General features: G+C 68.2%; 51 protein-coding genes and 1 pseudogene. 26 read left to right on the forward strand and 26 right to left on the reverse strand.

The annotated features are described in order from the left end of the window. Window positions 1–101: 101 nt before the first annotated feature. On the forward strand, window positions 102–1,259 hold the full coding sequence (locus tag GYB83_RS08240) for a 3-ketosteroid-9-alpha-monooxygenase, oxygenase component (RefSeq protein WP_161895028.1): 1,158 nt from the start codon (window positions 102–104) through the stop codon (window positions 1,257–1,259). After that, window positions 1,259–1,612, forward strand: coding sequence for a hypothetical protein (locus GYB83_RS08245; RefSeq protein ID WP_161895029.1), 354 nt, complete (start codon window positions 1,259–1,261; stop codon window positions 1,610–1,612). Before GYB83_RS08240 ends, GYB83_RS08245 begins: the two co-directional genes overlap by 1 nt. 9 nt (window positions 1,613–1,621) lie before the next feature. Here GYB83_RS08245 and GYB83_RS08250 read toward each other — a convergent pair whose 3' ends face one another. Continuing rightward, window positions 1,622–2,908, reverse strand: a complete 1,287-nt coding sequence (locus tag GYB83_RS08250) for an LCP family protein (RefSeq protein ID WP_228461308.1) — start codon at window positions 2,906–2,908, stop codon at window positions 1,622–1,624. A 152-nt stretch (window positions 2,909–3,060) separates the two neighbouring features. Between GYB83_RS08250 and GYB83_RS08255 the strand changes: the two genes are divergently transcribed. The 6 genes from GYB83_RS08255 (at window position 3,061) to GYB83_RS08280 (ending at window position 8,898) form a co-directional block, all read left to right on the forward strand. Beyond that, complete coding sequence (locus GYB83_RS08255) at window positions 3,061–3,843, forward strand: VOC family protein (RefSeq protein WP_161895030.1); 783 nt, start codon at window positions 3,061–3,063, stop codon at window positions 3,841–3,843. After that, window positions 3,840–4,691: a cytochrome c oxidase assembly protein gene (locus GYB83_RS08260; RefSeq protein ID WP_161895031.1), complete on the forward strand. Its 852-nt coding sequence runs from the start codon at window positions 3,840–3,842 to the stop codon at window positions 4,689–4,691. The genes GYB83_RS08255 and GYB83_RS08260 overlap by 4 nt, the downstream gene beginning before the upstream one ends. A 68-nt stretch (window positions 4,692–4,759) precedes the next feature. Then, window positions 4,760–5,035 carry a hypothetical protein gene (locus GYB83_RS23955; protein ID WP_161895032.1) on the forward strand — a complete coding sequence of 92 codons (276 nt, stop codon included), beginning with the start codon at window positions 4,760–4,762 and terminating at the stop codon, window positions 5,033–5,035. A gap of 852 nt (window positions 5,036–5,887) precedes the next feature. Then, window positions 5,888–7,585, forward strand: a complete 1,698-nt coding sequence (gene kstD, locus GYB83_RS08270) for a 3-oxosteroid 1-dehydrogenase (RefSeq protein ID WP_161895033.1) — start codon at window positions 5,888–5,890, stop codon at window positions 7,583–7,585. 1 nt (window position 7,586) lies between these two features. Then, window positions 7,587–8,447, forward strand: a complete 861-nt coding sequence (chsH3, locus tag GYB83_RS08275; protein WP_161895034.1) for an enoyl-CoA hydratase ChsH3 — start codon at window positions 7,587–7,589, stop codon at window positions 8,445–8,447. Between the two features lie 19 nt (window positions 8,448–8,466). After that, window positions 8,467–8,898 carry a DUF6918 family protein gene (locus GYB83_RS08280; protein WP_161895035.1) on the forward strand — a complete coding sequence of 144 codons (432 nt, stop codon included), beginning with the start codon at window positions 8,467–8,469 and terminating at the stop codon, window positions 8,896–8,898. 79 nt (window positions 8,899–8,977) lie between these two features. On the opposite strand, the gene GYB83_RS23845 is transcribed toward GYB83_RS08280, so the two are convergent. Beyond that, window positions 8,978–9,112 (reverse strand): hypothetical protein, encoded by a 135-nt coding sequence (locus GYB83_RS23845; protein ID WP_267130321.1) that lies wholly within the window; start codon window positions 9,110–9,112, stop codon window positions 8,978–8,980. Between the two features lie 116 nt (window positions 9,113–9,228). On the opposite strand from GYB83_RS23845, the gene GYB83_RS08285 reads away from it, so the two are divergent. Both GYB83_RS08285 and GYB83_RS08290 read left to right on the forward strand, forming a co-directional pair. Beyond that, window positions 9,229–10,764 carry an MFS transporter gene (locus GYB83_RS08285; protein ID WP_186349743.1) on the forward strand — a complete coding sequence of 512 codons (1,536 nt, stop codon included), beginning with the start codon at window positions 9,229–9,231 and terminating at the stop codon, window positions 10,762–10,764. 2 nt (window positions 10,765–10,766) lie between these two features. Next, complete coding sequence (locus tag GYB83_RS08290; RefSeq protein WP_161895037.1) at window positions 10,767–11,402, forward strand: helix-turn-helix domain-containing protein; 636 nt, start codon at window positions 10,767–10,769, stop codon at window positions 11,400–11,402. Here the strand turns inward: GYB83_RS08290 and GYB83_RS08295 are convergent. After that, entirely contained in the window at window positions 11,387–11,782 is a 396-nt protein-coding gene (locus GYB83_RS08295) for a VOC family protein (protein ID WP_161895038.1), read from the reverse strand. The two genes, GYB83_RS08290 and GYB83_RS08295, sit on opposite strands and share 16 nt — an antisense overlap. 89 nt (window positions 11,783–11,871) lie before the next feature. On the opposite strand from GYB83_RS08295, the gene GYB83_RS08300 reads away from it, so the two are divergent. The 4 genes and pseudogenes from GYB83_RS08300 (at window position 11,872) to GYB83_RS24225 (ending at window position 16,360) form a co-directional block, all read left to right on the forward strand. Further along, window positions 11,872–12,750: an SDR family NAD(P)-dependent oxidoreductase gene (locus GYB83_RS08300; RefSeq protein ID WP_161895039.1), complete on the forward strand. Its 879-nt coding sequence runs from the start codon at window positions 11,872–11,874 to the stop codon at window positions 12,748–12,750. 92 nt (window positions 12,751–12,842) lie between these two features. Next, on the forward strand, window positions 12,843–14,474 hold the full coding sequence (locus tag GYB83_RS08305; RefSeq protein WP_161895040.1) for a substrate-binding domain-containing protein: 1,632 nt from the start codon (window positions 12,843–12,845) through the stop codon (window positions 14,472–14,474). Between the two features lie 281 nt (window positions 14,475–14,755). Then, window positions 14,756–15,265: pseudogene (locus tag GYB83_RS24085) on the forward strand (ATP-binding cassette domain-containing protein); the annotation flags it as partial. Window positions 15,266–15,742: 477 nt separating this feature from the next. After that, complete coding sequence (locus tag GYB83_RS24225; RefSeq protein ID WP_443093431.1) at window positions 15,743–16,360, forward strand: ATP-binding cassette domain-containing protein; 618 nt, start codon at window positions 15,743–15,745, stop codon at window positions 16,358–16,360. A gap of 3 nt (window positions 16,361–16,363) precedes the next feature. On the opposite strand, the gene GYB83_RS08315 is transcribed toward GYB83_RS24225, so the two are convergent. The 8 genes from GYB83_RS08315 to GYB83_RS08350 form a co-directional block, all read right to left on the reverse strand. Further along, a complete protein-coding gene (locus GYB83_RS08315; RefSeq protein WP_161895042.1) occupies window positions 16,364–16,711 on the reverse strand; it encodes a DUF732 domain-containing protein in 348 nt (115 codons plus the stop codon). 145 nt (window positions 16,712–16,856) lie between these two features. After that, window positions 16,857–18,482, reverse strand: a complete 1,626-nt coding sequence (locus GYB83_RS08320; protein WP_161895043.1) for an AMP-binding protein — start codon at window positions 18,480–18,482, stop codon at window positions 16,857–16,859. 43 nt (window positions 18,483–18,525) lie between these two features. Then, window positions 18,526–19,701, reverse strand: a complete 1,176-nt coding sequence (locus GYB83_RS08325) for a lipid-transfer protein (RefSeq protein WP_161895044.1) — start codon at window positions 19,699–19,701, stop codon at window positions 18,526–18,528. Next, window positions 19,701–20,096, reverse strand: coding sequence for a MaoC family dehydratase (locus GYB83_RS08330; protein ID WP_161895045.1), 396 nt, complete (start codon window positions 20,094–20,096; stop codon window positions 19,701–19,703). The genes GYB83_RS08325 and GYB83_RS08330 overlap by 1 nt, the downstream gene beginning before the upstream one ends. Further along, the gene (locus tag GYB83_RS08335; protein WP_161895046.1) at window positions 20,093–21,079 is read right to left on the reverse strand and encodes a bifunctional MaoC family dehydratase N-terminal/OB-fold nucleic acid binding domain-containing protein; all 987 of its coding nucleotides are present in this window, start codon (window positions 21,077–21,079) and stop codon (window positions 20,093–20,095) included. The genes GYB83_RS08330 and GYB83_RS08335 overlap by 4 nt, the downstream gene beginning before the upstream one ends. Further along, complete coding sequence (locus tag GYB83_RS08340; protein ID WP_161895047.1) at window positions 21,076–22,242, reverse strand: acyl-CoA dehydrogenase family protein; 1,167 nt, start codon at window positions 22,240–22,242, stop codon at window positions 21,076–21,078. The genes GYB83_RS08335 and GYB83_RS08340 overlap by 4 nt, the downstream gene beginning before the upstream one ends. Continuing rightward, the gene (locus tag GYB83_RS08345; protein ID WP_161895048.1) at window positions 22,233–23,252 is read right to left on the reverse strand and encodes an acyl-CoA dehydrogenase family protein; all 1,020 of its coding nucleotides are present in this window, start codon (window positions 23,250–23,252) and stop codon (window positions 22,233–22,235) included. Before GYB83_RS08345 ends, GYB83_RS08340 begins: the two co-directional genes overlap by 10 nt. A gap of 78 nt (window positions 23,253–23,330) precedes the next feature. Continuing rightward, on the reverse strand, window positions 23,331–25,451 hold the full coding sequence (locus GYB83_RS08350; protein WP_161895049.1) for an acyl-CoA dehydrogenase family protein: 2,121 nt from the start codon (window positions 25,449–25,451) through the stop codon (window positions 23,331–23,333). 123 nt (window positions 25,452–25,574) lie between these two features. Between GYB83_RS08350 and kstR the strand changes: the two genes are divergently transcribed. After that, the gene (kstR, locus tag GYB83_RS08355; RefSeq protein WP_161895050.1) at window positions 25,575–26,234 is read left to right on the forward strand and encodes a cholesterol catabolism transcriptional regulator KstR; all 660 of its coding nucleotides are present in this window, start codon (window positions 25,575–25,577) and stop codon (window positions 26,232–26,234) included. Window positions 26,235–26,326: 92 nt separating this feature from the next. Here kstR and GYB83_RS08360 read toward each other — a convergent pair whose 3' ends face one another. Further along, entirely contained in the window at window positions 26,327–27,358 is a 1,032-nt protein-coding gene (locus GYB83_RS08360; RefSeq protein WP_161895051.1) for an alpha/beta hydrolase, read from the reverse strand. 204 nt (window positions 27,359–27,562) lie between these two features. Here GYB83_RS08360 and GYB83_RS08365 point away from each other — a divergent pair, with 204 nt between their 5' ends. Further along, window positions 27,563–29,095: an acyltransferase gene (locus GYB83_RS08365; protein WP_161895052.1), complete on the forward strand. Its 1,533-nt coding sequence runs from the start codon at window positions 27,563–27,565 to the stop codon at window positions 29,093–29,095. A gap of 127 nt (window positions 29,096–29,222) precedes the next feature. Here the strand turns inward: GYB83_RS08365 and GYB83_RS08370 are convergent, their stop codons facing one another. The 4 genes from GYB83_RS08370 to GYB83_RS08385 all read right to left on the reverse strand — a co-directional run bounded on the left by GYB83_RS08370 (window position 29,223) and on the right by GYB83_RS08385 (window position 34,990). Then, on the reverse strand, window positions 29,223–30,137 hold the full coding sequence (locus GYB83_RS08370; RefSeq protein ID WP_228461312.1) for an SGNH/GDSL hydrolase family protein: 915 nt from the start codon (window positions 30,135–30,137) through the stop codon (window positions 29,223–29,225). Window positions 30,138–30,210: 73 nt separating this feature from the next. Further along, window positions 30,211–31,089 (reverse strand): hypothetical protein, encoded by an 879-nt coding sequence (locus GYB83_RS08375; protein WP_161895053.1) that lies wholly within the window; start codon window positions 31,087–31,089, stop codon window positions 30,211–30,213. A 178-nt stretch (window positions 31,090–31,267) separates the two neighbouring features. Then, window positions 31,268–32,152 carry a hypothetical protein gene (locus tag GYB83_RS08380; protein ID WP_161895054.1) on the reverse strand — a complete coding sequence of 295 codons (885 nt, stop codon included), beginning with the start codon at window positions 32,150–32,152 and terminating at the stop codon, window positions 31,268–31,270. Between the two features lie 291 nt (window positions 32,153–32,443). Then, window positions 32,444–34,990: an ATP-dependent Clp protease ATP-binding subunit gene (locus GYB83_RS08385; RefSeq protein ID WP_161895055.1), complete on the reverse strand. Its 2,547-nt coding sequence runs from the start codon at window positions 34,988–34,990 to the stop codon at window positions 32,444–32,446. 308 nt (window positions 34,991–35,298) lie between these two features. On the opposite strand from GYB83_RS08385, the gene GYB83_RS08390 reads away from it, so the two are divergent. Genes GYB83_RS08390 through GYB83_RS08400 form a run of 3 tightly spaced genes read left to right on the forward strand, consistent with a single transcriptional unit; the run spans window position 35,299 to window position 38,820 of the window. Next, the gene (locus tag GYB83_RS08390; protein WP_161895056.1) at window positions 35,299–36,858 is read left to right on the forward strand and encodes an LVIVD repeat-containing protein; all 1,560 of its coding nucleotides are present in this window, start codon (window positions 35,299–35,301) and stop codon (window positions 36,856–36,858) included. Then, complete coding sequence (locus GYB83_RS08395) at window positions 36,855–37,511, forward strand: DUF305 domain-containing protein (RefSeq protein ID WP_161895057.1); 657 nt, start codon at window positions 36,855–36,857, stop codon at window positions 37,509–37,511. Before GYB83_RS08390 ends, GYB83_RS08395 begins: the two co-directional genes overlap by 4 nt. Window positions 37,512–37,524: 13 nt before the next feature. Next, window positions 37,525–38,820 (forward strand): outer membrane protein assembly factor BamB family protein, encoded by a 1,296-nt coding sequence (locus GYB83_RS08400; RefSeq protein ID WP_161895058.1) that lies wholly within the window; start codon window positions 37,525–37,527, stop codon window positions 38,818–38,820. An 83-nt stretch (window positions 38,821–38,903) separates the two neighbouring features. Here the strand turns inward: GYB83_RS08400 and GYB83_RS08405 are convergent, their stop codons facing one another. Continuing rightward, window positions 38,904–39,761: an NAD(P)H-binding protein gene (locus GYB83_RS08405; RefSeq protein ID WP_161895059.1), complete on the reverse strand. Its 858-nt coding sequence runs from the start codon at window positions 39,759–39,761 to the stop codon at window positions 38,904–38,906. Window positions 39,762–39,888: 127 nt separating this feature from the next. Between GYB83_RS08405 and GYB83_RS08410 the strand changes: the two genes are divergently transcribed. After that, the gene (locus GYB83_RS08410; RefSeq protein ID WP_161895060.1) at window positions 39,889–40,290 is read left to right on the forward strand and encodes a winged helix-turn-helix transcriptional regulator; all 402 of its coding nucleotides are present in this window, start codon (window positions 39,889–39,891) and stop codon (window positions 40,288–40,290) included. Between the two features lie 93 nt (window positions 40,291–40,383). Here GYB83_RS08410 and GYB83_RS08415 read toward each other — a convergent pair whose 3' ends face one another. From GYB83_RS08415 to GYB83_RS08430, 4 genes are read right to left on the reverse strand one after another with little or no spacing between them, the layout of a single operon-like run. After that, entirely contained in the window at window positions 40,384–41,703 is a 1,320-nt protein-coding gene (locus tag GYB83_RS08415; RefSeq protein WP_161895061.1) for a M18 family aminopeptidase, read from the reverse strand. Continuing rightward, entirely contained in the window at window positions 41,703–42,383 is a 681-nt protein-coding gene (gene purQ / locus GYB83_RS08420; RefSeq protein ID WP_161895062.1) for a phosphoribosylformylglycinamidine synthase subunit PurQ, read from the reverse strand. The genes GYB83_RS08415 and purQ overlap by 1 nt, the downstream gene beginning before the upstream one ends. Window positions 42,384–42,385: 2 nt before the next feature. Beyond that, window positions 42,386–42,625: a phosphoribosylformylglycinamidine synthase subunit PurS gene (purS, locus tag GYB83_RS08425; protein ID WP_161895063.1), complete on the reverse strand. Its 240-nt coding sequence runs from the start codon at window positions 42,623–42,625 to the stop codon at window positions 42,386–42,388. Between the two features lie 54 nt (window positions 42,626–42,679). Beyond that, the gene (locus GYB83_RS08430) at window positions 42,680–43,165 is read right to left on the reverse strand and encodes a glutathione peroxidase (RefSeq protein WP_161895064.1); all 486 of its coding nucleotides are present in this window, start codon (window positions 43,163–43,165) and stop codon (window positions 42,680–42,682) included. A gap of 80 nt (window positions 43,166–43,245) precedes the next feature. Between GYB83_RS08430 and GYB83_RS08435 the strand changes: the two genes are divergently transcribed. The 4 genes from GYB83_RS08435 to GYB83_RS08450 all read left to right on the forward strand — a co-directional run bounded on the left by GYB83_RS08435 (window position 43,246) and on the right by GYB83_RS08450 (window position 49,294). Continuing rightward, window positions 43,246–43,719, forward strand: a complete 474-nt coding sequence (locus GYB83_RS08435) for a MarR family winged helix-turn-helix transcriptional regulator (RefSeq protein WP_161895065.1) — start codon at window positions 43,246–43,248, stop codon at window positions 43,717–43,719. After that, window positions 43,716–45,260: a DHA2 family efflux MFS transporter permease subunit gene (locus GYB83_RS08440; protein ID WP_161895066.1), complete on the forward strand. Its 1,545-nt coding sequence runs from the start codon at window positions 43,716–43,718 to the stop codon at window positions 45,258–45,260. Before GYB83_RS08435 ends, GYB83_RS08440 begins: the two co-directional genes overlap by 4 nt. Before the next feature lie 151 nt (window positions 45,261–45,411). Next, a complete protein-coding gene (locus GYB83_RS08445; RefSeq protein WP_161895067.1) occupies window positions 45,412–46,788 on the forward strand; it encodes a 3' terminal RNA ribose 2'-O-methyltransferase Hen1 in 1,377 nt (458 codons plus the stop codon). Then, window positions 46,781–49,294, forward strand: coding sequence for a polynucleotide kinase-phosphatase (locus GYB83_RS08450; RefSeq protein WP_161895068.1), 2,514 nt, complete (start codon window positions 46,781–46,783; stop codon window positions 49,292–49,294). Before GYB83_RS08445 ends, GYB83_RS08450 begins: the two co-directional genes overlap by 8 nt. 62 nt (window positions 49,295–49,356) lie before the next feature. On the opposite strand, the gene GYB83_RS08455 is transcribed toward GYB83_RS08450, so the two are convergent. From GYB83_RS08455 to purB, 3 genes are read right to left on the reverse strand one after another with little or no spacing between them, the layout of a single operon-like run. Further along, window positions 49,357–51,504 carry a S9 family peptidase gene (locus tag GYB83_RS08455; protein WP_186349744.1) on the reverse strand — a complete coding sequence of 716 codons (2,148 nt, stop codon included), beginning with the start codon at window positions 51,502–51,504 and terminating at the stop codon, window positions 49,357–49,359. Further along, window positions 51,501–52,409 carry a phosphoribosylaminoimidazolesuccinocarboxamide synthase gene (locus GYB83_RS08460; RefSeq protein ID WP_161895069.1) on the reverse strand — a complete coding sequence of 303 codons (909 nt, stop codon included), beginning with the start codon at window positions 52,407–52,409 and terminating at the stop codon, window positions 51,501–51,503. The genes GYB83_RS08455 and GYB83_RS08460 overlap by 4 nt, the downstream gene beginning before the upstream one ends. A 28-nt stretch (window positions 52,410–52,437) precedes the next feature. Next, a complete protein-coding gene (gene purB, locus GYB83_RS08465) occupies window positions 52,438–53,865 on the reverse strand; it encodes an adenylosuccinate lyase (RefSeq protein ID WP_161895070.1) in 1,428 nt (475 codons plus the stop codon). A gap of 60 nt (window positions 53,866–53,925) precedes the next feature. Here purB and GYB83_RS24255 point away from each other — a divergent pair, with 60 nt between their 5' ends. Together GYB83_RS24255 and GYB83_RS08470 are read left to right on the forward strand one after the other, a co-directional pair. Continuing rightward, window positions 53,926–54,045 (forward strand): DUF8730 family Cys-rich protein, encoded by a 120-nt coding sequence (locus tag GYB83_RS24255; RefSeq protein ID WP_502907666.1) that lies wholly within the window; start codon window positions 53,926–53,928, stop codon window positions 54,043–54,045. Window positions 54,046–54,047: 2 nt separating this feature from the next. Continuing rightward, window positions 54,048–54,950: an alpha/beta hydrolase-fold protein gene (locus GYB83_RS08470; protein WP_161895071.1), complete on the forward strand. Its 903-nt coding sequence runs from the start codon at window positions 54,048–54,050 to the stop codon at window positions 54,948–54,950. An 18-nt stretch (window positions 54,951–54,968) separates the two neighbouring features. On the opposite strand, the gene GYB83_RS23575 is transcribed toward GYB83_RS08470, so the two are convergent. After that, window positions 54,969–55,631, reverse strand: coding sequence for an LppP/LprE family lipoprotein (locus GYB83_RS23575; protein ID WP_228461313.1), 663 nt, complete (start codon window positions 55,629–55,631; stop codon window positions 54,969–54,971). Window positions 55,632–55,720: 89 nt separating this feature from the next. After that, window positions 55,721–56,971, reverse strand: a complete 1,251-nt coding sequence (gene purD, locus GYB83_RS08480; RefSeq protein ID WP_161895072.1) for a phosphoribosylamine--glycine ligase — start codon at window positions 56,969–56,971, stop codon at window positions 55,721–55,723. Window positions 56,972–57,069: the final 98 nt, after the last annotated feature.

Genomic DNA, 57,069 nt, shown 5'->3' on the forward strand with positions numbered 1-57,069 from the left:
AATATTAGAACACGTTCTCGTTTTGAGTGGAACATGTTCTACTATCGAACTCATCACGAGCAGACATCGACCATGACCAGACATCGACCAGGAGCAATGAGATGACTGACACCGGCATCCGCGAGATCGACACCGGCACACCGCCCACGCGCTTCGCGCGCGGATGGCACTGCATCGGTCTCGTCGACGAGTACACCGACGGCAAGCCGCATTCGTTGGAGATCTTCGGCACCAAGCTCGTCGTCTGGGCCGACACCAACGGCGACATCAAGTGCCTCGACGCCTACTGCCGCCACATGGGCGCCGACCTGTCGCAGGGCAAGGTCCGCGGCGACAACGTCGCCTGCCCGTTCCACGGCTGGCAGTGGAACGGCAAGGGTCGCTGCGCGGGCGTCCCCTACGCCAAGCGCCACCCCAAGCTCGCGAAGACCCGGACGTGGCACACGATGATCCGCAACGGCCAGGTGTTCGTCTACAACGACCCCGAGGGCAATCCGCCCGCGGAAGACGTCGTGATCCCCGAACTCGCCGAGTTCGGCGGCGAGCAGTGGACCGGCTGGACCTGGAACAAGCTCGTCATCGAGGGCTCCAACTGCCGCGAGATCATCGACAACGTCGTCGACATGGCGCACTTCTTCTACGTGCACTACGCCCTGCCCGACTACTTCAAGAACGTGTTCGAGGGCGAGACCGCCGCGCAGTACATGAACTCGCACGGCAGGCCCGACATCGCATTGTCGACCGCGTACGGCGACACTCGCCTCGAGTCGATCGCCGCCTACTACGGCCCCTCGTACATGCTGAACCCGATGGTCCAGTACTACGGCGAGTACGCGGTCGAGACCATCCTCACCAACTGCCACTACCCCATCGACTCGAACTCGTTCGTGCTGATGTTCGGCGTCATGGCGAAGATCCCCGAGGGGTTCTCGGCCGAGCAGGGCGCGAAGATGGCGAAGAAGATCACTCAGGGCGTCGAGGTCGGCTTCATGCAGGACGTCGAGATCTGGAAGCACAAGACCCGCATCGACAATCCGCTCCTCGTCGAGGAGGACGGCCCCGTCTACCAGCTGCGGCGCTGGTATGAGCAGTTCTACGTCGACGTCGACGATGTGACCGATGAGATGGTCGGCCGCTTCGAGTACGAGATCGACACCGAGAAGGCCCTGGAGAACTGGAACATCGAGGTCCAGGAGAACCTGCGGGCCCAGGCCGAGGAGAAGGCTGCGGCCGAGGCCGACAAGGGCGCATCGGTCTGATGAGTTGGGCAAAGGCGCCCGACTACGCCGCCGATCCGGAACGACTCACCGCGATCGCCGCGGCGACCGCCCGCGACCGCAAGCACTACCTCTCGGGCGGCATGTCGGAGATCGAGTGCCGGACGTGTCACGCATGTGTGCTCGTCAAGAAGACGAGTCCGCACCACACGAGCGTGCAGTGGAACGACGACGCTCTCGACCGCTGCGCGACGATCCGCGAGATCCGCGCGGACGGCGGCAATCCGGCGATGCTCCCGACGTGCCCGCGCATGTCGGCGAGCATCGACCACGGCGTCGCCGAGGGCATCATCCCGAAGCAGTCGCCCGCGGAGGACCCCGACGGCTACTGGTGACCGGCTGAATCAGTTCACGCAGGGCACGCCGTCGGAGTTCGACACGGCGGTGCCCGAATCGGGAGCGGGCGCGTCGACGCTCGCTCCCGATTCCGTTGTGGCGTCGGTCGTCGTCGTGGCGGCGGACGCCGTCGGGGCCGCGGCGTGCGGCTTCATGCCGAACGCCCGCTGAACGCGAGTGCGGATCGCCTCCGGGTCGACGATGTTCACATCCTGGCCGTTGACGGTGTCATACCGGACCACGGGCAGCGTGGTGAAGGTGATCTTCTGACCGTCGACGGTCCCCATCTCCTGCATCCAGTCGACCAGATTCCAGCCGTCGGACAGGACGACGTCGCGCTGGGCCGCGTCGACGAGGGCGTTCACCTTGTCGAGATCGGTGAACGTACCCGCGTCGCGGAGCTCGTGGAGGACGGACAGCATGAACGCCTGCTGACGGTGCGTGCGATCGAGGTCGCCGTTGTCGAGTCCGTGACGCTGCCGGACGAACGCCAACGACTGCTTCGCGTTCAACGTGTGCACTCCCGCGGCGAAGCGGGCACCCGAGTAGCTGTCGGAGACGGAGTGCTTGAGGCACACCGTCACGCCGCCGAGAGCCTTCGCGAGATCGTAGAATCCGACGAGGCTGACCTCGGCGAACCTGTCGATCGGGACGCCCGTCAGTTCGCGGACGGTCCTGATCGTCTGGGCGCGGCCCGCCTCGCGACCCTTCGTCTCCAACTGGTGAGGGTCGGTGACGCCCTCGTTCTGCAGGTCGGTCTCGGTCTGCGCCTTGCGTCGCCCGTACGCCTCCTTGATCTTGGCGTCCGTGACGTCGAGCCCATCCATCTTCACGTAGTCGTCGCGGGGGATCGAGAACGCCACGATGTTCTTCCGGTCGGCCGGGACGTGGACGAGGATCATCGTGTTGGTGTTGTAGCCGCCGTCGCTGCTGTCTCCCGCGTGGAGCTGCTGCAGGATGTCGGCGGGCAGGTCCTGCCCGTTCTGGTCCTTGCGGGTGTCGAGACCCATCAGCAGGATGTTCTCCGCACCGCCCGACGAGTGCGGAGCGTCGACGCCGAGGGCCGACGACGTCGTGAAACCGTCGGCGAGGTCGGCGGTCTCGGCCCAGACGAGTCCGGTGGCGGTGACCGCGACGCACGACGCCAATGCGACGCCGACTCGGGCCGTCCACAGCAGCCCGCTCGCGCGCTTGCGCGGCCGCCGAACGGTCCACGTCGGAACGTGATCACCGCGGGCTCGACGCTGCCGGACCACGTCGCCCGCGGTCGGCCGGACACCTGTTGCACGTCGCACTGATCACCTCGTCGCTCGCCCGCACCGGGCGGGCCCACAGTGCACCGCACGAGTATCCGCCACCAACCTTGGGGGTTCCTGAAGACTCTGGACGCGGCGGCCTGTGGGGCGAACAATCGACAGTGATCCGCTTCCCAGCAGAGGAGTCCACCATGCCCGCACACACCCCGGCGTCCACCGCGCCGATCTGGTTCGACCTCGCGTCCAGCGACCCCGGCCGGGCCGCCGACTTCTACACCACGCTGTTCGGGTGGACCGCCGACGAGCCGTCCGCCGAATTCGGCGGCTATCAGAACTTCCGGCGCGACGGCGCGCTCGTCGCGGGACTCGGACCCGCGCAGGACGGCGGACCGGCCGACGTGTGGACGGTCTACTTCCGCTCGGACGACATCCCGGCCACCCTCGAGGCCGCCGAGGCCGCGGGCGGAACGGTGATCGCATCCGCGATGCAGATCGGCGACCTCGGTTCGATGGCGGTCCTCGCCGACCCGGCCGGCGGGGCCTTCGGCCTCTGGCAGCCGGGCACGCACGCCGGCTTCTCGACGATGGGCGAACCGGGGGCTCCGTACTGGTTCGACGAGATGAGCATGGACTACGACGCGTCGAAGGCCTTCTACGAGACGACCTTCGGCTGGACGCTCACCGAGATCGGGGAGGGAACCGAGGGCGGGCCCGGCCAGTACTCGCAGGTCCTCATCGGCGGCGAAGCGCAGGCCGGAATCATGGCGGCGGCCGGCATGCTCGGCGAGGGCCACCCGTCGTTCTGGCAGGTGTACATCACGGTCGACGACGTCCCGACGACGCTCGACCGCGTGGTTGAGCTCGGCGGCGCCGTCCTCATGCCGGCCGACGACACCCCGTTCGGCGTCCTCGCGTCGTTCAAGGATCCGCTCGGGTCCGCGATCTGCATCGCCTCCGTCCCCGAAGGCATGTGACTGTCCCCGAATTCACTGCGGCCGCACTGATCGACGCCTGGCGGTTCGACGCCGTCACGGTCCTCGCGGTGGTCGTGGTCGGCGGCGGCTATGCGGTCGTCGCCCGTGCGCGTCCGCTCCACGACCGCGTGTTCTTCACGTCGGGCTGCGCGCTGTGGCTGTGGGTCGGCTGTGGATTCCCCGGCGTGTTCGGCGGCCAGCTGTTCTGGGCGCGGGCGCTCGGCGTCGTCGTCTCGCTGACGGTGATCCCCCTGCTGTTGGCCGCGGGGCGACCGGTGACGGCGATCGCGAGCGGCCGCGGGGGCCGACGCCTCCTCCTCCGCGCGGCCGGGACGCGCGGGGTCCGCGTCGCGACGTCTCCGCAGGTCACGTCGATTGTCTTCCTCGGCGTCCCGTGGCTGCTGTACCTGACACCGTGGTACCGGGCGGTCCTGGAGTCGGCCGCGGTCGACGCGCTGACCGGGCTGCTGCTCGTCGCCGTCGGCTCGCTGTACTACTACGCGCGGCTCCAGATCGACCCGGTCCCCGTGCGTCGCCACGCCGGAGTGTCGTTGCTGATCACCGTCGGCGAGTCGCTCGGCGACGGAGTGCTCGGCGTGGTCCTGTGGCAGGGCCCGATGCTGGCGGCGGCGTACTACCAGGGCCTGCATCGCGATTGGGGGCCGAGTCCGAGAACCGACCAGACGATCGGCGCGGGCGTCCTGTGGATCCTCGGCGACGTCCTGTCTCTCCCTCTTCTGCTCCTCCTGATGCGTCGCATGCGCGACGACGACCGCGATCACCGCACCACCGAACCCGACGAACCCTGGTTCCTCACCGATCCCCGCTTCGCGGACCGTTTCCGCTGATCGTGACGAACATCCGGTAATCATCGGCGGAAACTCTCGCGGAGAGCACAGTCTGACCGTCGACAGGGATGAGGCCGTCCTCGCCACCCCAACCGCTGCAGCAAGCGCGCGATCTTGGCAGCGGTCACGCACGGGCGGTCGAACGCCTGTCCGAATCCGACTCGGACGGTTCGCTTGTCCTCACCGACGGCTGCATCGAGGTCTCGCTCCATGTCCGCGTCGCGCGACAGTGGATCGTCGTGGCCCAGGCGGCCGTCCAGTTCGACAATGAGCCCGAACTCGAGGTACTCATGATCCCGGAAGCCACTCCTCCCGACCGCGGTCGGCACCTGCCTGCGTGGTGACGGGAGACCGTGAGCCCGTTCAACGTGCGTCAGGAACCGATGTTCAAGCGTCGAACAGACGCCCGAGTGGACGTCGAGCAGAACTCTCATGATGAATGACGCCTGCCTCAGGCAGGGCCGATTCGACAATGCGGCGATGAGTCGTTCCGCCGTGGTGATTCGCGACTGGACGGGGTCGGCGAGGCACGCCACGAGGTCGACGACGCGCCGACACGACGCCGCACAGTCCAGGACCGCATGCTCGACGCGCGTTCTCGGCGGGGACGTGTTCCACATCGCGATTCCGTCAAGCCCTACCCGATAGTGGACGACCACCCCTGGCCGCTTCGTCACGCTGCGCTTGCTGTCGACGACGATGTGGATCGGCCCCGTTTCGGCACCCGATCCCAGCGTCGCCCTGACGGCTGACTGAAATCCGAGCACCGCCGGCGCCGCGTCCAGAACCGCGCACCAGGCTCGCTGCTCCCACGTGAGCGACCCAGTGTGCGCAACGTACACACCCGGGTACACCCTGACCCACTCTCGGCGGTAGACCTTCTTCCGGACGAAGGCCGAGTCGACTCCGCACTCCAATGCCTGCTTCCGACTGATCACTCCGGACTGCTCTCGGAGCATCGACTCGACACGCTGCGCAGCAACATCGCTCTCCCCCATGAGCACAGCATGGCCCGCAAAGACCCCGAATCGACCCGTCGCCCAAGTCTGTGGATAACCCCAGCGGCAGGTTCCGCCGATCGTGACGAACATCCGGTCACGATCGGCGGACACCCCGTCGGATCGACCCGACGCGACTCCTCGTCTACTCTGTACTGAAACGTGTTCTAGTTTTGCGCGCGAAGCGAAGGGAAAGACATGTCCAGCGAAGAGTTCGACGTCATCGTCGTTGGAGCGGGCGGAGCGGGCCTGGCGGCCGCACTCACCGCGAAGACGAAGGGCCTCAACACCGTCCTGATCGAGAAGTCCCCGTACTGGGGCGGCTCCACATCCCGGTCCGGCGGCGGCGTCTGGATTCCCAACAACAGCGTGCTCAAACGCGACGGCGTCGACGACACAGTCGACGCGGCCCGCACGTATGTGCACTCGATCATCGGCGAGCACGCGCCCGCCGACCGCATCGACGCCTACATCGACCGCGGCCCCGAAGCGCTCGACTATCTGATGGCGAACTCCCCGCTGAACCTGGAATGGGTCAAGGGCTACTCCGACTACTACCCGGAGGCTCCCGGCGGACGCGTCGGCGGACGCAGCGTGGAACCGCGCCCGTTCGACGCCCGCCTGCTGGGCGACGACCTGGCGACGCTGCACCCGCAGTACACCAAGGCCCCGCTCAACATGGTGGTGCTGCAGAGCGACTACAAGTGGATGAACGTGGGCATGCGCCACTGGCGCGGCATCGCGAAGATGGCGAAGGTGGCCGGACGTTTCACCTGGTCCAAGAGCCGCAACAAGAAGATGATCGCGATGGGCGCGGCGCTCGCCGCCGAACTCCTGATCGGCTGCCGCAAGGCAGGCGTCGACATCCGCCTGAGCACCCCGCTCACCGGCCTGATCGTCGAGGACGGCAAGGTCGTCGGCGCGCGTGTCGAGTCCGACGGCGCCCCCGCCGAGATCCGCGCGAAGTACGGCGTGATCCTCGCCAGCGGAGGCTTCGACCACAACGCCGAGATGCGTGCGCAGTACCAGCGGGCGCCGATCGGCACCGAGTGGACCACGGGCGCGGCGTCGAACGCCGGCGACGGCATCCGCGCGGCCCTCGACGCGGGCGCCGACGTCTCGCTGATGGACGACGCCTGGTGGGGTCCGACCATCCCGCTGCCGAAGGGGCCGTGGTTCGCGCTGTCCGAGCGCAACGTGCCCGGCACCTTCATGGTCAACGAGCGCGGCGTGCGCTTCATGAACGAGTCGCTCCCCTACGTCGAGGCGGGCCACCAGATGTACGGCGGCGACTTCGGCCAGGGCGAAGGCCCCGGCGCCAACATCCCGGCCTGGCTGGTGATGGACCAGCGCTGCCGCAACCGCTACCTGTTCGCGGGCCTGCCCGCGCGCCAGCCGATCCCGCGCAGCTGGCTCGAGTCCGGTGCGATCGTCAAGGCGAACACCATCGCCGAACTCGCCGAGAAGATGGGCGTCCCGGTGGACGCGCTGACGGCCACCACCGAGCGCTTCAACGGCTTCGCCCGCACCGGCGTCGACGCCGAGTTCGGGCGCGGCGTCAGCGGGTACGACAACTACTACGGCGACCCGACCAACAAGCCGAACCCGAACCTCGGCGTCGTCGACAAGGCCCCGTTCTACGCGGTCAAGATGGTACCGGGCGACCTCGGGACCAAGGGCGGCGTCGACACCGACGTCGCCGGACGCGCACTCCGCGCCGACGGCAGCGTCATCGACGGCCTGTACGCCGCGGGCAACACCAGCGCGCCGGTCATGGGCCACACGTACGCCGGCCCCGGCGCGACGATCGGCCCCGCGATGGTGTTCGGCTACCTCGCGGCGCTCGACGCCGCGGCCAAGGCCCGCAACAACGACGACGTCCGCGCGGGAGCCTGACATGCCCATCGATCCCAGCATCGCCCTCGGAGCCGACCTCGGCGAGCAGTCGTTCTCGTGGACGCCCCGCGAGATCGCGTCGTACAACCTCGCCGTCGGAGCCGCCGCCGATCCGATGGACGTCGTCGGACTGCAGTACGTCGACGATGCGGCCCCCAAGACCCTTCCGTCGTTCGCCACCGTGGCCGCGAACTTCTTCGCCACCGAGGCGCCGAAGGTCGTGTTCCCCGGTGTCGACATCGACCTCGCGAAGGTCGTCCACGGCAGCCAGCAGGTGCGCGTGCACCGCCCGATCCCGGCGTCCGGGTCGGCGACCACCCGGACCCGGATCGCCGAACTGCAGGACAAGGGCTCCGCGGCCGTCATCGTGCAGGAAGCGGTGACCGTCGACGAGAACGGCGAGCCGCTGTGGACCGCGCGGTCGTCGATCTTCGCCAAGGGCGAGGGCGGCTTCGGCGGCGACCGCGGCACGTCGAATCGCGTCGAGTACCCGGACCGGGCCCCCGATCACGTGATCACGGTCCCGACGCTGCCGCAGCAGGCCCTGCTGTACCGCCTGTGCGGCGACCGCAATCCGCTGCACAGCGACCCCGCGTTCGCCGCAGGTGCGGGCTTCCCGCGGCCGATCCTGCACGGTTTGTGCACGTACGGCACAGTTCTGCGCGCGGTCGTCGACGGCGTCTACGGAGGTGACGCAACCGCGGTCGTCGACTACTCAGTGACTTTCGCCGGAGTGGTGTTCCCCGGGGAGACGTTGCGGATCGACGCCTGGGAAGATGGCGGACGACTGCTCGCGACCACGAGCGTCGTCGAACGCGACGGCGCCGCGGCCCTGGGCAACGTCGTTTTCAGCACTTCGTAGACCTACCGAAAGGACATGCATGTCCACGTCTCTGCTTCCCGTTCTCGACGACAACCGTGAGGCCATGGCCGCCGATTTCGCCGATGTGATCGACGCGGAGGTGAAGAAGCAGTCGGGCCTGTCCGGCACCGCGCTGAAGGCCGCCTACGGCGCCGCACAGAAGTTCAAGCCGGGCATCGTCGTCACCGCCGTCACCCGTATGCTCCCCGAGTTCATGACGGCGCTGTCGCCGTTCTGGGACTCCAAGCCCGCGGGCGGGAGTTTCGGCGACCACCTGGCCGCCAACGGCGACGCCGCGGCGGAGGCCCTGCTCGCCATCACCGACAGCCGCACCGAGACCGCCCCCGGCGCACTGGCGAAGGCGTACAAGAGCGTTCGCGGCAAGGCCAAGAACTACGTCGTCGACGCTCTCCCCGCGGTGGGCGCCGTCGTCGAGAAGTACGCGGGCTGACCCTCCCCTGTCAGTCCCGGTCCAGATGCCGCTCGAAGCCTAGGCTTCGGGCGGCATCTGTCGTAATGTCAGTTATGAATCAGGCTGCGCTTGCGACGATGACCAGGAGCACGGCGATCACGCCGATCACTCCGGCCAACAGGATCAGCACTCGCCCGATGTGGAGACGCGCATTGTCGACCTGCGACGACGTTGCGACCTGGTCTACGGCCATGATGTTCCACTTCCGCTCATGTTCGGCTACAAGTCCGTGTTATTAGAGTTACACAAGTTACAAATGAAACGAGTGAACTGATGCTGCGTGTCGACGAACGATCAGATGACGACTCTATGACGTTCCGGTCCGCCTGGCTCATCCTCATCGCCTGCGCCGCCGTCAGCCTGGTGGTCGCCGCGATGGCCGCCCTGAACACGGCACTGCCGGGCATCGCCGTGGACACCGGATCGACCAATTCGCAGATGACGTGGATCCTCGACAGCTACACCTTAGTCCTCGCCGCCGTCCTGCTTCCGGCGGGCGCGATCGGCGACCGGATGGGACGACGCGGCGTTCTCCTCGTCGGTCTCGTGATCTTCGGCGTCGGCTCACTCTCGGCGATCTGGGTCGACACCCCGACCCAGCTCATCGCCACCCGGATCGTGGCGGGCGTGGGCGCCGCGCTGATCATGCCGACCACCCTGTCCCTGATCACCGCGGGCGTGCCCAAGGAGAAGCGCGCCGTCGCGATCAGCGTGTGGGCGGCCGTCGCGGGCGCGGGAGCCATCGCGGGCTTCTTCGTCACCGGCGTCCTGCTCAACTTCTTCCACTGGCATTCGGTGTTCATCACATTCGCCGTGTCGACGACGGCCGTGTTCGCCCTCACCCTGACCATCGGGACGTCGAAGGACGAGAACCCCGGCCGCTTCGACGTGATCGGCTCGCTCACCTCGATGGCGGCGGTCGCGGCCGTCGTCTTCGGGCTCCTCGAGGCTCCGCACCGCGGGTGGACCGATCCGTTGATCCTCGTCTGTCTTGTCGGCGGAGCCGCACTGGTCGCCGCGTTCATCATGATCGAGCATCGGCGCACCCATCCGCTGCTGGACGTCGACCTGTTCCGCAACCGCTCGTTCGCGTCCGGTTCGCTGTCAGTGGCCCTACAGTTCTTGGCCTCGTTCGGCGTCTTCTTCCTGGTGCTGCAGCAACTCCAACTGGTGTTCGGGTACTCACCGCTCAAATCGGCCGTCGCCCTGTTCCCGATGGTCGCGGGCGTCGGCTTCTTCGCCATGATCGGCAACTGGCTGGCCGTGCGGTACTCGCTGCGCGTGGTCCTCGGCGTCGGCATCGCGATCGCGGCGCTCGGCGTGATCCTGCTCGGCGTCGTCGAGACCGACGCCTACTGGAAGGTCGGGGTCCTGCTCGGGACCTGCGCGATCGGCATCGGACTGGCGACGGCCCCGTCGACGACCGCGATCATGTCGAACACGCCGCTCGACAACCAGGGCGTCGGATCGGCCGTCAACGACACCGCCCGCGAATTGGGAGCCGCCATCGGAATCGCGCTGGCCGGCAGCATCATGGCCGCGGGCTACGAGGACCGGATCGGCCCGACGGCCGACGCCGCGAAGGCCGGGATCGGAACGATCGACCCCTCGGCCGCGACGGTGGCCGACGAGGCGATCCGCGGGTCGCTCGCGGGCGCGGTCAAGGTGAGCGAGCAACTGCAGTCCACGGCGCCGCAGCTCGCGGAACAGATCGCCTCGGGCGCACGGGACGCGTTCTCGCCGCCGATGCAGACGGCCTGCCTGGTCCTCGGGTGCGTGCTCGCGGCGGGGGCGGTCTTCCTGGGCTGGTTCGCCCCTCGCGAGCTCGCGGCTCCACAGGACTGACGGTGCCGCGCGTGCAGGCCTGGTCGCACCGGATGACCGACGATCCCGTCCTCGTCTACCCGGACGGGTGCATGGACCTGGTGTGGGACGCGGACGGCGTCGTCCACGTCGCGGGCCCCGACACCGGACCTCGACAGGTCGTCCGGCCCGCGGGCTCGACGGTCTCCGGCGTCCGATTCGACCCCGGGGTGCTGCCCGCCCTGCTCTGCGTGCCCGCCGACGAACTGACCGACGAACTGGTCCCGCTCGCCGACGTCGTGCCACGACAACGACTCGCGGCCGTGCCACGACTGCGGCTGGACGACATCGCCGACGCGGCGGCGCGGCTGACCGTCGAACCGTGGGTTCCGCTGGTGGTCGGCGCGCTCGCCGACGGCGTTCCGGTGGCCGACATCGCCGATCGGCTCGGCGTCAGCGAACGCACCCTCCATCGTCGAGCGTGCGCCGCGTTCGGCTACGGTCCGCGCCGACTCCAGGTGATCCTGCGAGCGGGGCGGGCCATCGACCTCGTCCGAAGCGGCGTCGACCTGTCCGACACCGCCGCGGCCGCCGGGTACGCCGACTACGCCCACCTGTACCGGGACGTCGTCCGCCTCACCGGCAGACGACCCGCCGAGTTTCGTCACGCCCAGGCGTAGACGTCCACCTCGTTGCCGTTGGGATCGCGGACCGTCGCGTACCGCTGGCCCCACGCCGCGTCGAACGGTTCTCTCACGACCTGTCCTCCGACGCCCGCCAACTGTCCGACCACCGCGTCGACGTCGGCGGGCGACGCGCATTCGAACGCGAGGCTCATCGCCGACGATCCCGCAGGCGGACGCACCCAGTCCGGGTCGAACGAGTACACGGTCGACACCGGATCGAACATGACTCGGAACCCGCCGACGTCGGCCTCGACGTGCGGTGCGTCGTCGGGCACGGTCGGGATGTCGAGCCCGAGGAGACGGTAGAAGGCGAGCGTGGTCTGCAGGTCGTCGCAGACGATGCCAACGGCGTTCAGGCGCGGTGCGGAAGTCATGCGCTCACGCTAGCCCGCACCGCCGCCGCGGTCATGAACGTTTCGGACAGGCACTCGACACGGCCGCTCCGGCCCAGCACGATGGACGGATGCGCCTGAACCTCCGCAACCGGTCGTCCGTCTCCGGCCTCGTGATCGCCGTGACCGGGGGCGGACGCGGGATCGGACTGGCGATCGCGCGTCGCCTCGCCGACGAGGGCGCGCGAGTCGCCATCGGCGACCTCGCTCCCGCCGCCGACATCCCCGGAATCCGCGCCTATCCGCTCGACGTGACGGACGACGCGTCGTTCGACGCGTTCCTGACCTCCGTGCGGGCCGACCTCGGCCCGCTCGACGTCCTCGTCAACAATGCGGGCGTCATGTGGGTCGGGCCGTTCGACGCCGAACCGACCGCGGCCGCCGAGGCGATGGTCGCCGTCAATCTGCTCGGCGTGATCCGCGGCGTCCGCCTGGCGGCACCGGCCATGCGCGACCGCGGTGCGGGCCAGATCGTCACCGTGGCGTCGGCGGCGTCGCGTCTCGCACCGCCCGGCGAAGCCACGTACGCGGCCACCAAACACGGTGTCCTCGGCTACCTCACCGGTGTCCGCGAGGAACTTCGCGGCACCGGGGTCACCGTGACGGTGGTGATGCCCACCGTCGTCGACACCGAACTCGCAGCCGGAACCGAGAGCGGATCCGTGCCCGCCATGACGCCCGACGACGTGGCCGGGGCCGTCGTCGGCGCGATAGGCGGTCGACGATTCCACGTGTGGGTGCCCGGCCGGGTCGGGCCGCTCGTCGCGGTGGCCGGAATCCTGCCGCAGACCGTCCGCGACCTGGTCATGAGGCTGGCCGTCCCCGACCAAGTGCGCGCCGTCGCCGGATCGTCCGAACGGACGACGTACGAGCGCGGGCTCGTCGACGAGCGTAAGTCGTCTCACAGCGCGCCGGACGATGACGGCGACGACACGCCGCCATCGCCGTGAATGAGCCCAAAGACGGTGGTAATGTGTCGCCCCCCACCGCCATGGGCTAGCCTCGTTCGCATTCAGCAATTCCTGAAGGAGACGTCGAGACCATGGGCCAACACCACACCGCGTCGGCGCCCGCCGTGGATCGACCGTCGGAGCACCCGACTCCCCGACGCGGACTGCGGACCGCCGTCGCCGCCGGACTCGTCGTCGTCCTTGCGGGCGGCGTGTACGCGGTGTGGGACGCCAAGCACAGCGGCTGCGGCGACGTCCGCGACGTCTCGGTGATCGCCGAGGGCGACCTCGGCGACTACGTGACCCAGCTCGCCGATCAGGCCGGGCAGAACTCGTGCTTCAAGTACACCGTCGAAGCGGTCCCCGCCAGCCATGTGAACGAACGCCTCACACAGGCCGACGCCCCCGACATCTGGGTCGCCGAGTCCCCGTCCCGTGTGCGTCAGGTCGCCAACACCCTCGGCCGCACCTGGTCGGACATCGGCCCGTCGATCGGCACGTCGCCCATCCTCGTCGCGGGCCACGCCCTGCCCGACCTGCCGTCATGGTCGGCGATCATGACGATGCCGAAACTGCGGGTCGACCCGCCCGCCAAGAGCGACGTCAGCAACGCGGCCGTCATCGGGGCGCTCTCCGAGATGGAGGCAGGCAAGATGACGCATCAGCAGCTCATCGACGCCCTCACCACCCGTGCGCTCCGCATGAACGACGAGGACGGCGCGCCCGACCTCAAGGCGATGGCCGCGAGCGACGAGCCGTCGCTGGCGTTGGCGTCCGAACGCACCTACGCCAAGTTCAAGGACGCGAACCCCGACGCAGCCGTCGACGCCAAGATCCCCGCCAACGGCACCGTGAACCTCGACTACCGCATCGCCAACGTCGCCCAGGGCGACCGGCACGGGCCGGCCGACGACGCGATCGTCGCCCTCACCGACGTCCTGAAGACCGACGAGGGCAAGCGGATCCAGCAGGCCGCCGACATCCGGCCGGCCGACGGCACCCCGCTCCCCGACAAGGCCGGCCTCGGCACCGTCCCCCTCGTCAAACAGCCTGCCCGCGAGTTCGTCGACAACATCCAACGCAAGTGGACCGCGCTCACCCTCCCGATCCGGACGCTCGTCGTCCAGGACGTCTCGGGATCGATGAAGCGTCAAGCCGGCGGACGGTCGCGCGCCGACCTGCTCCGCGACGCGTCCGTCCTCGGCCTGACGAAGTTCCCGCGGAACACCGAACTCGGCTACTGGGTGTTCAGCAGCGACCGCGGCGGCCCCGGCATCCCCTACAAGGAAGTGATGCCGATCGTCCCGATCGCGGGCAACACCGACGGGACGTCCAACCGCCAGTTGTTCAGCGCCGCCATCAACAGCAGCCTGAGCGACCTGCACGGCGGCACGGGCCTCTACGACACGGCGCTCGCCGCGTTCAAGGCGGTCTACGACTCGTACGACCCGGCGTTCTCCAACTCGGTCATCCTGATGACCGACGGCCGCAATGAGGTCTCGAAGAGCATCACCCTCGATCAGCTCGTGTCACAGCTGACCATCTTGAAGAACCCGGCCCGGCGGATCCCGATCATCACGATCGGCATCTCCGAGGACGCCGACGTCGACGCGCTGAAGAAGATCTCGGACGCCACCGGAGGCAAGTCGTTCGTCGCCCGCGACCCCAACGACATCGCCTTGATCCTGCTCCAAGCCGTCGCATCCCGTTCCGACGACGCCTGAGCCGACCCGAACGGACGACGTCGAGGAAGGCTCGCAGCATTCACCGAGCGCCGTCGTCCCCGGCTCCACGCCTCCCGACCGAAATATCGGATGTGGCGGGACGAGTCGTCGGGTAGGGTCGCCGACGTGGAGTTGTTGATCGAGGATGTCCGGCCGCCGAGTTCCGGCGGCTGACCACACCGACGTACCTGGTACGCCGTCCGGCACGGACGGTCCTGTCGTGGTGGGCATCCGAATCACACACATTCTCGGCCACCCACGACGAAACGAGTCGTCTCCACATGTCATCACCCCACAATGCCGCCGTCACCCTGCGCGACCTGACTTTCGCGTGGCCCGACGGCGCCATCGCCATGTCGGACGTCGACGGGACGTTCACACAAGGCCGTACCGGCCTCGTCGGACGCAACGGGTCGGGCAAGTCGACCCTCCTCCGGCTGATCGCGGGCCTGCTCACTCCGACGGCGGGTCGCATCGACACCGCCGGCGACGTCGGTTATCTGCCCCAGACTCTCACCCTCACGACGGAGACGACTGTCGCCGAGCTGCTCGGCATCAGCCGGACGCTCGCCGCACTCCGGGCCATCGAGGCGGGCGAGGTCGACGAGGTCCACTTCGAGACCGTCGGCGACGACTGGGACATCGAGGCCCGCGCCGCGCAGGCCCTCGACCGGATCGGATTCAGCGCCGACGACCTCGACCGGCGAGTCGCCGACGTGTCCGGCGGCGAGGCGATGCTCATCGCCGTCACCGGTCTGGCCCTGCGTCGCACTCCGATCACGTTGCTCGACGAGCCGACGAACAATCTCGACCGGCCGACGCGGGCCACGCTCGCCGCCATGATCGACGACTGGCCCGGCACGTTGATCGTCGTCAGCCACGATCTGGAACTGCTCGAGCACATGGACTCCACCGCCGAGCTCTACAACGGCGAGGTGACCGTCTTCGGCGGGCCGTACAGCGAATGGCGTGCGCACTTGGACGCCGAGCAGACCGCGGCGGAGCAGGCCGCACGCACGGCGCAACAGACCCTCAAAGCCGAGAAGAGGCAACGGGTCGAGGCAGAGACACGATTGGCTCACCGCGCGAAGGTCGGCAAGAAGGCGCAGGCGGACGGCGGCCTGCCGAAGATCCTGGCAGGCAAACGCAAACGTAAGGCGCAGGAGTCCGCCGGATCGTTGCGGACGACGCTCGACGACAAGATCGCCGACGCGCAGGCGGCCCTCGACACGGCGGACGCACGCGTACGCGACGACGATCACATCCGCATGGAACTCCCCGACCCGGCGCTGCCGCGCAGCAGACGGATCGCCGAGTTCCGCGGCGGCGCCGCCGGCGACATCGTGATCGCCGGACCCGAACGCGTCGCGATCGTCGGACCGAACGGCTCGGGCAAGACGACGCTGCTCAGGCAGCTCGTGTCCGGGTCGCCGACCGCATCGTGCACGCTGCTCACCGACCGCTTCGGCTACCTGCCGCAGCGTCTGGACGGATTGGACGACGCGGCGAGCGCCGTACAGAACGTGCAGGCCGTCGCACCCGACTCCGAACCCGGCGACGTCCGGAACCGGCTCGCACGCCTGCTGATCCGCGGCGCGGCGGCCGACCGCCCGGTGTCGACGCTGTCGGGCGGCGAACGTTTCCGGGTGTCGCTGGCGACACTGCTGTTCGCGCAGCCGCCGAGCCACGTGCTGATCGTCGACGAACCGACCAACAACCTCGACGTCGCCAGCGTCGAACATCTCGCGGAGGCGTTGGACGCCTACCGCGGCGCATTGATCGTCGTCAGCCACGACAACGACTTCCTACGCCGGATCGGCATCGACACCGTCATCGAGATGGGACCCGAAGGGACGCTGCGGCAACGCGCCGATCTGCCCGAGTAGGAGCTATTCGTCGAGCGGCGGGACTCCGGGGATGGACGGGATGAGCTTGGACAGCTGATCGCGGCACAGCGAGCCGGTGGCCGCGCCGACGACCGCGGCGCCCTTGCCCGCGTCCTGGCCCTCGACGTCGGCGGCGACGGCGACCATCGCCTTACCCGATTTGAGGTCGGCGCACGCCTGCTCACCAGCGGCGACGGCGGCATCGTCGTCCGGGAACGTCACGTCGGCGTCCTTGATCGCCTGCAGGTACGCCGTCCGCTCCGGACTGGACCCGGAGTCGTCCGAACCACAGGCCCCGAGCAGGGCGGCGCCCGCGATGACGGGGACGATGAACAGGAGACGAGTACGCATCAATGCAATCCGTTCGTGGGGTAGGGAGGCGTCGTAACAGTACAAGCAAGCTCCGTCCGCACCCGATTCCCCACCACGATCGGGCACAAACGCACCGGCCGCCGAGCAGATTGACTGCGCGGCGGCCGGACCGAAAAGGACGAGGTCAGACGGGCTGCACGGCGTCGGCGGCCGTCGACTTGGCCCACTTGTAGTCGGCCTTGCCCGCGGGCGTGCGCTTGACCTCGTCGACGAAGACGACGGTGCGCGGGACCTTGTAGCGGGCGAGGGTCTTGCGGCAGTGCTCCTGGACGTCTTCCAGGCTCGGCTCGTCGAAGCCCGGCTTCAGCGAGGCGACGGCGGCGACCCGCTGACCGTACTTCGCGTCCGGGGCGGGGACGACGAGCGCGTCGGCGATCGCCGGGTGCCCGTGCAGCGCGCCCTCGACCTCTTCCGCGTACACCTTCTCGCCGCCGGTGTTGATGCACTGGCTGCCGCGGCCGAGGAAGATGATGCTGCCGTCCTCGCGGACGTAGCCCATGTCGCCGAGCACCGAGATGCGCGTGCCGTCCTCGAGGGTCGGGAACGTGCGCGCCGTCTTCTCCGGGTCCTTGTAGTAGCCGAGCGGGATGTTGCCGATGCGGGCGATGTGACCGACCTCGTTCGGCGTGGTGATCCGCTGGAACCGCTCGTCGACGACCATCATGCGGTCGGTCGGCGGAACCATCAGGTTGCCGTTCTCGTCCATCTTGATCTCGCCGTCGTTGCCCGACTCGGACGCGCCGAAGTTGTCGCGCAGGAGCAGGTCGGGCTTCACCGCGAGCATGCGGTCGCGGACGCTCTGGCTCCACAACGCGCCGCCCGACGTGACCGAGAACAGGGTCGAGAAGTCGGCGGTGTCCTTCTGCAGTTCCATCTGCTCGGCCAGCGGCATGCCCATGGCGTCGCCGACGATGAGGATCATCTGCGTCTTGTCGCGGCCGATGTTGCGGATCATCTTCTCGGCGTTGAAGTCACGTTCGAGGATGAGTCGGCTGCCGAGGGAGATGAACGTGAACAGCGAGTACGACGCCGCGCCGTGCATCAGCGGCGCCGCGATCAGGAACGACATCGACGGGAAGTTCTTCACCTCGCGCGACAGCTCGTCGAGGTCGGCGCGCGGCGGGCCGTACGGGTTGCCGCCGGAGATCGGCTTGCGGAAGAAGTCGTCGTGCTGCCACATGACGCCCTTCGGGTACCCGGTGGTGCCGCCGGTGTAGATCATGTAGATCTCTTCGCCGGTGCGCGCGGAGAAGTCGCGCTCGGCGGGCTTGCCCTTGTACTCGTCGAAGTCGACTATCTCGACGGTGCGGCCCTCCAGGGCCGCGGCGGCCTCGGTGAGCTCGTCGACGACGTCGCCGATCACGAACACGGTCCGCAACAGCGGCAGCTTCGGCATCAGTTCGGCGACACTGCGCTGGTGTTCGGGCAGTTCCACGACGATGGCCGCGGAGTCGGAGTTGTCGAAGATGTACTCGAGCTCGGCGTCGGTGTAGCGGTAGTTGACGTTCACCGGGACGGCGCGGATCTTGATCAGGCCGATCAGCGAGGTCACGTGCTCGACGCTGTTCTTCAGGTACAGCGCGACGTTGTCGTCCTTGCCGACACCGTGTGCGGCGAAGTTGTGCGCAACCTGGTTCGCCAGACCGTCCAGCTCCGCGTAACTGATGTCCTCGCCCTCCCAGGTGAGGACGATGCGCTCGGGCACAGAGTCGGCGACGGTCTCGAACACGTCTGCCAGGTTGAACTTCATGCTGTGGTCTCCTTGGTGAGATCGGGGTCGTGTGAGGGAGGGATCAGGCGGTCAGGACGAGACCGGACGTCGGAACGCCGGTGCCCGCGGTGACGAGCACCTGCGATGCGCCGTCGACCTGGTTGACGGAGTCGCCGCGCAATTGGCGGACGGCTTCGGCGATCCCGTTCATGCCGTGGATGTAGGCCTCGCCGAGTTGACCGCCGTGCGTGTTGAGCGGGAGCCTGCCGCCCACTTCGAGCGCTCCCGGCTCGCGGACGAAGTCCTTCGCCTCGCCGCGTCCGCAGAAGCCGAGCTCTTCGAGCTGGATGAGGGCGTACGGCGTGAAGTGGTCGTACAGGACCGCCATGTCCATGTCGGTCGGCCGCAGACCCGATTGCTCCCACAGCTGTCGACCCACGAGGCCCATCTCTTCCAGCGCGGGGAGACTGTCCCGGTAGTAGCTGGTCATGATGAACTGATCGCGTCCGCTGCCCGATGCGGCTCCCGCGATCGAGACCGGCTTCTGCTTGAGGTCCTTCGCGCGCTCCGGGGAGACGACGACGATCGCGACACCGCCGTCCGACTCCTGGCAGCAGTCGAGCAGGTGCAGGGGTTCGGCGATGTACCGCGAGTTCTGGTGGTCCTCCAGGGTGATCGGCTTGCCGTGGAAGAACGCGTTCGGGTTCACCGCGGCGTGCTTGCGGTCGACGACGGCGACGCGGCCGAAGTCCTCGCTCGTCGCCCCGTACTCGTGCATGTACCGCTGGGCCGTCATCGCGACGAACGCCGCGGGCGTCGACAGGCCGTGCGGGTACGAGAAGGCATTGTCGGTGCCCGACGAGTTCTCCTGATTCGCGACGGCCGCGCTCACCTGGCCGAACCGGTTGCCCGAGCGTTCGTTGAACGCGCGGTAGGCCACCGCGACGTCGCACACGCCGGTCGCCACGGCCATCGCCGCCTGCTGCACCGTGGAGCACGCAGCGCCGCCGCCGTAGTGAATGCGCGAGAAGTACGTGAGCTCGGGGATGCCGACGGCGCGGGCGACGGCGATCTCGGTGTTCGTGTCCATCGTGAACGTGACGAGACCGTCGACGTCGTTCGGCGTGAGGCCGGCGTCGGCGAGTGCGGCGTTGATCGCCTCGGCCGCGAGCCGCAGTTCGCTTCGGCCCGAGTTCTTGGAGAAGTCGGTCGCGCCGATGCCCGCGATGGACGCCTTGCCGGAGAGGGTCCTGCTCATCACGCCTCCTGAGCGGTGAAGACGACGGTCGAGATGACGTGCTTGCCGAGCGAGTTGGTGCCGGTGACGGCGACCGAGACACGGTCGCCGTCCACCTCGGTCACCTCGCCGGTGAACGTCAGCGAGTCGTAGGCGTACCAGGGCACGCCGAGCTTCAGGTTGATCGATCCGATCCGAGCCGATGGTCCGGCCCAGTCGGTGACGAACCGCTCCACCAGCCCCGTGTCGGTGAGGATGTTGACGAAGATGTCCTTCGAGCCCTTCTGATGCGCGAGGTCCCGGTCGTGGTGCACGTCCTGAAAGTCGCGGGTCGCGAGGGCCGTCGCCACCACGAACGTCGGAGTCGCGTCGATGGTCAGCGGCGGCAGCGTGGCGCCGACGGCGATCGTGGTCACTTGGATGCTCCTGCCGGAGTGAAGGCGTACAGGGTCCACGCGTCGGCGTCTCCGTCCGCGGGGAAGTCCAGGAACGTGACCTCGACGTCGAGCCCGATGCGGACGTCTGCCGGATCGATTCCGCGGAGTTCGCCGAGCATGCGGACGCCCTCCTCGAGTTCGACCAGCGCCACCGCGAACGGCAGCGAGCGGCCCGGCACCTTCGGCGCGTGATGGATCACGTGGCTGTACACGGTTCCGCGGCCCGAGGACACGACGTAGTCGGTGGCGCCGAACTCACCGTCGTCACCGCGCGGCTTCCACGTGGCCGGGATCGGCGGATGGCGCAGCGACCCGTCGTCGAGTCGCTGGATGCGCAGCTCATGGGCCGCCACACCGTCCCAGAAGAACGCGGTGTCGCGAGACTTGGACGGCTTGATGAGCTTGGCCGGGTCCAAGTCGGGCGTGGCGCTGACCGGCTCTGCCTTCGCCGCGGGCCGGAATTTGAGGATCCGGAAATGCATCTCAGCGACGAGTTCGTCACCCACCGACCAGTTGTTCTTCGTGGTGAAGAACCAGCCCTCGCCGAGCGCGGTGTTCTTGGGGCCAACCACATCGACGAGCTCGGAGGAGATCGTCACCTCCTCACCGGGCGAGGTGTAGCGGTGGTAGACGGTGTCGCAGTTGGTCGCGACCACCGACGTGTAGCCCGCCTCGTCGAACAGTTCCGTCGCCAGGCCGAGCGGATCGTCGTCGGCGCGGACGCCGTGCAGACCGCGCATGGTCCACACCTGCGCCATCGCGGGCGGCGCGACGATCCCGTCGTGACCGGCCGCGCGCGCGGCCTCGTCGTCGACGTAGATCGGGTTGGCATCGCCCATCGCCTCGACCCAGTTGTGGATCATCGGGCGGTTGATCGGGTCGCGGCCCCGCTTGGGCGCGCTGGCGCCCTTCGCCTTGATCGCGTCGGCCGCGGCGCGGATCTCGTCGTGCGTCATCGTCATCGCTTCACCCGTGGGAGTCCCAGACCGGCGGTGCCGATCATGTCGCGCATGACCTCGTTGACGCCGCCGCCGAACGTGATCACCGCGTTGCGCTTCGCCATCATGTCGAGCCAGTCCGCGAGGTCCGCGGTGCCCGGGTCGGTGAAGTCTCCGTAGCGGCCGACGATCTCGTCGGCCATCCGATGAATCGTCTGGATCCGTTCGGTGGAGAACACCTTCGTCGCGGCCGCCGACGCCATCGAGATCTCGCCGCTCGACGCGACCTGCCAGTTCAACAGCTCGTTGAGGCGCTCGTACGCTCCGATCGTCGCGAGGGCGCGACGGACGTCGTCCCGGGCGATCACCGGCCCGCCGTCGACCTGCGCGGTCTGCGCCCAGTCGCGGATCTTGTCGGCGACGCCGCCGATGCGGCCCGACGGTCCGAGCATCACGCGCTCGTGGTTGAGCTGGGTGGTGATCAGCTTCCAGCCGTCGCCCTCCTCGCCGACCCGCATCGACACCGGGACCTTCACGTCGCTGTAGTACGTGGCGTTCACATGGTGCGCGCCGTCCGCGGTGATGATCGGGGTCCACGTGAAACCGGGATCGCGCGTGTCCAGGATCAGGATCGAGATGCCCTTGTGTTTGGGCGCGTCCTGGTCGGTGCGGCACGCGAGCCAGATGTAGTCCGCGTCGTGACCGCCGGTGGTGAAGATCTTCTGACCGTTGACGACGTAGTTCTCACCGGCCTCGTCGAGCACGGCCTTCGTCGTCAGCGATGCGAGGTCGGTGCCCGAATCCGGCTCGGTGTAGCCGATCGCGAAATGCACGTCGCCCGCCAGGATGCGCGGCAGGAACATGTCTTTCTGCTCCTGCGTGCCGTACTTCTGGAGCGTCGGTCCGACGGTCTGCAGCGTCACCGACGGGAGCGGGACGTCTGCGCGGACGGCCTCGTTGGTGAAGATCTGCTGTTCGATCTCGCCGAAACCCTTGCCGCCGAACTCGGCGGGCCAGCCGACGCCGAGCCAGCCGTCGGCGCCCATCTGCTTGATCACCTTGCGGTAGGTCGGCCCGTGGCGCTCGACACGCATGGTGCGGGCGTCGTCGTCCGAGATCAGGGTGGAGAAGTATGTCCGCAGCTCGTCGCGGAGAGCGAGCTGGGCGTCGGTGAACGCTATGAACATGGCGCCTCCACGGTCTGATCGGCGAGCACGGCCAGGGTGCGATCCGCGCCGCCCACGAGGCGGCCGAGGTCCTTGGCGATGGAGAAGTAGCGGTGCAGCGGATAGGTCACGTCGACGCCGATGCCGCCGTGCAGGTGCGTCATGGTGCGCATCGTGGCGGGGATCTCGGAGGCGATGTGGAACATCGCGGTCGCGAGGTCGGCCTGCGCGTCGCGCCCCTGGGCCAGTTCCCACGCGGCGGCGGTGCTCACGAGTTCGAGGGTCGCCGAGATCACGTAGACGTCGGCGAGCTGCTGTCCGACGGCCTGGAACGTGGCGATCGGCTTGCCGAACTGGTGACGGGTGCTCACGTGCTCGGCGGTGCGTGCGATGGCACCCGCGAGCAGGCCGTCCGCGTACGCGGTGAGCAGCGCGCGGTATGCGTCGACGAGCGGTTGCGGGTCGTCGGCGACCACGCTGTCGGCCCGCGCAGCGTCGAACCGCACGGTGTACTCGCCCCAGCCGGACGACGCGGTGGTGCGGAGAACGCTCACTCCGTCGGCGTCCGAGCCGATCACCGCGATGCCGCCGTCGGCCGCGACGACAAGGGTCGCACCGTCCGCGTGCAGCACGCCGGTCTTGACGCCGGTCAAGACCCCGTCGACGAGCGTGACGTCCAGCGGCTCGCCGAGCGCACGGCCCGGCTCGCCCACGGCTGCGGCGAACCGCCCCGCCGCGTCGGTCGACGCGCCGACCAGACCCGCCGCGAGCGAACCGATCAGCGGTGTGACGACCGCATCGCGTCCGGCTCGCCGGACCAGCGGTCGGAGCGCGTCGATGTCGAGATCGTCGCCGCCGTCCTCCTCGGTCAGCGGCATCGCGGTGACACCCGCGTCGACGAACGACTGCCAGGCAGCGGCGTCGAAGCCGTCCCCGACGAATTTTGTCTCCCAGTCCGGCTGCAGGCGCTTGACGACGTCGTCGGCGACGTCGGCCACGGCTGCGGCCGCGGGGTCCAGGGTGAAGTCCACCCGGCACCTCCTGAAGTGAAATTAGAACTTGTTCTATTTGTAGCAGACGTCACCGTCTGCTACCAAGCATTTGCTTGGTCAGCCGCGAGGGAGACCGAGGATCCGCTCGGCCGCCGCGTTCTTGAGGATCTGCGTGGTGCCGCCCGCGATCGACAGACACCGGTTGAGCAGCAGAAGTTCCGTCGCCGACGAGCTCGACAGCCCCTCGACACCGAGCAGGTCGGTCGCGAACTCCGGGACCGACTGCCGGTGCACCACGCCGATCAGCTTGCGGACGCTCGACGTCGCACCCGGGTCGGTGCCGGACAGTCGCTGCACGACGGATCGGGCGTCGAGCACCCGGCCGATATGCGCGTCGGCGATGATCCGTCCCAGCTCACGCGACTGTTCGAGACCCAGTTCGACGCCGTCGATCTGCTTGAGCAGGGCGTCCACCTCCTTGCCGAGGCCCGAGCCGCCCATCGCCACTCGTTCGTTCGCGAGCGTCGTGCGGGCCAGTCGCCAACCGCCGTCGACCGGTCCGACGACCATCTCATCGGGCACGAAAACGTCGTCGAGGAACACCTCGTTGAACATCGCTCGGCCGGTCAACTCGCGCAGCGGGCGGATGTCGATGCCCTCGGCCGCCATGTCGACGAGGAAGTACGTGATGCCCTTGTGCTTGGGCACGCTCGGATCGGTCCGGGCCAGGCAGACGGCCCACTGGGACATGTGCGCCTCGGACGTCCAGATCTTCTGACCGGTGAGGCGCCATCCGCCGTCGACGCGCTCGGCCTTGGTGCGCAGCGAGGCGAGGTCCGATCCCGCCTCGGGCTCGCTGAACAGCTGGCACCAGCGGATGTCGCCCGCCAGGGTCGGCGCGACGAACTTCTCGCGCTGCTCGTCGGTGCCGTGCTCCAGGATCGTCGGCAGCGCCCATCCGGCGATGACCAGATCCGGACGCGTGACGCCCACGCGGTCGAGTTCGGCGTCGATCAACAGCTGCAACGCGGGATCGGCGCCCAGACCGTACGGCTCCGGCCAGTGCGGGGCGAGGAGCTTGGTGCGTGCGAGCGCCGCCCGCCGCTCCGACTCCGGCGCCGCGGCAACCTCGTCCGCGGCGGCCGCGATGGCCGGACGGCGGTCCTGCACCGACTCCAGGTCGAGGGTGAACTCGCGCCGCGAGCCGCCGCGCCCGAGGCCCGCCAGTTCGACGCGGGCAGTCGATCCCTGACCGAGCAGCATGCGCGCGGCGAGCGCCGACCGGAGGTAGAGGTGAGCGTCGTGCTCGAACGTGAAGCCGATGCCGCCGAGGATCTGGACGGCGTCCTTCGCGTTCGCCGGCGCGAGGTCGGCGACCAGCACGGTCGCGGCGAGACGACTCAGCCGGGCCTGCGCGGCGTCACCGTCGTCGACCGCCGACGCGAGATCCCATGCGGCCGCCGTCAACTGCTCGCTGCGGCACAGCATGTCGGCGCAGATCTGCTTGACCGCCTGGAACGACCCGATCGGCGCACCGAACTGGGTCCGGACCTTCGCGTAGTCGACGGCGACGTCGAGCACGTGCCGGGCCACCCCCGACTGGTAGGCCGCGACACCCAGCACCAACAGGTCGACCAGGCGGTCGGCGTCGTCGATGCGGGTCGCCCGCACGTCGGACAGTCGTACCCGGTGCGGGATCGCGGTGCCGTCGAGCGGACCGGTCATCGGCGTCGCGTCGGCGGCCCCCTCGACCGCGTACCAACCGGCCTCGCCGTCCACGACGAGCGGTGCGACCACCAGCGCGTCGTCGACCCAGGCCGGGACGGGTCCGAGGTCGACGGCCCCGTCCACGACCACCGCGGGTCGGCCGGCGAGGGCCGACGCGGGCACGACCGCGGGACGATCTCCCGCCATGAGGGCTTCCGCGACTGCCGAACCCTGCCGCGCGAGCACGTACGCCGCGGCGACCGTCTGGGCGAGCGGACCCGGCACCAGCGACGCGCCGCACGCCTCGAGCATCACGGCGACGTCCTCAACGGATCCGCCCGCTCCGCCCGACTCCTCGTCGACGCCCGCCATGAAGACGCCGAGGTCGCCGACCTGACTGAGGTAATCTCGCCAAGACGCGCCGCCACTGTCGATGTCGGCGCGGACGAGGTCGACCACGGAACGGGCCGCGGCCCAGTCGGCGACACTGTCGGCGACGACTCGTTGGTCGGATGACGTGGCGATACTCACTGGAGTTTCCTCTGCGTTTCGGTTGTTTCAAGCAATTAGAACCTGTTCTAATAAACCTAGGGTGTACACGATTCAAGTGCCGCTGCCAACCAGCGGCCGCCCGCAACGAGGGGGAAACCGCACATGGCAGGCCCGGCGACCAGCACTAGCGACGTCGACGCACCGACGCCGCCCCCCACCCCGGCGCCCACATCCGGAGCCGAAGTCGGATCGGCCGCACAGCGCGAACGTCGTCGCCGGATCCTCGACGCGACCCTCGCCCTCGCGTCGAAGGGCGGATACGACGCCGTGCAGATGCGCACCGTGGCCGAGAAGGCCGATGTGGCGGTCGGCACCCTGTACCGCTACTTCCCGTCGAAGGTCCACCTGCTCGTCACCGCACTCGCTCGCGAGCTGGAGCGCTCGGAGAGCCGCGTCGACCGCACCAAGCTGCCCGGCGACAACGCCATCGAACGCCTGCGCCACGTGCTCGACATGATCACCTATGCGATGCAGCGCGATCCGTTGCTCACCGAGGCGATGACGCGGGCGTTCATGTTCGCCGACGCGTCCGCGGCCAGCGAGGTCGACAGGGTCGCGGGCATCATCGACCGACTCCTCGCGGGCGCGATGCTCGACCCGAAGGACCCGGACGCCACGGCCTCGGAGAACGACCTCGCGATCGCCCGCGTGATCTCCGACGTCTGGATGTCGAATCTCGTCCAGTGGCTCACGCGCCGCGCGTCGGCGACCGACGTCACCACGCGCATGGGACTCACGGTCCGCCTCCTTCTCGACAAGTAGCCCCCGGCCCCGTCGAGCGCAGCGCCGTCCTGAGCGAGCCTGCGAGCCGAAGGGTCGAGACCCTGGATCGAGCGCAGTCGAGACGCGAGTCGTCAGCCCTGCAGGTCGCGCGCGATCGACGGCCAGGTGTTGTGCAGGTCGCGTTCCCAGTACTCCCACGAGTGGGTTCCGGTCGGCCGGACGGTGAGGGTCGAGTCGACGCCGCCGGCGACGAGCACCTGCTGCATCTGCTGGGTGCAGCTGTCGACGACTGCTTCGATTGCTCCGCCCATCAGCACCTGGTCGATGAGCGTCGCCGGGTTGCCGTCGATGAGTCGCGCGCCGGGGACGTCGAACCGACCCGGCAGCCCGGTGCCCGTCGTCATGTAGACCTTGACGCCCTTGAGCTTGTCGGCGTGGAGGTAGGGGTCGTTGTCCTTCCATCCCTGCCCGCCGAGCGGTCCCCACATGTTGGTGATGTCGCCACGACCGCGGTCGCCGACGACGGTGCGGATGTACGCCTGGCCGAGCGGATCACTGGTTCGCGCACAGCCGCTGAAGGCGGCCACCGAGCGGTACAGCTCGGGTGCGGCGATCGCCAGGTTGAACACCGACGTGCCTGCCATCGAGATGCCCGCGATGGCGTTGGCCCCCGACGTCGAGAACGCCTCGTCGACGAGCGGCGGGAGTTCACGCGTCAAGAACGTCTGCCATTTGTTGCGACCGAGCACCGGGTCGTCGCGCTGCCAGTCGGTGTAGTACGAGAACGCGCCGCTGTTCGGAGTCACGACGGTGACGTTCTTGTCGGCGAAGAACGCCTTGTAGTCGGTCTTCGCCTTCCATGTCGCGTCGTCCTCGCCGCCGCCCGCACCGTTCAGCAGGTAGAGCACCGGGGTCGGAGCCGATGACTTCTCAGGATGGAGCACGGTGAGCGGGATGACGCGGCCCATGGACGCCGAGTAGACCTCGAACAGGGTCTCGCGCGGGCTCACGGCCGTCGTGCCGACGATGCGCGACGGCAACTGCGCCGTCATGGGCGCAGTAGGGGACGTCGTGGGGTCGGCCGACGCGACTCCCGTTCCCGCGCAGGTCGCCGCGACCATCGACAGCGCAGCCGCTCCCAGAACCACAGACCTTCGCATCATTCACCCCATCAGTCTCTTGCGAAACACCTGTCACAGAGTCTAGCGCTCTCGCAACCCGACAGGAAACGGCGCGTTCGGCGACATCCGACACTCATCCGCGGTCTTCGATGCTGAAGTTCACCGAACCGCCTAGTAACGTTCCGAAAGAGCCAGACCGCGCCGCATGCGCACGCCAACGCCAGACGAGACGGACTTCAACGCACCATGCCAGAAATCGAAACACGTACGCCCGAGCAGAAGCCTGCGAAGAAGGACCGCCACCTCTACCAGATCGACTTCGTCCGACTGGTCACCTTCGCGGGCGTGATCCTCGACCACGTCATCCTCGGCATGGCGCCGTACACGGCGATATTCGCGCAGGGCGTCGGCCTGATCCTCCGTTACACCCGCTACTGCTTCTTCGCGCTGACCGGATTCGTCCTCACCTACCAGTACCGCAACCGCGACCTGCACGCTCCGACGTTCTGGCGACGACGGTTCAAGCTGATCGGCCTTCCGTTCGTCGTGTGGTCGCTCTTCTACTGGCTCAACCGCCACTACCAGAACGGCGGAGTCGACAACATCGTCGAGATCTTCGACTCGTTCACCCATATCAAGCTCGCACTCAAGAGCTTCGCCTACGACCTGATCACCGGCCACGCCGCATATCACCTGTACTTCCTGTCGGTGAGCATGCAGATCTACGTCATCTTCCCCGGACTCCTGTGGGTCATCAAGCGCACGCGTGGCTATCACGCACTGATGCTCGTGATCAGCGCACAGATCCAGGCCGCGTTCATGTTCCAGATGGTCCGCGGCGCCCCGACGTCGTTCTTCGGCATCCAGACCGACCTGTTCGTCAGCGGGCCGGACGAAGGGCCTCTCGGCACGTTGTGGCGATACCTGCCGATCACGCTGATTCCGTACCAGTTCTTCGTCTTCGCGGGCTGTATCGCCGCATTCCACTTCGAGACGTTCACGGGCTTCATGAAGAAGTACCGCTTCTACATCGTCGGCCTCGGCACGGCGACGATCATCGCCACGCTCGTCTACTTCAAGGGCAAGGCCAACGGCGCCGTCGCGATGCCGGACCGCGCCGCGGGCACCGAGGAGATGTTCCGCGCGACGAACGTCTTCATGCTGCACAACGCGTTCCTGTTCCTGTCCGTGATCTGCATCCTGTTCGTCGGAGGCATGGCGTGGCAGGCACATCGTCGGCCCGGCTCGCTGGCCGACACCGTGCTCCGCAAGGGGTCGGACCGCTCGTTCGCCATCTATCTCGGCCACGTGATCGTGCTGTCGGAGGTCATGTCGACCTCACGCCGGTGGACCGACATCCCGATGGGCGTCAACATCGTCATCACCTACGTCATCACGCTGATCTTGACGGTGTTCCTCGCAGAGGTGCTACGCCGGAGCCCGGTCAGCCTGATCACCACCGGTCGCGAGCGGGAGGACTGGCGCAAGCAGACCCCCGTCACGTCGGCCGCGGTGGCTGTCGGCGCGATCGTCGTCGGCGTCATCCTGCGGATGTGGCTGAACACCTCGATCGGCTCCTTGATCGCCGCGATCGGCGTCTTGCTCCTCTGGTCGGCCGGAGCCGTGGCGGCCCGTCAGTTGGCGGAGACCCGCGAAGAGCGGGAGGCCGACCGCGCCGCAGCCGCGGCCGAGGGCGCACCGTCGCTGGTCGACGAGATCGAGGACCCCGTCACCGACATCCCGGTCGACGACGAGACCGCCGCCCTCAAGAAGGACTGAGTCCGGCCTCGGTCTCGTCGAGCGGCGTGGTCCGTTCCCGATCGTCGAGCGCAGTCGAGACGTCGAAGCGGAGCCGCCTATTCCGGGTCGTCGAGCGTACGCCGCGCTCGACGAGCCGGGGACGGAATCAGCGGGGACGCAGGGCGCTGACGACGAGCGCCGCGACACCGGCCTTGCCGGATGTCGTCGGGTGGTACGGAGGCTTGCCAGGAAAGCCCTGGAGCCACGGATCGGGCGAGCACACGGTGTGCGCCTTACCGGCCTGCGAGGCCTGGACCAACGTCGATCCGGTCGCGCGTGCGGCCTGGGCGGTCGCGCCTGCGAGAGTGTCGGCGACGAAGCTGGCCTCGACCACCTCCCACGGCGCGAGCGGAAGATTCGGGCAGACGACGTCGGCCACCGACACGACGGGCAGATAGTCGACGAACACCACGCGCGCCTTCGGCGCACGGCGGCGCACTTCGCGGGCGATCTCCTCGAGGTTGTGTTCGACCTTGACGAAGTCCGCGGGCACCGGAGCCGCCGACGGCAGTCGGGCGGCGTTGCAGTGCGGGCTCGACACACCGGAGTAGGTCAGGTTGATGCAGCTCTGCACGGCGAGTCGTCCGATGTAGCCGACATCGTTGCCGCCGGTGGTGATGGTGACCAGCGACGTGTCGGGCGTGACGCTGTTGATCTGCGCCGGCTTGTGATAGCGCTTGGACGGCGAGAGGATCTCCGACGACGTCGACCCCGCGCAGGTGGCGTCGGTGAGCCGCATGTGAAGGGCTTCGGCGACGCGGTTCGGGTAGTTGTCGTCACTGCGTCCGCAGTTGCTCACTCCACGCTTGTTGGACGAGGGGCCCGACGCGAACGAACTGCCCATCGCGACGTACTTGGGCAGTTGTGCGACGGGGTGCGCGACGGCCATCGTCGGCGTGGTCGACGACCCGTTGTCCGTCCCCTCTCGCGAGGTCGCGATCGCGACGCCGAGACCCGCCACCAGCGCCATCGCGACAACGACGACCATGACGCGCGACAGCGGGATTCGAGACGAAGGCATGACGGAAAGTTTCCCACGGGAACCTGTGAAGTTGCCGAATCTCCAGGTGACTCAGCGTGTGATGTCCGACGCCCTACTGCCAGCCCTGCGGCGGGCGCTGACCGAGCTGCGTCTGGTCGTACTGGCCCGAGGCGGGCCGTTGCTGCGGGTACTGAGACTGCGGGTGCTGGGGCTGCGCCACCGGCTGCCACCCCTGCTGCTGAGGCTGCACCTGCCAGCCCTGCGATTGCGGCTGCGCGTACATTCCGGCGGTCGGGTACTGCGGCTGACCGTAGCCCACGTTCGCACGCGGCTGCTCGGGCCGGAACTTCTCCGGGAACAACGCCAGCGCCAGCGCGGCGACGCCGGCCAGCAGCACGACGAGACCGGCGAAGAAGACGAGCCAGATGCCGTACCCGCGACTCATGTCGTCCGTGTAGTCCGCGGCGTCGATCCACCGCGACGCGACGGCCTCGCCGGGATCGGCGAAGAAGACGGTCGCCGTGATGAACGTCGCGAGGCCGAGAAGGGCTGCCGCCACCGCTCCGAACCCCTGATACCGACGTATCAGGAGCGTGACCGCGCTGACGCCGAGCAGGACGCCGAACGTCAGGGTCCAGGCACCGGGCGCATCGGTCTTCTTCTCCGAGTTCCGCTCCGACTTGCGGATGTCGCTCGCCGAGATCGAACCGTCGCTGTCGCCGGACACGTCGACCGACACGCCGCCCAGACCCGAGAACGACTGCGACACCGTCACATCGGTGCTGCGCAGGTCTTCTTCGACGACGGCCCACGACAACGTGCTGAAGACGACGAGCACGAGCGACGCGACGGCCAGCACGATGCCGACCACGAACAGCTTCCGCGGATGCAGCGCGTACGGCGCGACGACGAAGCGTCCCCGACCGGGTTGCGCCATCGGCATCTGCGGCGGCTGGTACGGGTAGGCGCCCGCGGGCTGTCCGTAAGTCATACTTCTCCCCTGGTGATCTCGGCGCGACGTCGACCGAATGGCACGAGTCTAAGTGTTCCTCGGAACAGAACGGATATCGGCGTCATTCGACTGGATAGTCCCGAGTGCCCGGGCCACCGACAACAGACGCGAAAAGGGCCCGACCGACGACGGTCGAGCCCTTCTCTGGACAAGTGGACTAGCGCGGCGGCCCGAAGCCCTGCGGCGGCTGCTGACCCGGGTGGGGCTGCTGGCCGGGATACGGCTGCTGCGGCTGGCCGGGGTGCGGCTGCTGAGCGGGGTACGGCTGCTGAGCGAACCCGCCCTGCGCAGGACCGGGCTGCTGGCCGGGGTGCGGCTGGACGGGCGGTTGTCCGTAGGTTGCCGCGCCCGGAGTGAAGCCGCCCGGCTGCTGCGGAGCAACGCCGACCGCCGGTGCACCGCCGGCCCCGAGCTTCTCGGGAATCAACACGAGGGCGAGTGCGTAGACGCCGGCTGCCGCCGAAAGCAAGGCTCCGATCAGCACGAGCCACAGGCCGTAGCCCCGACTCTCATCGGCTGTCAACGAACTGTCGCCGAGGCTGCTGTCGACGAGTGCATTGCCCGGATCAGCGAAGAAGACGAGTGCCGTGATCAGCGCGACGACACCCACAACCGCACCGGCGGCCGCAGCGATGCCTTGGAACCGCCGGACGATCAGCATCACCCCGACGCCGAGGATGAGCACACCGAACACGATGGTCCAGATGCCCGGCGCGTTGAAGTACTTCTCCAAATCTGCGGAGTCGACCAGGCCTTTCGCCTCGTCGGGCACGTCGAACGACACGGTTCCGATTCCGGAGATCGACGCCGACATGCCGTCTGAGCTACTCGTGACCCAACTCAGGCAGCTGAACACGATGAGCAGGGCAGCACCCACTGCGAGGCCAATACCGGCCTGGAACAACCTGTCCGCAGCCACGACCGGTGCCGTGATCCTCGACAGGACGTTCGACGCCGCGGGCTGGGGCGCGGGCTGTTGTGACCAACCCGGCTGGTGCGGCCCCTGCCCTGCAGGCGGTTGGCTGGTTGGACCGTAGGTCATGAATGCTCCCGAATAGTCGTAGTCGGCGTGTACGTCGACAGTAGGAGACTCGACCCGGTTTGTCATTTGTTCAATTGATGCCGGTTCGGTCGGCAGACGTCTCGACTGCGCTCGACGAGCCGGGGAAATTCGCTCGACGAGCCGGGGAGTCGCGCTCGACGAACCGGGGCATGCGCTCGACGGACCGCGGAACTCCGCCGACGACGGCCGACGAGAGAACCGCGGGCACAGACGCGACGACGGCCGGCGGGAGAACCCGCCGACCGTCGTCGGTAGTGCACTGAGCGCAGGTCAGGAGGCTTCTTCGCCCGCGCCCGCGGCCTTGGTCAGTTCCACGGCGTCATCGGGGATGTTCCGCGGCTTCTCCGAACCGGTGAAGGTGAAGTGCGCGTCTTCGCCGTCGCCCTCGCCGTCCCAGCCCTCGACGTCCACGAGCACGATCTGGCCGCCCTTGATCTCCTCGAAGAGGATCTTCTCGGACAGCTGGTCCTCGATCTCGCGCTGGATGGTGCGACGCAGCGGGCGCGCACCGAGCACCGGGTCGAAACCGCGCTTGGCGAGGAGGTTCTTCGCCTTCTCGGTCAGCTCGATCGCCATGTCCTTGTTCTTGAGCTGCTTCTCGACGCGACCGATCATCAGGTCGACCATCTGCAGGATCTCGTCCTGCTTGAGCTGGTGGAACACGATGACGTCGTCGATGCGGTTCAGGAACTCGGGGCGGAAGTGCTTCTTCAGCTCGTCGTTGACCTTCTGCTTCATCCGGTCGTAGTTCGATCCGCGACCGTCGTCCTTGCTGAAGCCCATGCCGACGGCCTTGGAGATGTCGGACGTGCCCAGGTTGGACGTGAAGATCAGGACGGTGTTCTTGAAGTCGACCGTGCGACCCTGACCGTCGGTGAGACGGCCGTCCTCCAACACCTGAAGCAGCGTGTTGTAGATCTCCGGGTGCGCCTTCTCGATCTCGTCGAACAGGACGACGGAGAACGGCTTGCGACGGACCTTCTCGGTGAGCTGCCCGCCCTCGTCGTAGCCGACGTAGCCGGGAGGCGCACCGAAGAGGCGCGACGCGGTGAACCGGTCGTGGAACTCGCCCATGTCGATCTGGATGAGGGCGTCGTCCTCGCCGAACAGGAAGTTCGCGAGGGCCTTCGACAGCTCGGTCTTACCGACGCCGGACGGGCCGGCGAAGATGAACGAGCCCGACGGACGCTTCGGATCCTTCAGACCCGCACGGGTACGACGGATCGCCTTCGAGACCGCCTTGACCGCGTCCTCCTGGCCGATGATCCGCTTGTGCAGCTCGTCCTCCATGCGGAGCAGACGCTTGGTCTCCTCCTCTGTGAGCTTGAAGACGGGGATGCCGGTCCAGTTTCCGAGGACCTCGGCGATCTGCTCGTCGTCGACCTCGGAGACGACGTCGAGATCACCCGCACGCCACTGCTTCTCGCGTTCGGCACGCTCGGCGACCAGCTTCTTCTCCTTGTCGCGGAGGCTGGCGGCCTTCTCGAAGTCCTGCGCGTCGATCGCCGACTCCTTCTCCTTGCGCGCGTCGGCGATGCGATCGTCGAACTCGCGCAGGTCTGGCGGAGCGGTCATCCGACGGATGCGCATGCGCGCGCCCGCCTCGTCGATGAGGTCGATCGCCTTGTCCGGCAGGAAGCGGTCGTTGATGTAGCGGTCGGCCAGCGACGCGGCGGCTGCGAGGGCTCCATCGGTGATGGACACCTTGTGGTGCTGTTCGTAGCGGTCGCGCAGGCCCTTGAGGATCTCGATGGTGTGCTCCACCGACGGCTCGCCGACCTGGACCGGCTGGAAGCGGCGCTCCAGCGCGGCGTCCTTCTCGATGTACTTGCGGTACTCGTCGAGGGTGGTGGCTCCGATGGTCTGCAGTTCGCCGCGGGCCAGCTTCGGCTTCAGGATCGACGCGGCGTCGATCGCGCCCTCGGCGGCGCCTGCACCCACGAGCTGGTGCAGCTCGTCGATGAACAGGATGATGTCGCCGCGGGTGTTGATCTCCTTGAGGACCTTCTTCAGGCGTTCCTCGAAATCGCCGCGGTAGCGGCTGCCCGCGACCAGGGAACCCAGGTCGAGGGTGTACAGCTGCTTGTCCTTCAGCGTCTCCGGGACGTTGCCCGCCACGATGGCCTGCGCGAGGCCCTCGACGACGGCGGTCTTGCCGACGCCGGGCTCGCCGATGAGGACCGGGTTGTTCTTGGTGCGGCGCGAGAGGACCTGCATGATCCGCTCGACTTCCTTCTCACGGCCGATCACCGGGTCGAGCTTGCCCTCGGACGCCGCCGTGGTCAGGTTGCGACCGAACTGGTCGAGGACCAGCGACGTCGACGGGGTGCCGGAGTCGGTGGAACGACCGCCGGTGCCCGCCGTCTCCGGCTCCTTGCCCTGGTAGCCCGAGAGCAGCTGGATGACCTGCTGGCGGACGCGGTTGAGGTCGGCGCCCAGCTTCACCAGGACCTGGGCAGCGACGCCCTCGCCCTCGCGGATCAGGCCGAGCAGGATGTGCTCGGTGCCGATGTAGTTGTGGCCGAGCTGCAGCGCCTCGCGGAGGCTGAGCTCGAGGACCTTCTTGGCGCGCGGAGTGAACGGGATGTGCCCGGACGGCGCCTGCTGGCCCTGGCCGATGATCTCCTCGACCTGGCTGCGGACGGCCTCCAACGAGATGCCGAGCGACTCCAACGCCTTCGCCGCGACGCCCTCGCCCTCGTGGATGAGGCCGAGCAGGATGTGCTCGGTGCCGATGTAGTTGTGGTTGAGCATCCGCGCTTCTTCCTGCGCCAGGACGACAACCCGGCGTGCGCGGTCGGTGAACCGTTCGAACATTGTTCTCCCTCGATTGCTTGCGCCCCGGTCGTTGCCGCGTAGCCGCGGCTGAAGATACGACCAGCCCTGCCTTCACTGTAGTGGTCGGGCGAGACTGTGCCTGCATTACTCCGGCCCCCGGCGGGTACCGGGGCCCACGATGGGGGTCTGAGGTTGACAACGTCGCACGCAGGCACGATGTTCCCCGTCGTGTACGCCGTGAGCGAACGGGACTCAAGGTCGCCCGGATTCCCCCGAACAGACCACGATTCGCAGGTCGTGGTGTTACCGTCCGACACATTCACGACTTGTCGGACGGGGTGGGGACCATGCGTATCGAACATGCTCGCGGCGGCCGAGGACGGCGGTGGACGCCGATAGTCGTCGCCGTGGTTCTGACTCTCCTCGCGGCCGGTGTGCACGCGCCCGACGCCCGCGCCGGGAATCACGTCTTCCCCGACATCTCCGACGTCGCCGTGCCGCGCGCGGACTGCGGGGCCGGGTCCCTGCCCGAGAAGGGCATGCAGGGTCTGGTGAGCGCCGAGGACCGCGACTCCGGCCGTTCGCGCCGCGGCTACCGCTGCAACATCACGCAGGTCGGCAACGTCCGAGGTTCGGGTGGCGGCATCGTCTCCGCCACCTACGACCACTGCAGTTACACGGGCAGCCTGTTCCCCGGCAACAACATCATGAGCCAGCCGGGCGTGCAGGTCGTGAACGTCGCCGACCCGTCGAAGCCGAAGGTCGTCGGTTCGCTGACCGCACCCGCCATGCGCGGCGGCACCTGGGAGACGTTGAAGGTCAACCGCGCACGCAAGCTGCTCGCGGCGACGGCGGTGCCCCTCCTGTGGGGCGGCGGCTACTTCGCCGTCTACGACATCTCCGACTGCGAGCATCCGCGACTGCTCAACCACGGCGCGGGCACCACGACGCCGCTGCCGTTCACCTCGCACGAGGGCGGGTTCTCGCCGGACGGTCGGACGTATTGGGCGTCGGGCGTGTTCCCCGGCCACCTCTCGGCGATCGACATCTCGAACCCGGCGTCGCCGCGCGTGATCTGGCAGGGCCTGCACAGCTTCCTCGGCCACGGCTTCGGCATCTCCCCCGACGGCAACCGCATGTACCTGTCGAACATGGCGGGAATCACCGTCCTCGACATCGGTTCGGTCCAACGACGCGCCCGATTCCCGCAGGTACGGCACCTGGCCGCCTACCTGTGGCCCGACGGCCAGCTCAACCAGCACTCCATTCCCGTCACCATCGGCGGACGGCCGCACATCATCACCGCGGACGAGGGCGGATCGGGCGGGGTCAAGGTGTTCGACGTGACGAAGGTGAACAGCCCGAAGTACGTCGCACAGATCAAGCTCGAGGTGAATCTCCCGGAGAACCTGGACACGAACCTCCGCTCGTCGATGGGCGGCAGCCTGTTCTCCTCCAACCCGCATTACTGCGCCGTCGACCGGCCGAAGGATCCGACGACCCTCGCCTGCTCGTGGGAGTCGTCCGGCATCCGCGTCTTCGACATCCGGAATCTGAACAAGATCTCCGAGATCGGCTACTTCAACCCGCCCGCCCAGAAGAACGCGACGATCGCCGACCTTCCCAACTCTCCGCACGTCCTCGGCTCCATCATCGGCGTCCCCGCCATCGAGTTCCTCAGCCTCGGCATGGCGATCGTCGACGGGAAGGTCACGCTCAACGATGCTCTCGGGCCTCGGTCCGGCATGGTCGTCGGGGGCGACATGTCCACCGACTGGTGCTTCTCGCCTCCGGAGTTCCACGGAAGCCAGGTGTGGACGACGTGCGCCGACGGCGGCTTCTACGCCCTGCAGTTGAGTCCGTCGATCTACACGCCACCCGCCGACCAGGAGTCGACCATCGGATGACCCGACGCGTGATGACCGCGCTGTGCGTGGTCTGCGGCGCCGTCCTGCTCGTCATCGCGGGCCTGTTCGGCGGCGTCGCCTGGGAGAATCAGCGCGCCGAGGCTCGATCGCACGAACCGAGACCCGTCGACGTCGGCTTCGCGCAGGACATGAGCGTCCACCACGATCAGGCGATCCTGATGGCCCAGACCCTCTCCCGCGACGTCGCCGACGACGTGCGGGGCCTCGCCGACCGGATCGTCGCCACCCAGACCGCGGAGGCCGCGACGATGCGCGGCTGGCTCGACTGGTTCGGCGAGCCCCTGACCTCCGACGACCCGATGTCGTGGATGCATCCGAGCACCCACGCCGATCACGGCTCGTCGGCGACGGTCGACGACGACACCGCGCCCATGCCCGGCTACGCGAGCACCGACGACCTCGCGAAACTGTCCGACGCCCGCGGCACGGCGGCCGAGGTGTGGTTCCTGCAGTTGATGATCCGCCACCATCAGGGCGGAATCGAGATGGCGACGGCGGCCCAGAACTCCGACGAGTCGTCGCCCGCGACCAAGCGTCTCGCGCTCGCCATGATCACCGAGCAGGGCGACGAAGTGGGCCAGATGACGCTGTTGCTCAAGGCCCGGAACGCCGAACCGCTGCCCGCATCGTGATGTACTGAGCGGCATGTCGATCCGGAGCACCCTGCAGCGTCTGCCGTTCGGGATGGGGACCGTCGCCGCCGTCGGAGCCGTCGCACTCGCCGTCACCGCCGGGATCGTGCTGATGCCGGGCCATTCGGTCTCCGCCGACGACGCCGCGCACGGCGTCCTCGAGGAGTACGACACCACGCCGACCGTTCAATGGACGCTCGACGACGCATCGCTGCCCGGCCTCACCGGTGACGGCGACATCACGATCGCCGACACCCACCGCGGCGACTGGCTCGTCTCCTACACCGCCGGAATCCGTCGAGAGTACGTCCTCGTCGACGCCGACACCGGCGCGCTCCGATGGGACGCGCCGGTGACCGTCGGGTTCGGCGCCTGCGCGTTCGACTCGCGCGGGCAGGTCGGCTGCTCGGTGCGCACCCGCACCGACGGGCCGGACAACGGCTTCTACCTGGTGTCGAGGTCCGGCGCGCTGGACCGACGAGCCGACGGGTCGGACACGTCGGCCCTCGTGGGCGTCGGCTCGGACTTCGTGCACGTCAACAGCACCCGGTACCAGGTGTCCAGGCGGTCCGTCGACGGTCATGTGAAGTGGAGTCGGACGTTCGCCGCCGCCGCGACGCCCCGATACTCGGACGGTGTGCTCGTCGTCGAGACCGCCGACGGCGCGGCGTTCGTCCTCGATCCGATCACCGGCGACGACATCGTGACCTGCGCATCGTGCACCGTCGAGGCGTTCTCGACCGGGGTGCTCGTCTCGCACACACCGTTCTCGAACGCGTCCGTCGACTTCCATCCGGTGGTCGACGGGCGGGTGTCTGCGGACTCGGTGCACACCGCCCGCAGCCAGGTGATCGTCGACGGTCCGTCGACCCTACCCGTGCTCACGGCAGGCGGCGACCAGTCGTTGGAGAGTCACGGCCGATACCAGGTCGTCGACCCGGCGACCGGCCACGCCCGCTGGCAGGTGGACGACCCCGACCTGTCGAAAGTCCACGCCCGCCCGTGCGGTCCACTCGTCAGTTTCGCCCGCAAGGACCGCTCCCGCGTGTTCGCGACGCTCGCGTCCGGTGACATCGTCGGGCAGCTGCCGCCGCCCGCGCTCGACGACCCGAGCGCCGACATCGACAAGCTGGCGTGCGTCGGTGCGTCCGACGATGTCGTCGTCTTCACCGATCGCAGCCAACTGACCGCGTACCGCGCGTCGACCGGAGCGCAGGTGTGGACGTACCCGATCAACGGCGATGCGTCGGACGTCGACGGGCGCATCGCGCTGCTCCAGGGCTCGACCCTCTCCGTCCTGGCCCCCTGACCGGCGGGCGCTCTGCACGCTGGTGTCCTGAACTGTTGATCCGTTGAATAGGTATTCAACGAACTTCAGGTTCGGGACGCTAGCTAGATGAGTGCGGCGCCGATGACCTGTGCGAACGGTGTCCCGGCGGTTCCGCGAAGGTCGGCGAGATCGGTCGACGACGAGTCGAGCGCACCGTCCGCGGCACCCGCGTCGGAGTCGGAGATGACCTGAGCCGCGACCTCCGGGAGTCCTGCCCCGACGAGCGCGGCGGCGTAGTCGGCGACGGGGAGGTCCTGGTAGACGACGTCCTTGCCGGACACCTCGGCGAACGTAGCCGCGATGTCGTCGTACGTCAGGTGCTCGGACCCGACGAGTTCGTACACCGCGCCTGCGGGCGAACCGATCAGTGCGACGGCCGCGGCGTCGGCGTAGTCGTCGCGGGCCGCGGGTGCGACCGTCGCGGTACCCGCCGATCCGTAGAAGACGCCGCCGTCGATAGCCGCCGGGGCCGACCCCGCGTAGTTCTCCGAGTACCAGCCGTTGCGGAGCAGGATCACGTCGAGGCCGCTCTCAGTGAGCAGCTTCTCGGTCTCCCGGTGCTCGGCCGCGAGCATCAGCGGCGAGGTCGGCGCACCCAGGAGGCTGGTGTAGGCGACCAGACCGACACCGGCGGCCTTCGCGGCCTCGATCACGTTCGTGTGCTGTGCGGTACGGCGCCCCACCTCGGATCCGGACACGAACAGCAGTTTGTCTACGCCCGCGAGTGCACCCGTGAGGGTGTCCGGCTTCTCGTAGTCTCCGGTGCGCACGACGACACCCGCTTCGGCGAGCGATCCCGCCTTCGTGGTGTCCCGCACGATCGCGACGATGTCGGAGGCCGCCACGCCTCGTCGGATGAGCGCGGCCACTGCCGCCCCACCGAGTCCACCAGTTGCTCCGGTCACTGCGTACGTCGTCATGGTTGCCCCTTCGAGAGTTCTCATCCGGCGATCGACTGATCGCTACCTCACGATCATGCACTTACTTATCATGCAGTGCAACATCACAAGTCAGCACCAGCACTCACGTGGGGCTAGAATGTGAGGCATGACCGAGAACCCGATCCCCTCCGACGTCGACCCGACGCTGGAGGCCGACGTGTTCTCACGCAACTGTTCGTCCCGCGCCGTCCTTCAGAACGCGACGAGCCGCTGGGGGCTGCTCGCCCTTGTGGCACTGCGCGACGGCGACCTCCGATTCAGCGCCCTGCGCCGCCGCGTCGACGGGGTCAGTGAACGCATGTTGTCGCAGACCCTGCAGGCGCTCGAACGCGACGGATTCGTCAATCGGGAAGTGCTGCAGGCGATCCCGCCCCGCGTCGAGTACTCGCTGACGGAGCTCGGCTCCGCGGCGGCCGAGCGGTTGTCGGACCTGATCGACCTCGTCGAAGGGCATATCTCCGAGGTTCACGAGTCACAGGAAGCGCACGACGCGCGGCGCAACGGCTGAGTCAATCCGCGAGTTCGACAAGCCGGCCCGTTCCGCACACAACAGCTCCGAGCCCTGTGACCACATACTGGTCACAGGGCTCGGAGCTAGGTGTCAGCGCAGGAACGCGGCCAGCGCGGCCGAGTACATGGCGACATCGTCGACGCCCATGAGCTCACGACAGCTGTGCATGGCGAGCTGCGGCGCGCCCACATCGACGGTCAGCAGACCGGTCCGGGTCGCGGTCAGCGGACCGATCGTCGAACCGCACGGCAGGTCGGCTCGATGGATGTACCGCTGCAACGGGACACCGGCGTCGCGGCACGCCAGCGCGAACTCGGCCTCACCGATCGCGTCCGACGCGTACCGCAGGTTCTGATTCACCTTCAGCACCGGACCACCGTTCACCGCGATGTGGTGACTCGGCTCGTGTCGTTCCGAATAGTTCGGATGGGTGGCGTGGGCCATGTCGCCCGATGCACAGATGCTCGACGCCATGATCCGCAGGAACTCGTCACGGTCGCCGCCGTGCGCGCCGACGATCCGCTCGCAGACGGTGACCAGGAAGTCGGACGACGCTCCGCGTTCGGATCCCGACCCCACCTCTTCGTGGTCGAAGAGAGCGAGCATCGCGATCCCTCTCGACTGCGCTCGAGGAGCCGAAAGGTCCTCGCTTCCCGAGCGCAGTCGAGGGACGTCCAACAACGCCCGGAGACCGGCGTAGCAGGTCCCCTGGTTGTCCAGGCGCGGCGCGCTGAGCAGGTCGCCCGCCGATCCGATGATGCGCGAGGGCGTGACGTCGTGCGTCATCAGCTCCCAGCCGAGGACGGCGCCGGGGTCGACGCCCGCCCGGTCGGCGACGAACGACAGCAACGGCCGCGTCTCCCCCACGCCGCGGATCCCGTCGACGTGCCGCTGCGGGTCGAGATGAACACCCTTGCGGTCGTCGGACAGGTGGATCGCGAGCTGCGGCACACGCAGCACGGGCTCGTCGATGCGGACCAACGTGTGCACCACACGGCCGCCGTCGTCGTACGCGAGGCGCCCGGAGAGCCCGAGGTCGCGGTCGAGCCATGAGTTGAGCCACGCGCCGCCGTACGGTTCCAACGCCACCGTCGAGAGCCCGGCTGCGGAACGGTCGGGATTCTGCTTCACACGCAGGTTGGGACTGTCGGTGTGCCCGCCGACGATTCGGAACGGCTGCGGAGCGCGCTCGAGCATGGTCTCCATCACCGACGCGTCCCACGCGATGATCGATCCGCCGCGGATCACATAGCCGCGGATGGTCGTCGACCAGGGCCGATCCTCGAACACTCGCGTGTAGCCCGCGGTGTCGAGCTCGGCGGCGACCGTCGCGCAGACGTGAAACGGCGACGGCGAGGCGTCGATGAAGTCACCGAGCCCCGCCGCCGTCGCAGACGTGTTCACCGTCATCAGACGGCCGACAGCACCGAGTCCAGCGCCGAGTAGAACAGGCCGAGACCGTCGTCGGACGGGCCGGTCAGCGCTTCGGTCGCGTGCTCCGGATGCGGCATCAGGCCGACGACGCGGCCGTTCGCGCTGGAGATGCCCGCGATGTCGAGCTGCGAACCGTTCGGGTTGCCGCCCGCGTACGTGAACGCGATGCGGCCCTCACCCTTGAGTTCTTCGAGGGTCTCGTCGGACGCCACGTAGCGTCCTTCACCCGACTTGAGCGGGATCAGGATCTCGGCGCCCACCTCGTAGCGGCTGGTCCACGCGGTCGTGTTCGACTCGACGCGCAGCCACTCGTCGCGGCAGATGAAGTGCAGACCCTCGTTGCGGATCAGCGCGCCCGGAAGCAGGCCCGCCTCGCAGATGATCTGGAAGCCGTTGCAGATGCCGAGCACGGGCATGCCGCCCTCCGCCGCCTTGACGACCTCGCCCATCACCGGCGCGAACTTCGCGATGGCGCCCGCACGCAGGTAGTCGCCGTACGAGAAGCCGCCGGGGACCACGATGGCGTCGACGCCCTTGAGGTCGGCGTCGCCGTGCCACAGGGAGACCGCTTCGCCGCCCGCTCGGGTCACCGCGCGGGCGGCGTCGACGTCGTCGAGGGTTCCGGGGAAGGTGATGACTCCGATGCGAGCAGACATGCTCACTCCGCCACGCGCGAGACGGTGAAGTTCTCGATGACCGTGTTGGTCAGGAGTTCTTCGGCGATACGCCCGAGCGCGGCGTCGTCGACGGTGCCGTCGACCTCGAGTTCGAAGCGCTTGCCCTGTCGGACGTCGGCGACTCCGGAGAATCCGAGACGGCCCAGGGCTCCGACGATCGCCTGCCCCTGCGGGTCCAGGATCTCGGCCTTGGGCATGACATCGACAACTACACGTGCCATCGCGGCATCGCTCCTTCTGGCGGGGGTGAGTCCTACAGAGGTATCGTACCCGGCCTACAGTGCGGCTTCGATCGCGGCGATGACCTCCGGAGCGTCCGGCTCCGTGCGGGGACGGAAACGATTGATCACGTCGCCCTCGGACGAGACGAGGAACTTCTCGAAGTTCCACTGGATGTCGCCGGCCTCGCCGTCCGCGTCGGTCGCCTGCGTGAGGACGTCGTACAGCGGATGGCGGTCGTCGCCGTTCACGTCCGCCTTCTCCAGCAGCGGGAAGCTGACGCCGTACGTCGTGGAGCAGAAGGTGGCGATCTCGTCCGCGGTGCCCGGCTCCTGCCCCATGAACTGGTTGCACGGCATGCCGACGACCGTCAGTCCGCGCGGACCGTACGTCTCCTGCAGTTTCTCCAGACCGCCGTACTGCGGGGTGAGGCCGCACTTGGAGGCGACGTTCACGACGAGCAGCGGACCGTCGAACGACGCGAGGTCGAGCGCGGATCCATCGAGGGCGTTGACGGGCACGGATTTCACGGAGTGACTCATGTCGCTCAGCCTACGGCCCGGTGAGGAACCTCACCACTAATTGTGTTGCAGCAATAGTTGCGTGGACGTAACTTAATTTGGTGCCATCAATCGACTCCGCCGACGAATCCGTCCGCAGCACGCGCGACGCGCTGCGGTCGTTCCTCGAATACCTCGCCGAGTTGCACGGAAAGCGCACGGTCGACTCGCTCGCCACCACGGAGCTCACACTCTCCCAGGTGCGCATGCTGCTCGTCCTCCGCCAGAAATGCGACGCGATCTCGGTGAACTGCCTCGCCGACGCCGTGGGCCTCTCGCTCGCGGCCGCCGGACGAGGTGTGGACCGTCTGGTCGGCATCGACCTGGTCGACCGTCGCGAAGACTCGGCCGATCGCCGCGTCAAGCGACTCTCCTTGACCGAAAAGGGCACCGACCTGCTCGACAAGCATTTCGCGATCAAGGACGACGACCTCAACGGTGTGGTCACATCCCTGCCCGCCGATGTCCGGGCCCGCTTCCGCGACGCCCTGTCCGACGTACTGATTCATCTCTCACCAGAGAAAGTGACCTCATGACCTCACCAGCTTCGGCGGCCGCGCCGGACAAGCTCGGCCGCGACGTCTTCGTCGTCGCGGGCGTCATCGTGCTCGGCGCGATCATGTCGATCCTCGACGTGACCGTCGTGTCCGTCGCCCAGCCCACCTTCATCACCGAGTTCGGCACCACGTCGGCAGGCGCCGCATGGTCCATGACCGGCTACACGCTGGCCCTCGCGGCCGTCATCCCGACGGCCAGCTGGGCCGCGTCACGCTTCGGCACCAAACGCGTCTACATGGCGTCCCTGATCCTGTTCCTCATCGGATCGGTGCTGTGCGCACTGGCCTGGAACATCGGCTCGCTCGTCGCGTTCCGCGTGATCCAGGGCTTCGGCGGAGGCCTGCTCATGCCCATCGGCATGATGATCATGACCCGCGCCGCGGGCCCCGAACGAGTCGGCTCGGTCATGGCAGTGCTCGGCATCCCGATGCTCCTCGGCCCGATCATGGGCCCGATCCTCGGCGGCTGGCTCATCGAGATCGCCAGCTGGCACTGGGTGTTCCTGATCAACGTCCCGATCGGCGTGATCGCCCTCGTCTACGCATGGTTCGCGCTGCCCGCCGGCGACCAGGAACCCGGCCGCAAGATCGACGTCCCCGGCCTGCTCATGCTGTCTCCCGGCCTCGCGCTGTTCCTGTTCGGCGTCTCGTCGAGCGCCGAGGAGCGCACCTTCAACGCGCCGCGTGTCTACATTCCGATGATCATCGGCGCCATCCTGATCGGCCTGTTCGTCCGCCACGCGTTCCGCACCACGCACCCGCTGCTCGACCTGCGCCTGTTCCGCAACCGGACGCTGCGCATCTCGGTCATCACGATGTCGCTGTTCGCGATGGCCTTCTTCGGCGCATCGCTGCTGTACCCGCAGTACTTCATCGTCGTCCGCGGCGAGTCGACCCTCATGGCGGGCCTGCTGTTGGCTCCGCAGGGCATCGGCGCCATGCTGACCATGCCGATCGCGGGCCGGATGACCGACAAGATCGGTCCCGGCAAGTTCGTCCTCACCGGCCTCGTCCTGATCGCGATCGGCGTCTCCGCGTTCATCACGATCGGCACCGACACCTCGTACTGGTTCCTGTGCGCCGCACTGTTCGTCCAGGGCCTCGGCATGGGCATGACCATGATGCCGATCATGTCGTCGGCCCTCGCCACGCTGCGCGGACCGGAGATCTCCGACGGCTCGACCCTGATGAACGCCATCCAGCAGACCTCGTCGTCGATCGGCACCGGCGTCATCACCGTCATCTTCACCACCATGCTCGCCCCGCTGTCCCAGGCCATGATGCAGGCGGGCGGCGACGAGGACAAGAGCCTCAAGGTTCTCGCGGAGCACGGGTACACCGACCCGAAGGCTGGCATCGGAGCATTCCTGTCCGACACCGCGTCCACCTACGGTGACACGTTCATCATCGCGACCGTCCTCGTCGCGCTGACGCTGATCCCCGCGTTCTTCCTCCCCCGCCGCAAGCTGGTGGCCGAGGGCGCCGCGGACGAGCAGAAGGTCCCCGTCGCGATGCACTGATCGCACTGGCCTTTCAACTTCGGCACTCCCCGCCGCGCTATGCGCGGTGGGGAGTGCCGAAGTTGTTTCGGCGGATATGTTGTTGCCCCAGAGTTGCGGCCGGGATAGACATGAGTGTCCGTATCCGCGCTATTCAGGGGAATGTCCTCCGGTGATCCTGACCATTTCGACGACGCATCGGCCCGCCACCGATCTCGGGTTCCTCTTGCACAAGCATCCGGACCGGGTTCAACAGTTCTCGGAATCGTTCGGCTCGGCGACGGTCTTCTACCCTGATGCGGACGAGGATCGCTGCACGGTGGCCTTGATGCTCGACGTCGACCCCATCGCGTTGGCCCGCTCACGTGGTCGGCGATCACCCGACTTCGCTCTCGCGCAGTACGTCAACGATCGACCGTATGCCGCGACGTCGCTGCTCGCGGTCGCGCTCGGTCGAGTCTTCCGCACCGCTCGGACGGGCCGCTGCGATTCACGGCAAGCCCTCGCCGACTCGGTTCTCCCGCTCGAGGTCACGGTCCCTGTGCTGCCCTGCCGCGGAGGACCGGATTTCGCGCAGCGGATCTTCGCTCCCCTCGGCTGGGAGGTCGACGCCGATCCGATCGCTCTCGACCCGGCGTTTCCCGACTGGGGAGACTCGAGGTACGTCCGCCTGCAGTTGAAGGGCGACGTCCGGCTCGCCGACGCGGTGAATCAGCTCTACGTGCTGCTGCCCGCGTTCGACTCGTCGAAGCACTACTGGCAGGACTCGACCGAGGTGGACAAGCTCCTGAACGCCGGCGGCGACTGGCTCGCATCCCATCCCGCGCGCGACACGATCGTCTCCCGGTATCTGGCCCGTACCAGCGGACTCACCGGCATCGCACGTGCGCGCCTCGCCGAGCTCGACGACACCCCAGACGAGCCCGCGGAGGAGCTGCCCGTCGCCGCGCGCTCGGCGCCGCTCAACGCGCAGCGGCACGCCGCGGTGCTCGCCGAGATCGACCGCCTCCGACCCGCCTCCGTGATCGACCTCGGCTGCGGGTCCGGGCGGCTCCTGTCGAAGCTGCTGCGTACAGACGTCTCGCGCGTGGCGGGCTGCGACGTGTCCACGCGCGAGCTCACCCGGGCCGCCGAGTACCTGCACGTGGAGAACATGACCGAGCGCCAGTCCGCGCGCCTCTACCTCTTCCAGGCCGCGCTGACCTACGTCGACGAGAGGTTCTCCGGGTACGACGTCGCCGTCCTCATGGAAGTGATCGAGCACCTCGACCTCCCTCGACTCGACGCTCTGGAGCGTGTCGTGTTCGGTGTCGCCCGACCCGGCGCGGTCCTCGTGACCACCCCCAATGTCGAATACAACGTCCGCTACGAGGACCTTGTCGGCGCCCGCCATCCGGATCACCGGTTCGAGTGGACGCGTGCCGAGTTCTCGGCGTGGGCCGACCGCGTCGCGGCCGACAACGGCTACCGGGTCGACTACCGCGGGATCGGCGACACCGACCCCGCTCTTGGATCCCCTACGCAGATGGCGGTGTTCACTCGTGACTGACGTTCCCGACCCGACCGTGATCGGTGTGCCGATCGCGGGCCTCGTGCTGCTCGTCGGCACGTCAGGATCCGGCAAGTCGACGTTCGCCGCGCGCCACTTCCTCCCGACCGAGGTCGTGTCGAGCGACGTCTGCCGGGGTCTGGTCTCCGACGACGAGAACGATCTGGCCGCGACGGCCGACGCATTCGACCTGCTGCATCACCTCGTCGGCATCCGGCTGCGCCGCGGACTTCTCACCGTCGTCGACGCGACCAACACCCAGCCGAAGTCGCGGGCGTCGTTGATCCGCCTCGCACGCGACCACGACGTCCTCATCGACGCGGTGGTCCTCGACGTTCCGGAGTCGGTCGCGGTGGCCCGCAACGATGCTCGGTCCGACCGCGAATTCGGCTCTCATGTGATCCGTCGCCAGAGGGCCGACCTCAAACGGTCGCTGTCCAAGATGCGAAAGGAGGGATTCCGCAGGGTCCACCACCTGCGCGGGGTCGAGGAGATCGACGACGTGAGCATCCGGCGTGACCGACCGTGGAACGACCGATCGGACCTGACCGGTCCTTTCGACGTGATCGGAGACGTCCACGGGTGCGCCTCCGAGCTCGTGTCGCTGCTCGTCGCGCTCGATTGGGTCGTCGACTACACCGACGGCAACGCCGTCGGCGCTCACCATCCGGAGGGCCGGACGGCTGTTTTCGTCGGCGACCTCGTGGACCGGGGCCCCGACACTCCTGGCGTCCTGCGACTTGTCATGGCGATGGTCGACGCTGGGGTCGCCTTGTGCGTCGCAGGCAATCACGAGGACAAGCTCGCTCGTGCGCTTCGAGGCCGGAAGGTGACGGTCTCGCACGGCCTCGCCGAGTCCCTTGCTCAACTCGACGCCGAGACCGACGACTTCCGCACGACGTGCGCCGAGTTCCTCGACGGACTGATCAGCCACTTCGTGCTGGACGGCGGGCGTCTTGTCGTCGCTCACGCGGGCCTGAAGGAGGCGTACCACGGGCGGTCGTCCCGACGGGTGCGCGCGTTTGCGCTGTACGGCGACACGTCTGGCGAGACGGACGAGTTCGGCCTTCCGGTTCGCTACCCGTGGGCCGACGAGTACCGCGGCTCGGCCACCGTCGTCTACGGCCACACCCCGACCCCGACTCCGGAGTGGGTCAACAACACGATCTGCATCGACACCGGCGCGGTCTTCGGCGGTTCCCTGACCGCCATGCGCTACCCCGAGCGGGATCTGGTGTCGGTCCCCGCCGACCGCGAGTGGTATCCGCCGTCGCGGCCGCTGGCGCCGGTGGAGCCTCCGCGGGATCCCGCGGTGCTTCGGATCGACGACGTCTCGGGCACTCGCTGGGTCGAGAGTCCACGTGTGGGAAAGGTCAAGATCCTCCAGGAGAACGCCGCTGCGGCGTTGGAGGTGATGAGTCGCTTCGCCGTCGACCCCAGGTGGCTGGTGTACCTGCCGCCGACCATGTCGCCCGCCTCCACCTCGACGGCCGACGGCTTCCTAGAACATCCGCTCCAGGCGTTCGACGACTACCTCGGGTGGGGTGTCCAGCGAGTGGTGTGCGAGGAGAAGCACATGGGCTCCCGCGCCATCGCGGTGATGACTCGGGGCCCGTCCGTGGCGGCACGGCGTTTCGGGGTCACCGACGGCAGCTCCGGCGTGGTGTACACGCGGACCGGACGGTCGTTCTTCGACGACACCTCGGCACTTGTCGACGATCTGCGTGCCGCGGTCGCGCCGTTGTTCGACTCCCTCGAAACGGACTGGTTGGTCCTCGACTGCGAGGTGCTTCCGTGGTCGGCGAAGGCTCTCGGCTTGATCACCTCCCAGTACGCGTCGGTGGGAGCCGCCGCGACCACCGCGCTGCCCGCTGTCGGGGATCTGCTCGACCGAGCGGGCGCGCGAGGGCTCGACGTCGCGGAACTGGCCGGACGGGTCTCGACGCGCCTCGACAACGCGCTGGCGTTCCGTGACGCCTACGCCGCCTACTGCGAGTCGGGTGAGCAGACGATCCGCGTCGCGCCGTTCCAGATCCTCGCCGTCGAGGGCCGACTGCTCGCGGAGACGGAGCCGCACGAGTGGCACATGGCCGAGCTGGGACGCCTCGATCATCCGTTGATCGTGCCGACGCGCCACCGGACCGTCGACCTCACGTCGGAATCCGACCGTGAGGAGGCCGTGCGGTGGTGGACGGAGCTGACGAGCGCCGGAGACGAGGGCATGGTCGTCAAACCCGCCGATCTCGTGTCGCCGAGGGTGCAGCCGGGACTGAAGGTCCGTGGTCGGGAGTACCTGCGGATCATCTACGGCCCGGACTACACCGGTTCGCTCGAGGTGCTGCGGTCGCGCGGACTCGGGCGGAAGCGTTCACTGGCGACCCGCGAGCACGGTCTCGGTCTGGACGGGTTGGCCGCATTCGTCGACGGACGTCCCCTGTGGGAGGTCCATCAGAACGTGTTCGGCGTCCTCGCCTTGGAGTCTGAGCCGGTCGATCCGCGGCTGTGATGAAACTTCGGCACTCCCTGCCGCGCATAGCGCGGTGGAGAGTGCCGAAGTTGCGTCAGGACTCAGACCGCACCGGAGGCGCGGAGTATCCAGGCGTGCTCGAAAGCGATCTCGGCCCACTGCTTGTAGCGGCCGCTGACACCGCCGTGGCCTGCGGACATCTCCGTCTTGAGGAGGATGGGGGCGTCCGACGTCGTCGTGGCCTGCAGGGCGGCGACCCACTTGGCCGCCTCGGTGTACAACACTCGGGTGTCGTTGAACGACGCCAACGCGAGGATCGTCGGATACGCCCGCGGGCCGACGTTCTCGTACGGCGAGTACGACTTCATGTACTCGTACACCTCGGGATCGTCGTACGGGTTGCCCCACTCGTCCCACTCGGTGACCGTCAGCGGCAGGCTCGGATCGAGCATCGACGTGAGCGCGTCGACGAACGGCACACCGGCGAGGACGCCGCCGAACAGTTCCGGAGCCATGTTCACCACGGCGCCCATGAGGAGTCCGCCCGCCGAACCGCCGTCGGCCACCAGCTGCGACGCGCTTGTCCGGCCCGAGTCGATGAGGTGACGGGCGACGGCGATGTAGTCGGTGAACGTGTTGCGCTTGTTCAGCAGACGGCCGCTCTCATACCAGTTCCGGCCGAGTTCGCCGCCGCCTCGGATGTGCGCGTACGCGAGGACCACCCCGCGGTCCAGCAACGACAACCGGGGGATCGAGAAGCCGGGGTCGAGCGGCAATTCGTACGCGCCGTACCCGACGAGAAGCACCGGGGCGGGCCCGTCTGCGAGGTCGCGGCGGTGCACGAGCGACACCGGGACGCGGGTGCCGTCGTCGGCGACGGCCCAGTCGCGGGTCGCCACATAGGTCGACGGGTCGTAGTCGCCGAGCACCGTCTGACGACGCAGCAGGGTGCGTTCCCCGGTGGCGACGTCGAGTTCGACGGCCTCGGTCGGGTCGACGAAACTCGTGTACACCAGGCGCAGTCGGGGCGTGCACCACTCCGGGTTCGACCCCAGGGCGGGCGACGACAGTTCCTGGTCGAACGTGATCTCGTGGAAGTCGTCGACCGTCGGGACGCCGTCTATCCCGCGAAGATCGGCGACGGCGACCCGCGGCACGGCCTGCGACCGGTACGACAGCACGAGGTAGTCGCGGAAGCAGTCGACCTCTTCGATGCGGCGGGTCGGGTCGTGCGGAATCAGGGGTCGACGGGCGGCGATGTCGTCGACGGGCGCGATGTCGACCGCGTACTCGACGGCCTTTCCGCCCTGCCCGTCGTCACCGTTGTGGACGATGACGAAGTAGTCGTCGCCGCCGATGATCGCGTGCTCGACGCCGTACTCGATGCCGGGAGTGCGTCCGGCGATGCTGACGAACTCGCCGGTCGGGTCGTCGGCAGACAGGATGAACGACTCGGTCGTCACCTTCGACTCGGAACTGATCACCAGGTAGCGGTCGCTGGCGGTGCCGCCGACGCCCACCCAGAAGTGCTCGTCCGGCTCGTGGAAGACGAGAACGTCGTCGACGCCCGCGCCGACCTCGTGACGCCACACCTTGTCGGGGCGCCACGCGTCGTCGACGGTCAGGTAGAACACGAAGCGGCCGTCGATCGACCACACGGCGCTGCCCGCGGTGTCGACGATCTCGCCGGGCAGATCATCGCCGGTGTCGAGGTCGCGGATACGCAGCGTGTAACGCTCGTCGCCCTCCAGGTCGACGCCGTAGGCGATGCGACGACCGTCGTGGCTCATCGAGACGACCGCGTTGTAGAAGTCGTGCCCCTGAGCCTCCGCCTCCATGTCGAAGTACACCTGCTCGCCGGGCAGGGTCTCGTCGAGCGACACCTGCGGCGGCGTCCAGTCGTCGTCGCTCGCGATCGGGCACCGGCAGTACCGCGGATACGCGTGGCCCTGCGTGGTCCGCACGTAGTACCAGTAGCCCTCGCTGCGCACGGGAACACCCATGTCGGTCTCGCGGGTGCGCGCCTTGATCTCACCGAAGATCGCCGACCGCAGATCGGCGAGATCGGCGGTCTGCGCGTCGGCGAACGCGTTCTGCGCCTCCAGGTACGCGGTGACCTCGGGATCCTCCTTCTCCCCGAGCCACGCGTACTCGTCGACGAAGACGTCCCCGTGGTGGACGCGTTCGCTGTGAACGCGCTTGGCGACGGGCGGCCGCACCTCGCTCATCGACCGCCGAACGTCGCTCATCGATCCCCGAGCGCAGTCGAGGGGGCCGGCCAGTCGGCGAACGACAGCTGCGAGATGCGCTCGTACGCCTCGATGTAGCGGGCGCGGGTCCGCTCGGCGACGTCGGCGGGCAGGGCGGGAGGCTCGGCGCCCGAGTTCTTGTCCCACCCGGAGTCGGGCCCGGTGAGCCAGTTGCGGACGATCTGCTTGTCGAAGCTCGGCTGCACCCGGCCGGGGGTGTACAGCTCGGCGTCCCAGTAGCGCGACGAGTCGGGTGTGAGGACCTCGTCGGCGAGGATCAGCGAACCGTCCTCGGCCTGTCCGAACTCGAACTTGGTGTCGGCCAGGATGATTCCGCGTTCGGCCGCCAGATCGGCTCCGCGGCCGTAGATGTCGAGCGTCGCGTCGCGCAGTCGTTCGGCGAGTTCACGTCCGACGGTCTCGGCGACCTGGTCGATCGACACGTTCTCGTCATGGTCGCCCAGATCGGCCTTCGTGGCGGGGGTGAAGATCGGCTCCGGCAGCTTGTCCGACTCACCGAGGCCCTCCGGCAGGTCGACGCCGCACACCAATCCGGTCGCGCGGTAGTCGATCAGACCCGACCCGGTGAGGTATCCGCGCGCCACACACTCGACGGGCACCATCGGCAGCTTCCGAACCACCATCGATCGGCCGACGAGCTCGGCCGGGATCCGCTCGTCCATCGGACCGCCCGCGAGATGGTTGGGCACGCCGAGCACGTCGAACCAGAAGAAGCTCGCCGCCGTCAGGATCCGTCCCTTGTCCGGGATCGGCGTCGACAGGATGAAGTCGTACGCCGAGATGCGGTCGGACGTGACCAACAGCAACGTCTGCTCGTCGATCTCGTAGATGTCGCGGACCTTGCCGGAGGCGACGTGTCGGTAGTCGGAGAGTGCGGGACGCATGTGCTGGGGAGCCTTTGCGGTAGGGGGCTTAGAGGATCGGCGCTGGAGCGTAGGCGACGGCGTCCGGGTAGGCGTCGAACCACGTCTGCGCTGCGGCTACGACGGCCGCGACCTGCGCGTCCGCGGCACCGGTGAACGCGGCCTTGTCGGCGATCAACTCGTCGAGCTGAGCGCGGTCGAGCGGGATCCGGTCGTCGGCGGCGAGGCGGTCGAGCAGGTCGGGCTCGCGCCCCTCCTCCCGCATAGCGAGTGCGACGGCGACGGCGTTCTCCTTGATCGCCTCGTGCGCGGTCTCCCGGCCGACACCGGCGCGGACGGACGCCATCAGCACCTTGGTGGTCGCGAGGAACGGCAGGTAGCGGTCGAGCTCGTTGGCGATGACGGCCGGGTACGCGCCGAACTCGGCGAGCACCGTCAGGAACGTCTCCATGAGGCCGTCGATCGCGAAGAACGCGTCGGGCAGTGCCACGCGGCGGACGACGGAACAGAACACGTCGCCCTCGTTCCACTGGGCTCCGGCGAGTTCGCCGGTCATCGACGCGTAGCCGCGGAGAATGACGGCGAGACCGTTGACGCGCTCGCAGCTGCGGGTGTTCATCTTGTGGGGCATTGCCGAGCTGCCGACCTGGCCGGGCTGGAAACCCTCGGTGACGAGTTCGTGGCCCGCCATCAGCCGGATCGTGGTCGCCAACGACGACGGTCCCGCCGCGATCTGGACCAGCGACGACACGACGTCGAAGTCGAGCGAGCGCGGATACACCTGGCCGACCGAGGTCAACGCGTTGGAGAAACCGAGGTGCGCGGCCACCTTGGCCTCGAGCTGGTCGAGTTTGGTCGCGTCGCCGTCGAGCAGGTCGAGCATGTCCTGGCTGGTGCCCATCGGGCCCTTGATGCCCCGGAGCGGGTAGCGGGCGATCAGTTCGTCGACGCGGGTCAACGCGATCATCAGTTCGTCGGCGGCCGACGCGAAACGCTTGCCGAGCGTCGTCGACTGTGCGGCCACGTTGTGGCTGCGGCCGGCCATCACGACCGTCGCGTACTGGGCGGCGCGCTCGGTGATGCGGGCCAGTACGGCGACACCGTTCGCGCGCACGTGCTGCAGCGACAGGAGCACCTGGAGCTGTTCGACGTTCTCCGTGAGATCACGGCTCGTCATGCCCTTGTGGATGTGTTCGTGGCCCGCGAGGTCGTTGAACTCCTCGATGCGCGCCTTCACGTCGTGCCGGGTCACCCGCTCGCGGTCGGCGATCGACTCGAGGTCGATCTGGTCGACGACGCGCTCGTAGTCGGCGATCGCGGCGGCGGGGACGTCGATCCCCAGATCGCGCTGCGCCTTCATCACGGCGATCCACAGTCGACGCTCGAGGGCGATCTTGTGCTGCGGCGACCAGATCTGCGCGAGGTCGGCAGAGGCGTAGCGATTGGCGAGGACGTTGCTGATGGCAGGTTTACCCACGTGGAGCAGTCTACTTCCGACGCCGCGCGCCGACGAAAGCGCAGGCCGTAGACTGGTCGCATGTGTTTTCCCGTCACCTGTAACCGTTGCGGCAAGATCACGTGGGACGGCTGCGGTTCGCACGTCGACGAGGTCATGTCGCAGGTAGCGCCCGAGCAGCGCTGCACCTGCCCGCGCTGAGCGTGCCGACCTCCGATCTGACGCGACGCGGCCTGCTGTCCGCGTTCGCGGGCGCCGCCCTGATCGGCGTCGCCGCCTGCTCCACCGACGACGATCCGATCGAGTCGACCGACGTCGCCCATGTCGGCCCCGACGACGAGTTGCCCCGCGAGACGTCGCCCGGCGAGATCCCCGCCGATCCGCCGGTCGTGACCGGCGAGTTCGTGTCGACCAAGATGGCCGGCCGACTCACCCGGTGGGCGGTGGCCCGCCCACGCGGGGTATCCGGCGAACTGCCGGTGGTGCTCGTCGCGCACGCCCTGAACACCGATGAGAAGACGCTGTTCCGACCGTCGATGAACATGCAGGGCGAGCTGCAGAAGTACGTCGACGCGGGCAATCCGCCGTTCGCGTTGGCGACGGTCGACGTCGGCCGCAACTACTACCACCTGCGGTCGGACGGCGCGGACGGCGCCGCGATGATGCTCGACGAGTACCTGCCGATGCTCGACGCGAGCCCCGAGCTGAACCTGCGGATCGACCGCATCGGGCTGTTCGGCTGGTCGATGGGCGGGTACGGAGCCCTCCGTCTCGCGACGATCCTCGGTCCGCAGCGCGTGGCGTCGATCGCCGTCAGCTCACCCGCGATGTGGGCCGACCCGTCGATGTTCCCGCCGCGCGCATTCGACTCGTACGCCGACTACCAGGCCAATTCACTCTTCGGGCAGCAGCGCGCCTTCGCGAAGATCCCGCTGATGATCAGCATCGGGACGTCGGATCAGTTCTACACGTACACGCGCCGCTGGGCGGCCGACCTGCACCCGCCCGCCGCGTTCGCGACCACCCCGGGCGGCCACACCAATCGCTTCTGGCGATCGGTGATGGCAGACCAGATCGAGTTCCTCGGGCGGTCGCTCGCGCGGTGACCGGCGGGACGGCTCGGGTCACGTGGCTGGCGGGAACTGTCCCTGTCGAACGACGGCTCCGTTCGACACGCTCGCGGTGACCATCGTCGGACCTCCCTGTGGGCAGCAGAACGGATCGCTCGCCCGCAGCCAGCGGTACTTCACTGTCACCGAGTCGAGAGTGCTGCCCGCGATCGACGTGTACGAGTACTCGTGCGGTTCGACGGTGCCGACGAACTCTCCGCCGTGGAACAGCAACACCCGCGAGGTGTACGTCGCGTCGTTGAATCCGGATCCGTCGACTTTGAGCCAGTCCAGCCCGCATCCCCCGGACAGCGGGTTGTTGCTGGCGCCCGAGATCCGCCACTGGCCGCCGTTCGAGTCGTTGCCGAGCGACTCGATGGAGTCTTTCGCGAGTCGCGAGTTCAGATCGAAGCACAGGCCGTGTCCGCTGCCGTTCATGGCCGCCTGCGTGGTGGTGACGCCCGGAGTCTGCCGAGTCGTGGTGACACCGGTCGTCACGACCTGGGTCTGGTCGTGCGTGGCCGCGGTCGCCGTCGTCTGCGACGTGGCCTCCACGTCCGCGGCGGTCGTGGTGCGCGACGACGCCACGGACGACGCCTGATCGGCGGCGGCACAGCCCGTCATGCTCAGTGCCGCCGCGGTGACGACGATGGACGCCCGCAGTGCTCGTCGATTCATGATGCCTCCCCAGTGTGTGAACGGTCGTGTCTCGTTCATCGGGAGGCTTCCCGTCACCGTGTCACCGGTGTCGTCCGAATGAATGACCCTCAGAGGGTGATGCGGCCCTCTTCGGCGGCTTTGCCGATGTCGGTGCGGAAATGCGATCCCGGCAGGCTGACCTGGGACAACCGTTCGTACGCCTGGGCGCGCGCGGCCGCGAGATCCGCACCGCGTCCGACGACGGACAGCACTCGTCCGCCCGATGAGACGATCGCGCCGTCGACGACCTTGGTGCCCGCGTGCAGGACGCCGTCGTTGGCCGCCCCGGTGATCGGGTCGCCGGTGCGCGGGGTTCCGGGGTAGTTCTCCGCGGCCAGGACGACGACCACCGCACTGCCGTCGTGCCATTCGAGCGCGGGCAGGTCGGCGAGCGTGCCGTTCGCGACGGCCTCGAGCACGTCGCCGAGCGGCGTCCGCAGCATGTCGAGGACGGCCTGGGTCTCGGGATCGCCGAAGCGGCAGTTGAATTCGACGACCGACGGGCCGTCCGGCCCGATCGCGAGCCCCGCGTACAGCAGCCCGGAGAATGCCGTTCCCCGCTTGACGAGTTCGGCCGCGACCGGGCGGACCACGTCGTCGACGATGGTCTGCACCATGCCGTCCGGCAGCCACGGCAGCGGCGTGTACGCACCCATGCCGCCGGTGTTCGGGCCCTCGTCGTCGTCGCCGACGCGCTTGTGGTCCTGGGCGGGCAGCAGCGGGACCACGGTGTCGCCGTCGACCAGGCAGAACAGGGACACCTCGGGTCCGTCGAGGAAGCTTTCGAGCAGCACCGGGTTGCCCGCGGTGATCACCTCGACGGCGTGTGCGCGGGCCGCGTCCCGGTCGGGGGTGACGACGACGCCCTTGCCCGCGGCGAGGCCGTCGTCCTTGACCACCCAGACGGGTCCGAAGCGGTCGAGCGCGCCGTCGACGTCGTCGACGGAGGTGACGCTCTCGGCACGCGCGGTGGCGACGCCGGCCGCGGCCATGACGTCCTTGGCGAACGCCTTCGACCCCTCGATCTGCGCGGCTGCCGCGCTCGGACCGAATGTCGGGAATCCGGCGGCACGCAGCGCGTCGGCCACACCGTGGACCAGCGGGACCTCGGGACCGATGACGACGAGGTCGGCTCCGACCTCTCGTGCCAGTGCGACCACCGCGTCGCCGGAGTTCGCGTCCACCGCGTGGTTGGTCGCGATCGCCGCCGTTCCAGCGTTGCCGGGAGCGGCGTGGAGTTCCGTCACCGACGGGTCGCGGTCGAGTCCGAGGAGGAGGGCGTGTTCGCGGCCGCCCGAGCCGATCACCAATGCGCGCACGGTGACAACAGTAGGGCATGCCCGGGTTGTTTCAAATTGACATCATGGTGGTTGAGCTGGGCCGGAGCGTTAGCGGAGGCCCTTCCGCTAACGCTTCG

This window comes from Gordonia spumicola (assembly GCF_009932475.1).
GTDB classification, from domain to species: domain Bacteria; phylum Actinomycetota; class Actinomycetes; order Mycobacteriales; family Mycobacteriaceae; genus Gordonia; species Gordonia spumicola.

Excerpts from the sequence above, each read along its gene's own strand:
- GYB83_RS08240 (WP_161895028.1), top strand. The coding sequence starts at position 102 with ATGACTGACACCGGCATCCGCGAGATCGACACCGGCACACCGCCCACG.
- GYB83_RS08245 (WP_161895029.1), top strand. The coding sequence starts at position 1,259 with ATGAGTTGGGCAAAGGCGCCCGACTACGCCGCCGATCCGGAACGACTC.
- GYB83_RS08255 (WP_161895030.1), top strand. The coding sequence starts at position 3,061 with ATGCCCGCACACACCCCGGCGTCCACCGCGCCGATCTGGTTCGACCTC.
- GYB83_RS23955 (WP_161895032.1), top strand. The coding sequence starts at position 4,760 with ATGAGGCCGTCCTCGCCACCCCAACCGCTGCAGCAAGCGCGCGATCTT.
- kstD (WP_161895033.1), top strand. The coding sequence starts at position 5,888 with ATGTCCAGCGAAGAGTTCGACGTCATCGTCGTTGGAGCGGGCGGAGCG.
- chsH3 (WP_161895034.1), top strand. The coding sequence starts at position 7,587 with ATGCCCATCGATCCCAGCATCGCCCTCGGAGCCGACCTCGGCGAGCAG.
- GYB83_RS08280 (WP_161895035.1), top strand. The coding sequence starts at position 8,467 with ATGTCCACGTCTCTGCTTCCCGTTCTCGACGACAACCGTGAGGCCATG.
- GYB83_RS23845 (WP_267130321.1), bottom strand. The coding sequence starts at position 9,112 with ATGGCCGTAGACCAGGTCGCAACGTCGTCGCAGGTCGACAATGCGCGT.
- GYB83_RS08285 (WP_186349743.1), top strand. The coding sequence starts at position 9,229 with ATGACGTTCCGGTCCGCCTGGCTCATCCTCATCGCCTGCGCCGCCGTC.
- GYB83_RS08295 (WP_161895038.1), bottom strand. The coding sequence starts at position 11,782 with ATGACTTCCGCACCGCGCCTGAACGCCGTTGGCATCGTCTGCGACGAC.
- GYB83_RS08300 (WP_161895039.1), top strand. The coding sequence starts at position 11,872 with ATGCGCCTGAACCTCCGCAACCGGTCGTCCGTCTCCGGCCTCGTGATC.
- GYB83_RS08305 (WP_161895040.1), top strand. The coding sequence starts at position 12,843 with ATGGGCCAACACCACACCGCGTCGGCGCCCGCCGTGGATCGACCGTCG.
- GYB83_RS24225 (WP_443093431.1), top strand. The coding sequence starts at position 15,743 with ATGGAACTCCCCGACCCGGCGCTGCCGCGCAGCAGACGGATCGCCGAG.
- GYB83_RS08315 (WP_161895042.1), bottom strand. The coding sequence starts at position 16,711 with ATGCGTACTCGTCTCCTGTTCATCGTCCCCGTCATCGCGGGCGCCGCC.
- GYB83_RS08320 (WP_161895043.1), bottom strand. The coding sequence starts at position 18,482 with ATGAAGTTCAACCTGGCAGACGTGTTCGAGACCGTCGCCGACTCTGTG.
- GYB83_RS08325 (WP_161895044.1), bottom strand. The coding sequence starts at position 19,701 with ATGAGCAGGACCCTCTCCGGCAAGGCGTCCATCGCGGGCATCGGCGCG.
- GYB83_RS08335 (WP_161895046.1), bottom strand. The coding sequence starts at position 21,079 with ATGACGATGACGCACGACGAGATCCGCGCCGCGGCCGACGCGATCAAG.
- GYB83_RS08340 (WP_161895047.1), bottom strand. The coding sequence starts at position 22,242 with ATGTTCATAGCGTTCACCGACGCCCAGCTCGCTCTCCGCGACGAGCTG.
- kstR (WP_161895050.1), top strand. The coding sequence starts at position 25,575 with ATGGCAGGCCCGGCGACCAGCACTAGCGACGTCGACGCACCGACGCCG.
- GYB83_RS08360 (WP_161895051.1), bottom strand. The coding sequence starts at position 27,358 with ATGATGCGAAGGTCTGTGGTTCTGGGAGCGGCTGCGCTGTCGATGGTC.
- GYB83_RS08365 (WP_161895052.1), top strand. The coding sequence starts at position 27,563 with ATGCCAGAAATCGAAACACGTACGCCCGAGCAGAAGCCTGCGAAGAAG.
- GYB83_RS08370 (WP_228461312.1), bottom strand. The coding sequence starts at position 30,137 with ATGCCTTCGTCTCGAATCCCGCTGTCGCGCGTCATGGTCGTCGTTGTC.
- GYB83_RS08375 (WP_161895053.1), bottom strand. The coding sequence starts at position 31,089 with ATGACTTACGGACAGCCCGCGGGCGCCTACCCGTACCAGCCGCCGCAG.
- GYB83_RS08380 (WP_161895054.1), bottom strand. The coding sequence starts at position 32,152 with ATGACCTACGGTCCAACCAGCCAACCGCCTGCAGGGCAGGGGCCGCAC.
- GYB83_RS08385 (WP_161895055.1), bottom strand. The coding sequence starts at position 34,990 with ATGTTCGAACGGTTCACCGACCGCGCACGCCGGGTTGTCGTCCTGGCG.
- GYB83_RS08390 (WP_161895056.1), top strand. The coding sequence starts at position 35,299 with ATGCGTATCGAACATGCTCGCGGCGGCCGAGGACGGCGGTGGACGCCG.
- GYB83_RS08395 (WP_161895057.1), top strand. The coding sequence starts at position 36,855 with ATGACCCGACGCGTGATGACCGCGCTGTGCGTGGTCTGCGGCGCCGTC.
- GYB83_RS08400 (WP_161895058.1), top strand. The coding sequence starts at position 37,525 with ATGTCGATCCGGAGCACCCTGCAGCGTCTGCCGTTCGGGATGGGGACC.
- GYB83_RS08405 (WP_161895059.1), bottom strand. The coding sequence starts at position 39,761 with ATGACGACGTACGCAGTGACCGGAGCAACTGGTGGACTCGGTGGGGCG.
- GYB83_RS08410 (WP_161895060.1), top strand. The coding sequence starts at position 39,889 with ATGACCGAGAACCCGATCCCCTCCGACGTCGACCCGACGCTGGAGGCC.
- GYB83_RS08415 (WP_161895061.1), bottom strand. The coding sequence starts at position 41,703 with ATGACGGTGAACACGTCTGCGACGGCGGCGGGGCTCGGTGACTTCATC.
- purQ (WP_161895062.1), bottom strand. The coding sequence starts at position 42,383 with ATGTCTGCTCGCATCGGAGTCATCACCTTCCCCGGAACCCTCGACGAC.
- purS (WP_161895063.1), bottom strand. The coding sequence starts at position 42,625 with ATGGCACGTGTAGTTGTCGATGTCATGCCCAAGGCCGAGATCCTGGAC.
- GYB83_RS08430 (WP_161895064.1), bottom strand. The coding sequence starts at position 43,165 with ATGAGTCACTCCGTGAAATCCGTGCCCGTCAACGCCCTCGATGGATCC.
- GYB83_RS08440 (WP_161895066.1), top strand. The coding sequence starts at position 43,716 with ATGACCTCACCAGCTTCGGCGGCCGCGCCGGACAAGCTCGGCCGCGAC.
- GYB83_RS08455 (WP_186349744.1), bottom strand. The coding sequence starts at position 51,504 with ATGAGCGACGTTCGGCGGTCGATGAGCGAGGTGCGGCCGCCCGTCGCC.
- GYB83_RS08460 (WP_161895069.1), bottom strand. The coding sequence starts at position 52,409 with ATGCGTCCCGCACTCTCCGACTACCGACACGTCGCCTCCGGCAAGGTC.
- GYB83_RS24255 (WP_502907666.1), top strand. The coding sequence starts at position 53,926 with ATGTGTTTTCCCGTCACCTGTAACCGTTGCGGCAAGATCACGTGGGAC.
- GYB83_RS23575 (WP_228461313.1), bottom strand. The coding sequence starts at position 55,631 with ATGAATCGACGAGCACTGCGGGCGTCCATCGTCGTCACCGCGGCGGCA.